The sequence below is a fragment of the Arthrobacter sp. Soil736 genome, assembly GCF_001428005.1.
Taxonomy (GTDB): domain Bacteria; phylum Actinomycetota; class Actinomycetes; order Actinomycetales; family Micrococcaceae; genus Arthrobacter.
The window spans coordinates 1-57,671 of the sequence record NZ_LMSB01000019.1; the positions used below are offsets into that span (position 1 = coordinate 1).

Here is a 57,671-nt window from a genome sequence, read left to right on the forward strand (position 1 = left end):
CTGGAATTCCCAGCACCAGTGCAGGCACACAGCGAGTGCGAGCGTCGAGACACCGTCGTTGCGGGCCTGCGCAGCAAATGCGGCGCCGTCGTCGAGATCGAACACATCGCGCACTTCTACACGCGGACGTGCTCGTGCAGGTTCAGGCAGCGGGCCTGAACCAGTTGGACGAGAAGATCCGCCTGGGTGAGTTCAAGCAGATCCTCCCCTACAAGCTCCAGCTGATCCTCGGTAACGACGTCGCCGGCACCGTCCTGAAGGTAGGGGAAAAGGTGCGCGGGTTCAAGCCCGGTGAYGAGGTCTACGCCCGCCCCAACCAAGACCGCATCGGCACGTTCGCTGAACGCATCGCCATTGCCGAGGAAGACCTTGCGCTTAAGCCCGCATCGGCCAGCATGGAGGAGGCCGGCTCGCTGCCGCTGGTGGCGCTTACCGCATGGCAGGCCCTCATCGAGCGGGGCAACCTGCGCCCCGGGCAGAAGGTTCTCATTCACGCCGGCGCCGGCGGGGTCGGCTCGATCGCCATCCAGCTCGCCAAGCACCTCGGCGCGACCGTTGCAACCACAACCAGCAGCTCCAACGCCGACTTCGTGCGGGACCTCGGGGCGGACATCGTGATCGACTACCGCACGCAGGACTTTGAGCAGCTCCTGAGCGRATACGACCTGGYGCTGGACAGCCTCGGCGGGCAGAACCTCGAGAAGTCACTGCGCATCCTCAAGCCCGGTGGGAAAGCGATTGGGATCTCCGGCCCGCCCGATCCGGCCTTCGCGCGCAAAGCCGGCCTGAGTCCCGTGCTGCGCGGCCGAACCTGTCCGACAGGGCGCCGAACGTGACCACCATGACGGCGGCGAAACCTGCGGCGATAAGGAGCNTCACTGCGCATCCTCAAGCCCGGTGGGAAAGCGATTGGGATCTCCGGCCCGCCCGATCCGGCCTTCGCGCGCAAAGCCGGCCTGAGTCCCGTGCTGCGMCTGGCGATCACCGCCCTCAGCAGCAAGATCCGGCGGCAGGCGARGAAGCTCGGCGTCAGCTACGAGTTCCTCTTCATGCGTTCCAGCGGCGACCAGTTGCGCCAGATCAGCGCCCTCGTCGACGACGGCGTGCTGCGCCCAATCGTAGGGAAGGTCTTCACCTTCGACCAGACCCCAGAGGCGCTGCAGTCCCTGGCCGCAGGCGGCATCCGCGGCAAAGCAGTACTAGCCCTTACCCACTGACCCGCCACCAGGCATTCATCCCGCAGACCATCCAGGAGAACAACCGTCATGGACTACACCGACGCCCCGAAGGGACTCGTCGTCACCTCATACACGAAAGCACCTTCCAGCGCCATCACCACCGGAGGTGTCACCTATGCCTACCGCGAGCTGGGGCCCAAGGGCGGCATCCCCGTCGTGTTCTTCGTGCACCTGGCCGCCACCATGGATAACTGGGACCCCCGCATCATCGACCCCATCGCGAAGAACCGCCACGTCATCACCTTCGACCAGCCCGGTGTCGGCGCTTCCACCGGACAGGTCCCCGACAGTATCGAGGCAATGGCCGACGACGCCTACACCTTCATCAAGGCCCTCGGGTTCGACAAGATCGATGTATTCGCCTTCTCACTGGGCGGCATGATCGCCCAGGACCTTGCCCTCAAGCATCCCACCCTTGTCCGCAAGCTCGTCTTGACCGGAACCGGCCCGCGGGGAGGCAAAGACATCGACAAGGTCGTCGGCACCACCTACCGGGACATCCTCCGCGCAACCCTGACACGGTCAGACCCCAAGGAATTCCTGTTCTTCAACCGCAACAACACCGGCAAACCCGCCGCGAAAGCGTTCATCAAGCGCCTTCAGGAGCGCACCGACGACCGTGACAAGCCGATCAGCACCCGTGCATTCCAGACGCAGCTGAAGGCAATCCAGAAGTTCGGCCGCTCCGCCCCATCGGACCTGTCCTCGCTCAAGCACCCCACACTCATCGCCAACGGCGACAACGACCGCATGGTGCCATCGGCCCTCTCCGAGGACCTGCACCGGCGCATCAAGGGGTCCGAACTGATCATCTACCCCGACTCCGGTCACGGTGGTATCTTCCAGTACCACGCCAAGTTCGCTCCCAGCGCCGTCGATTTCCTCGCCCGATGACCATCCCCGCCCGCGACCAGAAGGCACGCATGGCCATCTCACCGTCAACCACGCAACCGCCCTTCAAAAAACACTTCACGTCCTCGATCCTGCTTTGGGTGCGCCCAGGCCAGTCCCGCCAAACCGGCATGGACTACTGGAACGGCCCGCACTCCGGCATTATCGCGGCCACTCCAGGCCTGGCGGAATACCGGCAGATCCACCTCGCCGAACACAACCCCGGCTTGTGGCCCGCCACCGCCGGGGTGGAGACCGCCATCCCGGCTGACCGGCAGATCGACGGCATCGCGGAAGTCACCTTCCAATCCGCGCTCTCCCCGCTAAGGGGGCGCAAGCAGACCGCACTCGCACATAAGGACGAGGTCAACGTGTTCCGCCGCACGCTTCTCTACGCCGCTCCGCCGAACTCTTCCCGCTGGTACGACGTCGCCACCCCGGCAAAGACAGTCGGCTCGCGCGCCATCATTTACCTCCGCCGCCGCCGTGGTGTCCGCCCGTCCGACTTCCGGAAGTTCCTGAAGAAAGAACTCATTCCTGCCCTGGCCGGCACTGGGATACTCAAGGAACTACGCACCCAGTCGTTCATGCCATGGATCAAGAAGATGTGGGACACTCCCAACGTCGCCCACGACAACCCCAGTGATCAGCGCTTCCATGCATCCATCATCCTGGGATTCGCCAACAATGCCGCCCGTGCCACCTTCTTTGACAGCACCGCGGTCCAGGATCTGTCCCACCAGCTGAAGCCATTGGCCTCCGCGATCCACGCCTACGAGGTCGAAGCTGCCCTGACCTATGTCAAGCACAGCCAGATACTCCCCCACTACGAAGTGTAGCGGCACCGCGTGAGAGACCCGGTTCCCCCGGGTTCGTTATACTCATTATTGAGCCCAGTCAGTTTAATTCCGGAGGAACCCTCATGCCCGTCGGGTCCCAGCCGCTCGGACGGCGCGAGCGGAACAAACAGCAGAAGCTGGACAGAATCACTGCGGCGGCCAGCGAGCTGTTCGCGGAGTACGGGGTCGAGGAGGTCACAACCCAGCAGATTGCGGATAAGGCGGACATCGGCGCAGGGACCCTGTTCCTCTACGCAAAGACCAAAGGAGAGCTCCTCCTCCTGGTACAGAACGCCCACTACGCCGAAGCGCTCGAGCGGGGCCGGGCGGATGCTGAGGCCATCCCGGATGCCCTTGATGCGGTGATGGCCATCGTGCGGCCGATCGTAGAGTGCAACCGTGTCCAGGTCGATAACGGGCGCACCTACCTGCGGGAGATGGTCTTCGGCGACCCGACGGAGCCACACCACAGCGCAGCTCTCTCCATCGTCGCGCAGACCGAGGAAGCCATCGCCGCGGTCCTGGGTCGGGAGGAGCTGGCCGGTGCCCGTGATGCCGCAACGACGGCACGCATTGTCTCGGCGATCATGTTTGTCAGCATGGCAGCAAGCGTGAACGCTGTCTTGGGTACCGAGGCGATCGTGCAGGACATCAGGACCCAGATCAGCCTGCTGATGCCCCGCTGACGCCTCCGGCAAGAACTTCCGGGACGGGCCTGGAGCTCAACCCGACAGGAGGGTTGTGTTATCCGCAAGAGTGGAAGTGCGTTTCGCATGTCGGCTAGGACAGCTTCGGCTAGGCGGTAGGATTCCAGTGCCGCCGGGGCCCGCAATGCTAGCGGCATAAGGCAACGATTAGAGGCCAGAACCGTGGTTACGTGGAGGTCCTCGACTCGTTTATGAGCAAACTCAGTCCATCCTGGTCCCGGATAAAGGAGATACCTGATAGTCCAGGTATCTCCTTTATCCGTTATGCCACTAGATCCAGTTCCTCTGCACCGAGCTCCCGATCGGCCGTTCCTGCGGCTTGATGACCGCGCAGTTATCCAACCTGTCTGTAGCCAGCCTTGGCGAGGTCGACCGTCAGAAACCGCCCAAATCGCCCAGCCGGAGGAAAGGCGATCTGCTCCTATTGACCCGCAGAAACTCGGCCGGTGCAGAAGCATCCTGTCCTGCATGCTCAGACATGGTCGCTCTTCCTTCCGACAGAATCAGTTCCCTCTCCCCCAACGGGGCAAAGTGCTGCTCGGCGTCGCGGGTGTGCACTTGCGACAGGGTGGACGGCTGCCACTGCGGATTGCGGTCCTTGTCAATGACCTGCGCGCGGATGCCTTCGCGGAAGTCCGGTCCTACCAGGCAGCGAAGGGCCACCCGGTACTCCTGCGCGAGGGCTTCGTCAAGGCTCAGTTCGCGTGCCCTGCGCAGTGACGCGAGGGTCACTTTCACCGAGGTGGGCGACTTCGATTCGATGGTGTCAGCGGCCTTGGCAGCTTCACCACCGGCCGCGCGTAGCCTCCGGAGGATCTCCTCAGCGTCGTCGGCCGCATAGCAGGCGTCGACCGACGGCGGCTGCCGGGGTTTCGTTTTCCAGCGCTGCGGCGAGGTCGGCGAGTTTGGCGGACGGAACAAAGTGGTCCGCCAGGCCCAGGAACAGGGCGTCGGCAGCGTCGAGGTGGGCTCCGGTCAGTGCGGCGTGGGTGCCGGTCTCCCCCGGTGCGCGTGCGAGCAGGAGTGTGCCCCCGACGTCTGGGACGAAGCCGATGGTGGTTTCCGGCAGGCCGGTCCTGGTTCGTTCGGTGACGATGCGGACGGAGCCGTGGGCGGAGATGCCCACGCCGCCGCCCAGTACAAGGCCGTCCATCAGTGCGATGTAGGGCTTGGGGTAGCGGGCGATGAACGAATTCAGGCGATACTCCGCTTCCCAGAAGGGGACTGTTTCCCCGCCGCCTGCGAGGATGTCGCGGTAAATGGCCACAATATCGCCGCCGGCACACAAGCCCCGCTCACCGGCACCCTTCACTAGAACGGCGGTAGTCGCCCGGGCCCACGACTTCGATGAGGCCGGCGTCGGCCAGTTCGGCCGCGGCCTCAATATCGTCGCGTGAGTTCCAGGACGTGTTGACATGCAGTTCGTTGAAGTCGCCGGACTTCATGTAATGCTGCTTCACCTTCTTCAGCAGTTCCCGCGCGGACGGGGAGAGTTCGTCTTTTGCGGCCATTGCGATCTAGCTGTCTCCCCTGGTCAAAACCTGGTTGGGTTCGTCTGCAAGTGCTGGCGACACCTCCCCGGGCCCAGTAGCCGTCGCGCCATCGACGGACACAACCACACACCGGTCAACGAACTTGGCGAGGACGCTCAGTGTCGCGAGCTGTTCGAGTCCGTCTTGCTCGGTGAAGTCCTCTGCGAGATGCGTAGCAGGGTTCCGGATCACCATGTTGACCCCAGGGGCGAAGCTCAGCAGACCAGCCTGCATAGTCTTGACATCTTGGTCCTCTGTCCCGCCGGGCCAGCGCAGCCGGGGCTTGCCCTCCTGCGGGTCGGCAAGGGCGAAGGCCTGCTGCCACAGGGACGTATCGCTCGCGTTGTTCCGGCCGGTGAGCTGCTTCATCTGGCCGCTGACTGCTTCCGCGGAAGCAGCAACCGCATGCCGGAGGTGCCCGTCGTTCCAGAGTCGCTGAGCCGCGGCCCACACCAGTGGGTGCAGGAGCGAGGGCTCGATAGTCGGCGACGAAAGCGCCTCCGCCTTTGCCTTGAGACCCTCCAACCGGCCGGCGGCCTGAAGACAGCAACCTTGGACGACTGCGGCGTCAAGCAGTGGCTTCGGCTCAATCATGCGCTGCCAGTTCACGAACGGGTCGAGCACCCCGGCACCCTGAACCGCGAGTCGGACCGCAGTGACACCGCTAAGGTCCATCAGGGTGCCTGCGAGACGGTTCAGTTCATTGGTGAGAACTCGAATGCGCTCCTTATCTGCACCTTCCTTTGGAAGGACGGCAGGAGCGATTCCCACAGCCAGACCCCCGAACCCGGAGTTCTCCACATGGAGCGTCATGAATTCCTCGAATGCCCTCATGAACTCATCAAGGTGCCTTGCTAGGAACTCCAAATACTCACTGTTCGTCCGGACATCCATATTTCCCCCCTGGTTCAGTCTCGGCGTTCGCAGCCAAAGTGGTCCATCACAGCTGATCGATGGCCCATCATGATTTTGCTCGACGGCCTCCATGCAGGCGAGCAGACCCGCCGATGCTCACCGCGTGGCAACGTACTCCGGCCACACACGACGGAGACGGACCGACAAAGCACAAGTGCCCCGCCAGACCGAAGCCTGACGGGGCACTTGTGCGAGACTCTACTGTGACCGCCGATGGCAGCGAGTCATCGACCAGATCCTCTGGTATCCGAGCCGATCAGCTCAGGAACCGCTAATTTGCCGGAGCACGTACTGCAGGATGCCGCCGTTGCGGTAGTAGTCGGCTTCGCCCGGGGTGTCGATGCGGAGCACGGCATCGAACGACTTGGCGGTGCCGTCCCCGGCGGTGGCCGTGACCTTGAGGGTCTTCGGCGTGGTGCCTTCATTCAGGGCGGTGACGCCCTCAACAGCGAAGGTTTCCGTGCCCGTCAGGCCCAGTGTTGCAGCGGACTCGCCAGCCGGGAACTGCAGCGGAAGGACACCCATGCCGATCAGGTTCGAGCGGTGGATGCGCTCGTAGCTTTCGGCGATGACAGCCTTGACGCCCAGCAGCGCGGTGCCCTTGGCTGCCCAGTCGCGGGACGAGCCGGAACCGTATTCCTTGCCTGCCAGGACCACCAGCGGAGTGCCGGCTGCCTGGTAGTTCTGGGCGGCGTCGTAGACATAAGCCTGCGGGCCGTCCGCCTGGGTGAAGTCGCGGGTGAAGCCGCCCTCCACGCCGTCAAGCAGCTGGTTCTTGATGCGGATGTTGGCGAACGTGCCGCGGATCATGACCTCGTGGTTGCCACGGCGTGAGCCGTAGGAGTTGAAGTCCTTGCGCTCCACGCCGTTGGCCAGCAGGTACTGGCCGGCCGGGGTGTCCGACTTGAACGAGCCGGCCGGGGAGATGTGGTCGGTGGTGACCGAATCGCCGAGCTTGAGCAGCACGCGGGCGCCGGAGATGTCAGTGACGGGCTCCGGCTGTGCCTTCATGCCCTCGAAGTACGGGGGCTTCCGGACGTACGTGGACTTCTCGTCCCAGGCGAAAGTGTCGCCGGCCGGGGTGTCGAGGGCCTTCCAGCGGTCGTCTCCGTCGAAGACGCCCTCGTAGCCGCGGGCGAACATTTCCTTGTCGATGGAGGAATCGATGACCTGCTGGACCTCGACCGGGTTCGGCCAGATGTCCTTCAGGTAGACCTCGTTACCGGCCTCGTCCTGTCCGAGGGAGTCGGTGTCGAAGTCGAAGTCCATGGTTCCGGCCAGGGCGTAGGCGATGACCAGCGGCGGGGAAGCCAGGTAGTTCATCTTCACGTCCGGGTTGATGCGGCCTTCGAAGTTGCGGTTACCGGACAGCACCGCGGTGACGGACAGGTCGTTGGCCTGGATGGCCTCGGAGATTTCGGCGTCGAGCGGGCCGGAGTTGCCGATGCAGGTGGCGCAGCCGTAGCCCACGATGTAGAAGCCGAGCTTCTCCAGGTACGGGGTGAGGCCGGACTTCTCGTAGTAGTCGGTGACCACCTTGGAGCCGGGAGCCACGGAGGTCTTGACCCACGGCTTTGACGTCAGGCCCTTGTCCACGGCGTTGCGCGCCAGCAGTGCTGCGGCGAGCATCACGGAAGGGTTGGACGTGTTGGTGCAGGACGTGATCGAGGCGATGGACACCGCTCCGTGGTCCAGCTCGAACTCGCGGCCGTCCTCGGTCTTGATGTGCACCGGGATGGACGGACGGCCGTCTGCGCCGTTGGCGGCAGACTCAACGCGGGCCGTTTCCGTGGTGTGGGAATCAGCGTGCGTGAAGGAGGGCGGGTCGGAGGCCGGGAAGGACTCTTCCAGGGACTCGTCCACGCTGCCGTCTTCGATGGTCACGTAGTTGTGGATGTCCTTGCGGAACTGCTCCTTGGCGTCCGTGAGCTCGATGCGGTCCTGGGGACGCTTCGGGCCGGAGATGGAGGGAACCACCGTGGACAGGTCCAGCTCGAGGTACTCGGAGAACTTGATCTCGCGGGAAGGATCGTGCCAGAGGCCCTGTTCCTTCGCGTAGGACTCAACCAGGGCGACGTTCTCGTCCGAGCGGCCGGTGAGGCGCAGGTAGTCGAGCGTGACGTCGTCGATCGGGAACATGGCCGCCGTGGAGCCGAACTCCGGGCTCATGTTGCCGATGGTGGCGCGGTTGGCCAGCGGCACTGCCGCCACACCTTCGCCGTAGAACTCCACGAACTTGCCCACCACACCGTGCTTGCGCAGCTGTTCCGTGATGGTCAGCACGACGTCCGTGGCGGTGGCGCCGGCCGGGATGGAGCCGGTCAGCTTGAAACCGACGACGCGCGGGATGAGCATCGACACGGGCTGGCCCAGCATGGCCGCCTCGGCTTCGATGCCGCCGACGCCCCAGCCGAGCACACCGAGGCCGTTGACCATGGTGGTGTGCGAGTCGGTGCCGACGCAGGTGTCGGGGTAGGCCCGGACAACGCCGTCAATTTCGCGGGTCATGACAGTGCGGGCCAGGTACTCGATGTTGACCTGGTGCACGATGCCGGTTCCCGGCGGGACAACTTTGAAGTCGTCAAACGCGGTCTGGCCCCAGCGCAGGAACTGGTAGCGCTCACCATTGCGCTGGTATTCGATCTCCATGTTGCGCTCCAGTGCGCCGGAGTTACCGAATGCGTCGATCTGCACCGAGTGGTCAATTACCATCTCGGCAGGTGCCAGCGGGTTCACCCTCTTCGGATCGCCGCCGAGCTCCTTGACCGCTTCACGCATGGTGGCCAGGTCCACTACGCAGGGCACGCCAGTGAAGTCCTGCATGATCACGCGCGCCGGCGTGAACTGGATTTCAGTGTCGGGCTCGGCGTTGGGATCCCAGCCGGCCAGTGCTCGGACGTGATCGGCCGTGATGTTCGCGCCGTCCTCGGTCCTCAACAGGTTTTCAAGCAACACCTTGAGGCTGAACGGAAGGTTTTCTGCACCTTCAACGGAGTTCAACCGGAAAATTTCGTATTCGGTACCGGCTACATTAAGTTTGCCTTTTGAACCGAAGCTGTCCACAATGCTCATCGCAGGACTCCTCTCGCAACAGTTTCATCTTTGTCGCGCGGTAGACCGCTTGCTAGTTAGGTCATCCTAATTAGTACAAGGTCATACAAAAGAGCATGGGGTCAGCCGAGAATACGGCGCGCGACGTGGGACTACTAGGCCCATCCTAGTCACATCAGCCGCGGGGAGTCAGCAGTGCCACCGTCTCCAGATGGTGCGTGTGCGGGTACAGGTCGAACGCCCGAAGCGCCGAGAGGGACCAGCCGCCCTGCTGGAAGTACCCGACGTCACGGGCAAACGATGCAGGGTCGCAGGACACGTAGGCAATGGCTCGGGGGTTTGCGGCGATCAGCTGGTTGACTACTGCCTTGCCTGCACCGGCACGCGGCGGATCGAGCAGGAGGGCGTCAAAGCTGCGGGGCCGCTGGCGCAGCACGCGCTCCACGCGGCCCTGCACGATTTCGACCTGCGGTGCACCGTGCAGGTTTTTCCGCGCGTCCCGGCTCGTCCCGGGCGCGCCTTCCACCGACAGCACCGAACCCGTCTCGCCGACGGCGTCGGCGAGCGGTGCCGTGAACAGCCCGGCCCCGGCGTAGAGATCGGCGACCGCCGCGCCCGGCTCCAGGAACCCGCCGTCGTGCAGGAATCCGGTCACTGCGCCCACAAGGGTTCCCGGAGCGTCGCGGTGGATCTGCCAGAAGCCGGCACCCGTGACCCTGTAGTCGTGGCCGGCGGCGGTCTCCTGCACCCAGGTGCGGCCGCGCAGCTGGAGGGTCTCGTCCTTGAGGGGATCGTAGCTGGCCACGGAAACATCCGCGGGAAGCTGGGCGAGGATGGTGCTCAGCCGTTTGGCGCGGGTCCCGGGCGCGGGCGCGAGGAGCACCAGCGGCCGCGACCCGTTGGCCGGCGCCGCCACCTCCACGCGTTCGATGCCCTGCAGGTCAATCTCCCACAGTCGCAGCGCGTTGACGCCGTCAACCGCGAGTGGCATCTCCCGCACCGGAATAACCTGGTCCGAACGGTGGGCGTGCATGCCCAGCTTGCCGCCGGCGGTCACCGCAAAACTGGCCCGCGTGCGCCACGCGAGGCCGTTACCGCCGTCGTTGATTGCCGCGTCTGCGGCGCTGGCGGCGCCCACTGCTTCGACGTCGGTGGAAAGTTCGACGCCGGCCAGCCGCTTGAGCTGTTCGGCCAGCACTTCGCCCTTCAGGCCGCGCTGGCGGGACAGGGACACGTGGCCCAGTTCGGCTCCGCCGACAGGCGGGTGCCCGTGTTCCCAGGAACTGAGGGAGTCGGCCACACGCCAGAAGTGCGGGACACGGTCCGGCGACGGTTCCAGGACGTCCACCACATCGGCGCGCCAGAATTTGGCTGACTCCCCCGCGTCGGTGAGCCGGATCCGGGCGCGCTCCCCCGGTATGCCGTGACGGACGAACACCACGCGGCCTTCGTGGCGTGCCACGCAGTGCCCGCCGTGGGCCACGGGGCCGATGTCCACGACCACTTCGGCGCCGGTGAAAGGGGTCTGGGTGTCCGGCACGGTCATTGGATGTCCTGCAGTTTCTTTGCTTCTTCCGATGATTTGAGCTGCCACGGAACGCTGGCGACCATGACCCCGGGTTCAAAGTGGAGCCTGGTCTTGATCCGCAGCGCCGTCTGGTTGTGGACCAGCTGCTCCCACCACTTGCCCACCACGTATTCCGGGATGTACACCACGATGAGGTCGCGGGGAGAGTCCCGGCGCATGCTCTTGATGTAGTCCATGATCGGGGTGATGGTCTCGCGGTAGGGGCTGGCGAGCACTGTCAGGGGGACGGGGATCTCAAGCTTGTCCCAGTCAGCCAGCGTGTGCGCTGTCTCCTCGGCGTTGATGTCCACGGTGATCGCGTCCAGCCGGGAGGGGCGTGAGGCGCGGGCATAGGCGAGGGCCCGGAGGACGGGCTTCCGGACGTGGGAAACGAGCAGCACGGCGTGGACGCGCGTGGGGAGGGCGCGGGGCGAGGAGTCCTCGTCCACGGCCAGTTCCTTGGCCACATTGTCGTAGTGGGCGCGGATGCTCCACATGATGAGGAACAGCACGAACATCGCCAGCAGGGCGATCCAGGCGCCCTGCTCGAACTTGGTGATGAGCACGATCACCAGCACGAGCCCGGTCATGCCGAAGCCGATCGTGTTGATGGTGCGGGACTTGAACATCCGGCGGCGCACCGCCTTGTCCTTGGCCAGCTTCAGCTCCCGGCCCCAGTGCCGGATCATGCCGAGCTGGCTCATTGTGAACGAAATGAAGACGCCCACAATGTAGAGCTGGATGAGCTTGGTGACGTCGGCGTTGAAGGCGATGATCAGCACCAGCGCCCCGGCCGCCAGCGCAAGGACGCCGTTGCTGAACGCCAGCCGGTCGCCGCGGGTGCGCAGCTGGCGCGGCAGGTAGCCGTCCTGGGCCAGGATCGAGCCGAGGACCGGGAAGCCGTTGAAGGCCGTGTTTGACGCAAAAACGAGGATCACGCCGGTGGCGGCGACCACGATGTAGAACGGGATGGATCCCGGTCCGAAGATGGTCTGGGCGATCTGGCTGATTGCGGGACTCTGGATGTAACCCTCGGGCAGCGGCCGGCCGTTCAGGAGGAACTCCTTGGCCGGGTCCAGCACGATGTGCACCTTCGTGGCGTTGGCCAGGTAGATGATGCCCGCCAGCATGGCCGAGGCAATGACTCCGAGCATGAGCAGCGTGGTGGCCGCGTTCTTGCTCTTCGGTTTCTGGAAGTTGGGGACGCCGTTGCTGATGGCTTCCACACCGGTCAGAGCGGCGGCACCGGAGGAAAATGCGCGCAGCAGCAGGAAGGCTCCGGCCAGGCCGACGAGGCCCTCGTCGAAGCCCTCGGCCGGAACAATGGTGAACGCGGCCGACGGCGCCTCGCCCAGCTGGCCGGTTGCCGCCTGGAAGACGCCGATGGCGGTCATACCCAGGATCGATGCCATGAAGATGTAGGTGGGCACGGCAAACACGCTGCCCGCCTCCTTGATGCCGCGCAGGTTGACGAGGGCCAGGATGACCACGCCGATGGTGGCGATCGTGGCCTGCTCGCCGTGGAGCGACGGAACGGCGGTGGTGAGGTACGCGGCCGCTGACGACATCGACACGGCCACGGTGAGCACGTAGTCCACGAGCAGCGCGGACGCCACGGTCAGCCCGGCGTACTTCCCCAGGTTCACGTTCGCGATCTCGTAGTCGCCGCCGCCGGAGGGGTAGGCGTGGACGTTCTGCCGGTAGGAGGCAACGACCGTCAGCAGGACCACCATGACGGCCAGGCCCACGAGCGGGGAGAACGCCACTGCACTGACTCCTGCCAGGGCCAGCGTGAGCAGGATCTCATCGGGAGCATAGGCCACCGACGACAAAGCGTCCGAGGCGAAGATGGGCAGCGCGATCCGCTTCGGCAGGAGCGTGTGGGCCAGCCGGTCGTTCCGGAAGGGCCGCCCCACCAGCACCCGCTTCACGGCATTCAGAATTGTCAGCACCACACAAAGTTAGTCTGATTCGGACGCGATGTCATGGCAGGATTCCGGCGGTAGAGTCTTACGGAGCAGTCGGCGAGAAGTTGAGGAGACAGTGTGGCGCACTTCGTGATCATGGGTTGTGGACGCGTAGGGGCAACCCTGGCGCACACGCTTGAGGATGCGGGCCATTCCGTGGCCATCATCGACCAGGATGACCGCGCCTTCCGCCGGCTCCGTTCCGGCTTCACCGGCCGGAAGGTGACCGGCGTCGGCTTTGACCGTGACACGCTGAAACAGGCCGGAGTCGCCGACGCCTACGCCTTCGCCGCGGTTTCCAGCGGCGACAACTCCAACATCCTGGCCACGCGCGTGGCCCGCGAGACATTCCATGTACCCCACGTCGTTGCGAGGATCTACGATCCCGGCCGTGCGGAGATCTACCAGCGCCTGGGCATCCCCACAGTGGCGGCCGTGCGCTGGAGCGCCGACCAGGTCCTCAGGCGCATCCTGCCGGAACAGCACCTCGCCGGTGACTTCCGGGAGCCGTCCGGCCGCCTGGTGCTGGCCGAACTCGAACTGGATCCCGCGTGGATCGGCCATACCGTGTCCTCGATCGAAAAGGCCGCCGACATCCGGGTCGCCTACCTGACCCGGTTCGGCGAAGGCGTCCTTCCTACGCCCGGCACCTCGTACCAGGAAGGCGATACCGTCCACGCCATGCTTCGTGTGGACCGCAGCGCCGAAGTGGCCCACGTTCTGGCCAAAGCACCCGCCAAGGAGTCTTAAGTGAAGGTCGTCATCGTCGGAGCCGGCAGCGTGGGCTCCTCCATCGCCCGTGAGCTGCTTGCCCACAAGCACGAGATTCTGCTCATCGACCTCAAACCGGAAGTGATTGGCCGGAGCGGGCTGCGCGGTGCGCACTGGCTGGTAGGTGACGCCTGCGAGCTCAGCACACTGCAGGACGCGAAGCTCGACGACGCGGATGTAGTCGTATCGGCCACGGGCGACGACAAGGTGAACCTCGTGGTCTCACTGCTTGCCAAGACGGAGTTCGGCGTCGGGCGCACTGTCGGCCGGGTCAACAACCCGAAGAACGACTGGATGTTCAATGACTCCTGGGGCGTCGACGTCGCCGTCAATACGCCACAGCTCATGACGGCCCTGGTGGAGGAAGCCGTAGAAATCGGAGACCTCGTGCGCCTGCTTACACTGCAGACCGGAGTATCGTCACTCGTTGAGTTCACGGTGCCCCACGACTCGCACGCGATCGGGCTGACCGTGGGCGACATCGACTGGCCCGAGGACTCGACGCTCGTGGCCATCCTGAGGGACCAGGCCCCGATTACGCCCAGCCGGGACGACGTCATCGACGGCGGCGACGAACTGTTCTTCGTCACTACCATCGCCGCAGAGGACCAGCTGCGTGAACTCCTGTCACCCGGATCCGGCGAAGCGTCCGGTTCCGCTGAAGAGTCAGAGGTGACAGCCGAGGCGCAGCTGCCGGCCGCCGCTCAGCAGACCCGGCTGGATCAGTCGCCGGAAGGCGACGGCTTCGACGGCTGAACCACGGCCACGGCTGCGGGACGGGTGACCAGCCACGCCAGCCACACGCCCAGGATGTACAGCGGCGCACCCATGATGAGCCTCGTGGTTGCCAGCGCCGCCAGGCCGTCCGGGCCCATCAGGTAGAGCGGCACCTGCACCAGCAGGCGAAGGGCAAGCACGCCGACGATGATCCACGTGCCGAGCCGGTAGGCACGGACGCGTGCAGGGTTCCGGCGCCATTCCAGGCCCTCGTTGCGGATAAAGCCGAAGAGCAGCCCCGCGAGAGGCCACCTGACGGCAATGGAGATCACCATCGCGACGATGTAGGCCGCGTTGGTGAGGAATCCGGGCAGGTAGAAGTCCTCCGCTTTGCCGGTGCTGTTGGCAAACCACGCGGAGATGCCGACCCCGACGATCCCGGCCAGGGCCTGGGTCAGGGGGCGGCGCTGCACGAGCCGGACCACGGTAAACACGGCGGCAGCGCCGAGGGCCGCAATGAGCGACGGCGTCAAGGCACCGGTCGCGGTGAAAGTAATCAGGAAGACCAGGCCGGGCAGGATGCTCTCGGCGATGCCCTGGTACCCGCCGGCGCTCTTGAGGACGTCTATGCGTCCGTCATCGGTGCGGTGCAGACCGGCCTTGGACGCGTAGCCTTCGGCCAGCCCGGCAAGGCCGGGAGCTTCCGGCGCCGGGTCGGGCTCCTGCCGTCCCGTTCGCCGGTCCGGGTTCTCAGGCATAGTCATTGGTTCTCCTGGTGGGACAGTATTTCGTAGCGGGGGTTGAAGATGGTGGGCAATCCGTCCCGCACCGTCAGCATCCCTTCGATCCGGAGCTCGGTTCCGGCGTCGATGCCCGGAATGCGGCGGCGCCCCAGCCAGATGACGCGAAGGCGGTTCCGTCGCCCGGACGCAGGTCGGTCGTGGTCCGTAACGATCGCGGTGAACGCCGCCACTTGCGTTGCGGGCGCATAGGTCACCGATTCAATGAAGCCCTGGCACAGGACGCGCCCCCGCTCCGGCAGTCCGCTGATGGGTACTGCCTCGCCCGGGGGTTGGCTGGCATCAACCAATCTGGGTGATCTCCGGACCGCGTTCGGGCTGCTGGAAGTCCGGCGCGCCGGGCGGCACCGATCCGGCGGCATCCTTGGGGAGCCGCAGCTGCAGAAGGTCGCGGGGAGGCATGGGGTTGTCGCCGCGGATCACGACGATTTTCCGGAACAGCTCCTCCAGGCCCGCCGCCGCCTCACGGTTCAGCGCCGCTTCGCCTCCGAACACCCCGCGGAGGAACCAGCGGGGACCGTCGACGCCGATGAACCGGGCAACGCGGTAACCCTGGCTGCCGTCGGCGGAACCGGCCGGCAGCTTGGCCACCAGCTCCGGGCCGAAGTCGCCCGTGACTTCCTCGACCTGGCCGCCCTGGCTGCCCACGGACTGGCCGATCTGTTCGCGGATTTCCTCCCAGAGGCCTTCCGAGCGCGGCGCAGCGAACGCCTGCAGCTGCAGGCTCGACCCGTCCAGGTCCATGGTCACTGCCACGACCCGCTGCGTTGCTTCCTCGACCTCAAGCCTCAGCTGGAGACCGTCACGCGGCGCAATGAGGAGGGCGCCGAGATCCACGTAGCCGTCCCGGCTGCTGATCTCGGAGACATCGAAGGGGCCGGTGGCGCTGCGGCCGTCGGCGGCGTCGTCCGCTGAATCGGCCGCGATGTCCGCCTGGACGTCCTCAGGCTCCGCCGCCTCGTGCTTCTTGGCTTTCCTGCCACGCCCAAAAACCATGGGTTGTCTCCTTAGTTGTGATCCTGTCGCGCCGGCCCCGCAGGCGCCGCGTCATGTCTTGCTGACCGCCGGCGGCGTCGCGGGAGGCTTCGCCCTCACGGAACGCCCGGGATGTCCGGTGTGAAGCTAGGCGTCCGGAACGGTGAAGCCGCCCGTGGAGCCGAAGCCTCCGGCACCGCGGACGGAGTCGTTCAACTCCCCCACGGCGACGAACTGCGCATGCTCCACGCGCTGGATGACCATCTGTGCAATTCTATCGCCGCGGCGCAGTTCTATTGCCTGGTCCCGGTCGGTGTTCAGCAGCGTCACGGCGATTTCGCCGCGGTACCCCGCATCCACGGTTCCTGGCGCGTTAACCACCGTCAGCCCGTGTTTCGTGGCGAGGCCGGAGCGCGGGTGGATGAGGGCCACAAAGCCGTGCGGAAGGGCGATGGAGACGCCGGTCGGCACCAGCCGCCGTTCGCCAGGCTCCAGCACAACGTCCTCACGGGCCCGCAAATCGGCTCCGGCGTCACCGGGGTGGGCATAGGACGGCGCTTCCAGGCCGGCGTCGAGCATTTTCAATTGAACCTGCACTGTCGGCGCTCCGAACCCTGCCGGAGAGGGCTCTGCCGGGGCGGCGGGTGCCGCTGCATGCGGCGGAGGCGTAATAGGCGTTATTTCGTCAGTCACAGTCCCTCACTCTATCGCCCGCGCGGTGCATACTCCTACCGGCCCTGGGGGCGTCCGGGCCGGACCGGGCGGGATGAAATGACACGGCAAAGATGGAAAGCTGGGTGCATGTCCGATTCAAGCGCAGCCGTGCCTGCCAACCACCAGTCCTCCCCCGATGAAACCGTTCTTTTCAGCGAAAAGCTGTGGCCCGGCGTCTGGATCTGGGTGGTCGCGGCGGGCGTGGCCGGCGCCGGCATCCTGGTCTTTGCCCCCATCAGCCTGGCGGCAGGACTCACGGCTGCCGGCGTGCTTTTTGCCATCGAGGCGGTCCTGCTGATTCTGTCCACCCCGGCCGTGACCGTGACAGCCGGACGGCTGCAGGTGGGCCGCGCCAGCATTGAGCGCAGCCTCACGGGACAGGCAGCAGCCTACCGCGGCAGCGAGGCGACGGCGGAGCGCGGAACACGCCTGAACGGCCTCGCATACCTTTGCATCCGCGGCTGGATCGATCCCGTGGTGCGCATCGAAATCACGGACCCCTCGGACCCCACGCCGTACTGGCTGACTTCCACGCGCCGCCCGGACGAACTCGTGGCCGCACTGGCTGGAAAATAGGCCCTAGCCTTCGCAGTCCTTGCAGTACAGGCGGCCGTCCTTTTCGCGGGCGATCTGCGAGCGGTGCCGGACCAGGAAGCATGAGGAACACGTGAACTCGTCGGCCTGGGCCGGCATGACGCGGACCAGCAGCTCTTCACCCGACAGGTCCGCCCCGGGCAGCTCGTACCCTTCGGCGAGGTCGGCTTCATCCTCTTCGACGACTGCCGTCGGTTTATCGGCGCGGCGGGTTTTCAGCTCCTCAATCGAATCCTCGTTGAGGTCCTCTTCGGATTTCCTCGGCGCATCGTAGTCTGTCGCCATGGTCTGCTGCTCACGCTCCGTCGACTCGCTTTATTAATTCAACGTGCACAACACCGAACGCCATCGATTTGTGCCCGATCACGGGCACATTTTTCCCTAAGCCGCAAGGAAAAGCCAGAGCGGAACCAAACACTGGCGGCGCATTCGGGCTGCGGCCGCGAAAGTCCCGGAATTTCGCGGCGCGCCCTCCGTCCTCACAGGAAATGACCGCCTTGGGTGGCAGAGTTTCGATTGATAGTAATGCCAGGGTGGAGGATTGTATGCAGGATCTACGGCTTGTAGGCGTCCACGACGACGGGGAGCATCTCCTGTTAAGCGGCACCGGCGGCGAAATGTTCCAGTTGCCGATCAACGAAGCATTACGGATGGCTGCCAGCCGGCCCTCGGTGCGGACACCGGCGGGCAGCGTTGTGGCCATGTCCCCCCGCGACATCCAGACGAGGATCCGCAGCGGCTCCACAGCTGCGGAGGTGGCGGCTGCTTCGGGCATGCCGCTCGAAAAAGTCGAACGTTACGAGGGCCCGGTCCTGGCCGAGCGCGAATACGTTGCCCAGCAGGCCCGCAAGGTGGAAGTCGCTTCGCCGGCCCCGGGGCACGACATCTACCGGTCGGCGTTCGGTGACAACCCCGCCACGCTGGCCGATATGGTGGCCCACAGGCTCACCGCCCACGGCATTGATTCGTCGTCGCTTGAGTGGGATTCCTGGCGGCGGCCCGACGGCACCTGGACAGTAGTGGCCAGGTTTGAGGTTGGGCCGGGAGGCCACACCAGCATCGGCGAAGAACCACCGGCCATGTGGACGTTCAATCCCTCGCGCAAGTCCCTGCAGAACGCCAACCGCTGGGCGCAGCAGCTCAGCGAACTGGAGCCCCTGGACGGGCCGGTGCCCGCACGCCGGCTCTCGGCCGTGTCGGACCGGCCCTTTGACTTTGAAACCGATGCCGAGGCCGCGGCCCGCACCGGAGTAGAGCAGAAGAAGGACCCCGACGGCCTCCTGGACATGCTGCGCTCCCGGCGGGGCCAGCGGATCGGTGTCGACGAGGACAGCGATGACGCCCTTGCCCTGCTGCTGACCAACGGCGTCCCGGCAGCCCATCCGAGGCCCTCGGAAGTTCCTCCCGCTACTGCCACCGACCACGACGCGGAGCCGGAGGAACAGGAGCCGGAACCGGCCGAAGCGGATATGTCCGACTCCCCGGCAGCCCAGTTTGGCCAGCCGGTCCGAAGGCGCGATGGCCGGCCCTCGATGCTGTCCCGTCTCAGCCTCGCACCCCAGCACCAGGATGCCGACGACGATTCCCTAAAGCTTCACGACGGCGTCAGCACGGACACTCGGGAAATCACCATTGTCCCGTCCCGGCTGCGCCCGGTCAGCACGGCGGGCAAGGACACCCCCGCAGCGTCGCCGGCGGGTCCGGCAGCCGACGACGACGCGGCGGACCGTCCGGCCGAGGCCCCGCAACGGCCGGCGGCCGGCAACGTTGGCCTGGATGAATTGCTGGGCCGCGGGGCTCCCCGCCGCCGGGTGGAAGGCAACCGCACACAGCCGGGCCAGGGAACCGCGCCCCGTCCGGATCAGGACCGGGATGAACCTGAACGCCAGCCATCGCGGCCCAAGCGCTCCAGCGTTCCCAGCTGGGACGAAATCGTCTTCGGCACCAGGGGCGACTGAGCCAAACTTCGGCGCCTCCTGCTCACGCGCGTCCTCCTCAGGCGCCTCCGGCCGCGGTCCGGTCGCCGGCCCCGTGCCAGAGGCACGCGTCAACCTCGAACGGAAGCAGCTGGTCCTGCCGGGCCATGATGTTGGCTCCATGGGCGGTGACGCGGCGCATGAAGTGGCGCCGGCACAGCGTTTCGTAGCCGACGACTGGCATGTGACCTGACTCCGCGGACGCCGCATCGCCGGCCATGTCGACGTCGCCCACCACCACCTGCGCGCCTTCCATGACCATGACGCCGTCCACGGTCCTGGCGTTGTGCGTGGCGCGGCGGCCGCACCAGCACAGGGCTTCCACCTGGAGGACCTGGACGCGGTCCGCCAGTTCAACCAGCCGCTGCGACCCGGGAAAGAGGCGCGTACGGAAGTCTGCAGTGATCCCGAACGCAAAGACGTCGACATCGATCTCGTCCACCACCCGCGCAAGCTGCTCCACCTGGGCCGGCGAATAGAACTGGGCTTCGTCGCAGATGAGATAGTCAACGCGAATCCCCCGGGTGCGGCGGAGCACCACTTCGTCCCAGAAATCGGTCGTGTCCACCACCTCGACGGCGTCCGTCTCCAGCCCGAGGCGGCTGGAGATGCGGAACCCGCCCGCGCGGTCGTTGCGGCTGAACCGCACCCCGCCGCGTCCGCGGGCGCGGTGGTTGTAGTCCATCTGGAGCGCCAGTGTTGATTTTCCGCAGTCCATGGTGCCCGAGAAAAAGACGAGTTCAGCCACGGGCTCCCCTCCGGCCAGCCGGCTTTCCGGTCGCCTGGAAGCAGAGCAGCGGAACTTCCCGTTCCGCCTTGGTCAGGGAGCCGTGCTGACCCACCACCTCGAGGGCGGTCGGCCGGACGCGGCGTGTGTCGTAAAACGCCAGGGCATCGCGGGCGGCGATCATCACATCCCCCACGCGCCCCACAACTTCAGGCCGGACCGGGCCGAAGAGTCCGGCAGCCAGGGCTTCTTCCCGGGTAAAGGCCCAGATCCTGTCGCCGAACCGGCCGCGCCAAGCGTCCAGCAGGCGCTGCCGTGCGTTCCCGTCGGCGTCGTCTTCCAGGTACAGGTGAACCATCCGCGGTTCCCCGGCGGTGTGCCGGACCCCGGCTACCAGCGCAGCCTCGGCGGAATAGTCGATGCGCTGCGCCTCTGCGACGTCGAGCATGCCGTGGTCGGCAGTAACCAGCACCGTGGTCCCGGGCGGGAGGGTGGCGTCCAGGCGTTTGACGGTGGCGTCCAGCTCTTCAAGCTGGTGCTCCCACTGCGGCGACTGGGAGCCGTGGCGGTGGCCGGCTTTGTCGAGGTCGTTCAGGTAGAAGTACATGAGGCTGGAGTCCGCCCCTGCCATCGCCTCGGCGGCGGCAGCGGTCCGGGCGTGCGAGGTGGTCGCGGAGATGAACCTGCCGCCACGAAGCGCCGCGAGCGTCATGGGCGAACTGCCGAACTGGGGAAGGCTCACGGTGGCGACGTCAACCTGCTGCGCCGCGCGTTCGAAGACCGTGGGGAAGGGCTGCCATTCCAACGGGTCCACGCCGGCATCCCAGTTGCCCAGCATGTTGACCACCTTGTCCTGGGCCGGATCCAGGACGTCGTATCCCACCAGTCCGTGCTGGCCGGGTGCAAGCCCCGTGCCCAGGCTGGCAAGGGAAGCCGCCGTGGTGGAGGGGAACGCGGAGTCCAGCCATACCGGGACCGCACCCTGCCCCCGCTGCATGATCCCACGGAGGAACGGCGTATGGGCGGACTTCTGCTTGAGCAGGCTGCGGCCCAGCCCGTCGGCGAGAACCACGCAGATGCGCTTGGCCGGCGGCAGTGCCAGCGCATTCTCGAATCCGTCCAGCCCGAGGCTCGCGGCTGCGCTGCTTAGTACTTCCGCGACCGAGCGGCGCCCGTAGGCCGGGGCGGCAGGCAATTCAGGCGCAGGCAGTTCAGGCCGGGGCTGCTGCGACAGCACGGACGCGGACGGTTGCGGGGGAAGTGTCGACGGGGCGGCGGAAGAGGGCGATTCGTGTTCCGGCACCATCTCAGCGCTGGTGCCCGCGGCTGAGGCGGTTCGAGAAGACGCCCATGCGCGGACGCGGTTGGGACGCGCGCAGCCCGTGCGGAACAGAAGCGGCGGAGGCGGTGTTCACGGCACGGAGGGCACGGGCAAACAGCTTGGCATCCTGGACTGCCTGCAGTCCGTCCGCCTCGGCGCTGATGCGCAGGACGATGTCCTCCTGGGCGATGGTTCCGCTGTACCCGTGGTCAGCCTCGCACTGCGGATCCCCGCAGCTTGCCGGCCCCACGTCGAGCCGCTGCCCGCCGGACCAGGCGATGGAAAGGGTCACCTCGCGGACCGGATCGGACGGCTTGTAGTTCTGCGGCTGCGAGTACATGTAGCTCAGCACCACCGAGCGGATCTGGGTCACGGGCACGGACTCCGTGGAAATCTGCGCCACGATCTGTTCACCCGCCTCATCCAACTGCTGGTCGTCAACGTGCGTGATCACCAGCATGTCGTCTGTGAGGACCAGCACGGTGATGTGCCGCCGGACCTCGGCGCGGTCAAAATGCGTTTCCAGGTGGACGAGGTGGGCGACGCAGTCCCGGCCGTCCAGGGCGTCGTCGACGACGTCGGCCACCAGACGGGGGTAGAAGCCGGCCTGCTGAAGCGCGCCTTCAAGGCTCTGGCCCTGGGCGCTGTGGTTGTGTGAGCTGTGGTGGAAAGCCTGCGGGCTGTGGTCGGGCGCTTGAGGCTTCGAGGTGGGAGGCTGGGAGCTCATTTCCCCATTTTCACAGATCGGCTTGGCACATGCTAACCCGGCGTCAACTGCGCATGGCCCGCCGTGCGCTGTCGGTGCGCTGCGCGGCGTTGCCTATCCGGACGTCGGCGGCCAGGATGAATGCCCCCTGGGGAGTGGCCAGGACGGGGTTGAACTCCACGAGCGCAATTTCCGGGTGGGCGTCCTTGAGCCGTGCGAGGCGGGCGGCGAGGTCTTCGAGGGCCGCAACGTCGACGGCAGGCAGGCCCTGGTAGCCGAAGAGCTTGCGGGACGCCCGGGGGCTGCGGATGAACTCCCGGAGGTCGGCGGCGGACAGCGGCGGCACCCGGTGTGCCCAGTCGTCCAGCAGGTTCACCGCGTCACCCGCCAGCCCGAAGGAGACCACCGGTCCCAGCAGCGGGTCCTCGATGGCCCGGAATGTGCAGGCCTGGCCCACCGGCGCCATCGCCTGGACCTCCAATGAGGACGATCCGTAAGGCTCAAGGGCGCGGCGCATCTGGAGGATGTTCAACCGCAGCGACTCCGGGTCCTGGATGTCCAGCCGCACGCCGCCCAGGTCCAGTCTGTGCCGCAGCGTCGGATCAGTGGTCTTGAGCGCCACCGGCCAGCCCAGTTTCGCGGCTGCTTCCACGGCTTCGTCGGCGGTGTCAAAGCCGGCGGCGGGCAGCACCTGGATTCCGTAATGGCCCAGCAGGCGGGCGGCGTCCGTGGAATCCAGTTCCTTCAGCTGTTCACCCCGGACGTCCGCCAGCAGCCTCTCCAGATCGGCATGGGCGGCGTCCGCATCACACCCGTCGGGCTCGGCAAAGAGGCCCTGGTCCCGGCCCGCCCACTCGGCGTAGCGCACCACGGCGGCCAGGGCGGCGACGGCGGCCCCCGGGTTTGAGTAGCACGGGACCGGCGACGAGCCGGCGTCCTCCCCCACCATGCCCTCCACGTACACCGACGGGTCCAGGATGCCGGTGAAAGCCGCAGCCACGGGCTTTCCCGCCTCGGCCGAACAGTCCGCCAGGACCCGCGCGATGTTCTCCACGGTCAGTCCGCTGGCCGGAAGGAACGCCACCACCGCCGCGTGCACTGCCTCCATGGCGAGGACCTCCCGCAGCCTGTCCCGCAGGGCCGGCAGCGCAAGCGACAAGCCGGCGTCGAGGTCCAGCTCCGTCACGAGGTGTTCCACGCCAAGGCCATGGGCGGACGCACTGTCCGCCACCACCTTCCCCAGCGCCCCCGAGTTGCTGAAGACTGCCACTCCGGCGCCCTTGGGCAGCGGCTGGCCGGACACGATCTGCGCGACATCCATGAGCTGTTCTATGGTCTCCACGCGGATCACCCCCGCCTGGCGCATCATCGCGTCCAGGGCGCCGGCGGGGGCCTGCGTGGTCCGCACGGCATGCCCGGGCGGAAGCTGCAGCCCCATGGAATTGGATTTGGCCACGATGACGGGTTTCGTCAGGGCGAGCCGTCGGGCCAGCCGTGAGAATTTGCGCGGGTTGCCGATCGACTCCAGATACAGGCCCACGGCGGTGGTGTCGGCGTCGTCCTCCCAGAACTGCATCATGTCGTTGCCGGAAACGTCCGCCCGGTTGCCGGCGGAGAGGAAGGTGGAGATGCCGGCGCGGCGGCGGCTGGACGCCGCGTAGAGCGCCACCCCGATGGCCGCGGACTGGCTGAACAGCCCCAGTCCGCCGCGCCGGGCCAGGCTGGGCGCCATGGAGGCGTTGAGGGAGACGGCAGGATTGGTGTTGACGATGCCCAGCGACGCGGGTCCGATCACCCGCATGCCGTTGGCCCTGGCCTGCCGAACAAGTGCCCGCTGGCGCGCCAGGCCGCGGTCACCGTCCTCGGTGAAGCCCGCGGAGGCCACCAGGACTCCCTTGACGCCGGCGGCGGCGCACTCATCCACCACCTTGGGGACTTCGTCGTACGGGACGGCGACGATGGCCAGCTGGACGGGCCCGGGCACTTCGGAAAGCCGGCCGAAGGACAGCATCCCGGCAAGCTCAAACGCCTCCGGGTTGATGGCATAGACGGGGCCGGCAAAACCGCCTTCAATGATGTGCTCCAGGAACTGGTACCCCACCTTGCCCCATTTGCGGCTCGCGCCGATCACAGCCACCGACGACGGCGCCAGCAGGTCCTGCACGCTCCTCGCCTCAGCGCGGTGCTCCCGGGACTCCATCACGGCGCGCGATTTGTCCGTGGGGTCGATGTTGAACTCCAGGCTCACCACGCCGTCGTCAAAATGGCGCTTGACGTCGTAACCCGCATCGGAAAAGACCATCAGCATCTTGCGGTTCTCGGGCAGGACCTCGGCGCTGAACCTGCGGATCCCGTTTTCCCGGGCGGCCGCCGCCAGATGCTCCAGGAGGATGGATCCGATACCGCGGCCCTGGTGGGCGTCGGCAATGTTGAAGGCCACTTCCGCCTCCGCCGGATCGTCCAGCCGGTCGTAGCGGCCGATCCCGATGATGTCCCCGCCGATGGTGATCACCAGCGCCACGCGGTCCCGGTAATCGACCTCCGTAAACCGCTTGAGCTCCTTGCTCGAGAGCCTGGCCTTGAACGCGAAGAACCGCATGTAGATGGAGTTCTGCGACTGGCCTGTGTGGAACGCCTGCACGGCGTCGGAATCGGAGGGGTGAATGGGGCGCAGATGTGCCGTCCCGCCGTCCCGCAGGACGACATCGGCTTCCCAATATTCCGGATATACGCCGTCCGCGGGCTGATCCACCATAGGCTTAGCCTAGCCAAGACTCCCGAAGTGCACCCCAAAAAGGATTTACCAGCCCCATGGCCCGCCGCCAAAATTCAACCCCCGCAGGGGAAACCGTCCAGGACTACGTCGAAAACATCGTTGACATAGACGTTACTTCCGAGATGGAAGGCTCGTTCCTCGAGTACGCCTATTCGGTCATCTACTCACGGGCCCTGCCCGACGCCCGGGACGGCCTCAAACCGGTCCAGCGGCGCATTCTGTACATGATGAGCGAGATGGGCCTGCGGCCGGACCGGGGCCACGTCAAGAGCGCCCGCGTGGTGGGCGAGGTCATGGGCAAGCTCCACCCGCACGGTGACACCGCCATCTACGACGCCATGGTCCGCATGGCCCAGGACTTCTCGCTGCGGCTTCCGCTGATCGATGGCCACGGCAACTTCGGATCGCTCGACGACGGCCCGGCGGCGCCGCGCTACACGGAGGCGCGCCTCGCTGCGGCGGCGCTCACGCTGACGGACCATCTCGACGAAGACGTGGTGGACTTCGTCCCGAACTACGACAACCAGCTCACCCAGCCGGACGTGCTGCCGGCCGCGTTCCCCAACCTGCTGGTCAACGGAGCCACTGGCATCGCCGTCGGCATGGCCACCAACATGGCCCCGCACAACCTCGTGGAGGTCATCTCGGCGGCACGGCATCTCATCGCCAACCCGGATGCCACGCTGGAAGACATCATGCAGTTCGTCCCGGGCCCGGACCTTCCCACCGGCGGCCGGATCGTGGGCCTGGACGGCATCCGCGATGCCTACGCCACCGGCCGCGGGTCCTTCAAGACGCGCGCCAAGGTGGAAGTGGAACAGCTGTCGGCGCGGCGGACGGGACTGGTGGTCACCGAGCTGCCCTACATGGTGGGGCCGGAGAAGGTGATCGAAAAGATCAAGGACGCCGTCAACAGCAAGAAGCTGGCCGGCATCAGCGACATCGTTGACCTCACCGACCGCAAGCACGGCCTGCGCCTGGTGATCGAGCTCAAGAACGGGTTCAACCCGAACGCGGTGCTCCAGCAGCTCTACCGCTATTCGCCGATGGAGGATTCCTTCGGCATCAACAACGTCACGCTGGTGGACGGGCAGCCGCAGACGCTTGGCCTGCTGAAGCTCCTGACCGTCTACGTGGACCACCGGATCAACGTGGTGCGTCGCCGGACGGCGTTCCGGCTCGGCAAGAAGAAGGACCGCCTGCACCTGGTGGAGGGCCTCCTCATTGCCATCGTGGACATCGATGAGGTCATCCAGATCATCCGGTCCTCCGACGAGGCGTCGGCGGCCCGGGAACGGCTGATGTCCATCTATGACCTCTCCGAGATCCAGGCCAACTACATCCTGGAACTCCGGCTCCGCCAGCTGACCAAATACTCCCGGATCGAACTCGAGAAGGAGCAGGACCAGCTCCGCCGGGAGATCGAGGAACTCGAAGCCATCCTCGCTTCCGACGAGCTGCTCCGCGAGCTGGTGTCCGGCGAACTGGCGGAAATCGCGGAGAAGTACGGCACCCCGCGGCGGACCGTGCTCCTCGAATCCGAGGCGGTCTCCCCCACCGTTGCTGCTGCGGCCCTCCCGGGGGTCAAGGGCAAGGCGGCCCCGCTGGCCCTCGAAATAGCGGACGATCCCTGCTGGGCCATTCTCACGGCATCGGGCCAGATTGCCCGGACGTCCAACCAGGACAGCCTCGCGGAAACCGGGCCGCGCTCGAAGCACGATGTGTTCCGTTCCGTGGTCAAGACCTCGGCCCGCGGCGAGATCGCCGCGGTCACCTCGCAGGGACGCATGCTGCGCATCCAGGTCATGGACATGCCGGTCCTGCCGCCGATGTCCGGCCTGCCGAACCTCGCAGGCGGCGTGCCGGCCAGGGACTTCATCACGCTGCTGAAGGGGGAATCCCTCGTGGCCTTCGCGCCGCTGGACGAGGTGCTGGCGATCGGGACCGCCCAGGGCGTGGTCAAGCGCGTCCAGCCGGACTACCCGCTGAACCGCGAGGACTGGGAAGTCATCGCGCTCAAGGACAAGGACACCGTGGTGGGCGTTTCCCCTGCGGGATCCGACGACGCCGACCTCGTCTTCCTCACCCGGCAGGCCCAGCTCCTGCGGTTCAGTGCCGCCAACGTCCGGCCGCAGGGCCGGACGGCAGGCGGCATGGCCGGCATCAAGCTCGCGGCCGGCGACGACGTGATGTTCTTCGGCGCCGTCGCCCCCAGTGACGACGCCGCCGTCGTCGTTACGATTTCCGGTACCGACGGCGCCCTGCCGGGCACCGCGCCGGGAGCCGCAAAGGTCACGGCTTTTTCCGAATACCCCGTCAAGGGCCGCGCCACCGGCGGGGTCCGTGCGCACCGGTTCCTCAAGGGCGAAGACACGCTGCTGCAGGCGTGGGCGGGCCACGGCCCGGCGAAAGCCTCGTCCCTCGCAGGGGTTGCCCGTTCCCTGCCCCAGGAACATGGCCGACGCGACGGTTCCGGCATTCCGCTGTCCCAGGCGGTGGAGGCAATCGGGCCCAGCATGACCTGGGCGGGGGACCAGCCCGCCTGACGGGCGCCGCGCCCGATCGAGCCTAGACTACTGCCATGCCTATCATCCCGGATGAAAAAGACTGGACGTGGGTCCTGTCCCGCCCGTGCAGCGAATGCGGATTTGACGCCTCCACTGTTACGCCGGCCACTGTTCCCGGCAGCGTCGAAAACATGCTGCCCCGCTGGCGCGCCGTACTCCGCCGGCCGGATGCTACAGAACGCCCCGATGACACGACGTGGTCGGCGTTGGAGTATTCCTGCCACGTCCGCGATGTCTTCAGCCTCTTCGACCAGCGCCTGAACCTCATGCTTAGCCAGGACAATGCGCAGTTTGAGAACTGGGACCAGGATGCCACCGCCCTGGAGAAGGATTATGCCAACGCGGACACCGCCGTGGTGAGTGCCGAACTCACCGCCGAAGGCGAGCAGGTGGCTGCCTCCTTCGCTCGCGTACAGGAATCGCAATGGGGCAGGACCGGGCTCCGCAGCAACGGCTCGGAGTTCACGGTCCTGACTCTGTCCCAGTATTTCCTGCACGACGTGGTCCACCACCTCCACGACGTCGACGGCTGACCGACGCGTCTGCAACAAGTCACCAAACAAGTCACCGCGCCCGGACCATTGCCTGTGGGGGCGCCGGTGAATAGTCTTTGGCTTGGGAGTGTCCGTCAAACCTGGTTGGGGGGCGGCTTGAACGGTCTTCGTCTCGGGGGGACACTGCCGTAAAGGGCTGGCTCCACGGTCTCTCCCGCGGCAGGTGGAGCCAGCTCCGGCAGGCATTCCCGTCAGAGGACCTTGTCCCAGGCCATGCTCCGGTTCACGGGGTGGTACCCCATCTTGAGGTACAGCGCCAGCGCACCCGTCGGGTTTTCGGAGTCCACGTCCAGTGATGCCTTGTCCATGCCCGCGGCCGCGAACCGCCGCATGGCATCGGCCAGCAGGGCCTGTGCAATGCCACGCCCGCGGAATTCACGGCGCACGCCCAGGAGTTCCGTGTAGCCCTCGCGGAAGCCGCGCGCCACCGCACTCTCGGGATCGTGGCTGGCCAGCTGGTAGCCGGCCACATCGCCCGTGCGTGCTTCCAGGACGACCGCGCTAAGGTCGGGGCGCGCCAGGGGGTCGTTGACAGTGAACCTCCATGATTCCTCGTCGCGGGGCTCGCTGCCCCAGTGGTCGGCGAAGGCCTGGTTGTGCGCCAGCCGCACGGCTTGGCTCATCTTCGGCTCCATGGTCACGAGCTCCAGGCCCGCATCCAGGACCACCTGAGGCAACGGCTCTGTCAGCGGCCGGTGCATTTCATTGAAATACCGGACCACGTGGTAGCCCCGCTTCGCCAGGAGTCCGGCCTGGTGCCGGTGCTTTTGCTCGATGAAAATCCTCAGCCGCGGTGCGGGACGGGATTCGGAATCCTCGGCGAACCGCTGCCGGGTCCGGGCCTCAAGCCACCCCAGGAGGGCGGAGCCGACGCCGCGGCGCTGCCACTGCGGATCGACGCAGCCGAAGCCGTGCGCTTTCTCGCCGTCCTTGTTCTTCGAAATACGGGCGTAGGCCCGCGGGACGCCGTCGGGACCGAAGCCCAGCACGGTGTTGGGCCGGGGCGGGTTCTTCCGGGACTCCATGAGCTGCTCCAGTTCGGCGCGGTGCTCAAACCACACAGGCTTCTCGACGGCCGCCGTGCGGGCGATCAGCGCCGCCCACGAGTCGAGGTCCCCTGCCTCGGCGTGCCGCCACTGCAGCGCCGGAAAGTCAACGGCGCACGGGGCAGCAACATCGTCTTGCGTCATGGCATCAGGCTAACCGGCGGAAAGTGAGCGCGCCATCACCCCAGCCACGTCCGGTTGGCCGTCCCCGCCGAGGGCAAGAATTGCGTCGTGCGGGCTGATGTCCACGGGGTTGTGCGTTACCAGCACCACCGTCCGGGAGCTCAGTCCGGCCCGGAGGTCCGCCATCAGCTCCCGGCCAGATTCGGCGTCCAAATGCGCCGTGGGCTCATCGAGCAGGATCACGTCGGCCTTGGTCATCAGGGTCCGGGCAACGGCCAGCCGCTGGCGTTCACCGCCACTGAGGAACGCGCCGCCCGGTCCGATCCGCGTGTCCAGGCCGTTCTCCAGCCGGGCCACGAGCGGTGCCAGGCCGACAGCTGCGAGCGCTTCCTGCATGTCCCGTTCGGCGTCCTCCCCGTCCGCTGTTGACTGCCCCTGGCGTCCGAGCAGCAGGTTGCCGCGCACCGTGGAATCGAAGAGATGGGCCTCCTGGGGGCACCACGCGGCGGTGCCGGTGACCGCGATCGCTCCACCGTTGGCCGGGAGGAAGCCGAGGGCTACGGCCAGCAGCGTGGATTTGCCGGCACCGGACGGACCCGTGACCGCGAGCCAGCGGCCGGGTTCCGCAACGGCCGACAGCCCGCTGAAGACGGTCCCGCCGCCGGGCCACGCCGCAGACAATCCATTCAGTTCCATGCCGGGACGGTCCCCTCGACGGGGTCCCGGCTTGACGGGCACGTCCGCGTCCGGACCTCCGGGGCTGAGGACGCCGGACTCGCCGATGCGCCGCAGCACGGCACGCAGCGCCGGAAACTGGCGCACCGCCGTCGTCATGGCCGCATACGGTTCCACGAGCGCCAGCTGCAGCAGGACGATGACGGCGACAGTCGGCGCCGCGACGGACCCTGCCAGCACCTGCGGTGCCGCCATGACGGCGGTGGCCAGTGCGCCGGCCCCGCAGGCGGCCACCGTAATCGCAGTGCCCAGCCCTTCGGCCCACGCCGAACGCTGGGCGGCACGGGTTGCTGCGCGGTCCAGCGAACGGATGTCCACGAGCACCGGCAGTGCCGCGCCGTTGGCATGCAGTTCGGCCCTGGCGTCCAGCGCCGCGGCGATGCGGCGGAGGACGCCGGAACGCAAGCGCTGCTCCGTGGCCGCCGACATCCGGTCCGCAACCAGCGCGGCCGCCGGCGCCGCCGCCAGGCTTGCCACGGCCGTGGCGACAACGGCCGGAAGGGCGGCCGGCAGGATCCACGCCGAGGTGCCGGCGGCGGCGGCCGCGACGGCCAGCGCCGTGACCGGCGGAAGGACAACCCGCGGAAGGAGGTCCCGGACGGTGTCGACGTCCTCGATGATGGCGCCCAGCACGTTGCCGCCCTGCAGGAGGCGCCGGAGGGACAGTGCCCGCTGGCTCAGCGACTCCCAGAGGGTGCCCCTCAGGATGGTCAGTGAGGCAAAGACTGTCTCGTGCACCAGGAGCCGTTCGCAGTAGCGCAGGACTGCCCGGCCGATTCCGAAGAACCGGACACCCACGATGGCCGTCAGCAGGTAAAGGATGGGCGGCTGTTCGCTCGCTCGCAGGATGAGCCAGCCCGACAGGCCGGAGAGGGCTATGGCAAAGAGGGCGGCCAGGGTGGCGATGATGCCGGCGGCGGCGAACCTGCCGCCCACCGGTGCCAGCAGCCGGCCCAGGAGCGTGGCCGTAGAAGGAAGACCGGAAGGGGGCTGTGCTGTCGCGGCGTTGGCAGCGTGCGCGGCGTTGGCAGGCTGAGGGGATCCGTGACCGGAGACGGCAGGCTGCCGCCCAGTTGCCACGGTGACACCGCTGGCACCTGCGGCTCCGGCGGCCCCGCTGGCGCTGCCGGATCCCGCCAGCGAAACCAGTTCGTCGGCGAGTTCGCGTGTCTGGCGGTCATGGGCCACCAAAATCACCGTGGCCCGCCCGCGCAAGCCGCGGATGGCGTCATGGACCACGTTGGCTGACGCCCGGTCCAGGTGCGCAGTGGGTTCGTCGAGCAGGAGCACGGTTGCGCCTGCTTCGATGCGGGCCAATCCCCGGGCAAGCGCGACGCGGCGCAGCTCGCCGGGACTCAGTTCGGCGGGATGCTTCCCGGCCAGGTGCCCTGCGCCGGCGGCCGAAAGGCAGCGCAGCGCTTCACCGGCCGATTCCGCGGCTGCGGCCGCCGGGCCGTTAGCCGTCAGGCCGTTGCCTGTCGGGCCATTGGCCGTCAGGTACAGAAGGATCTCTTCCCGCACCGTCTCCGCCACCATGACCGGGTGCTGAGGTACCCAGGCTACGTCCCCGGCAGTGAAGCCGCCGACGACGCCGCTCACTTCAGTGCCGCCACCGGAGCCGACCGTGCCGGCCAGGACGCCAAGAACCGTGCTCTTGCCCGCTCCGCTGGGGCCGTCCAGCGCGGTGACCAGTCCGGCCGGTGCCGAGAAACTGAGGGGGCCGACGGCGGGGCCCTGCCTCCCCGCGTAGCTGACGGTGAGTTCCCGTACGGTCAGGTCAGCCGGGCCAATCAGCACCGGCTGAGCTGACTGTCCGGGCTCCAGGCGCCGCTGCTCGCGTGCTTCCAGCACCGCCGTTGCCTCCGCAAGGGCGGCCCTGCCGTCGTCGCTTGCGTGGTGCGCCGTTCCCAGCTCGCGGAGGGGGAGGTAGCAGTCCGGTGCCAGAATCAGCGCGAGCAGGCCGGCTTCGAGGGCCATGTCGCCATGGACCAGCCGGACGCCGATGAAGACGGCCACGACGGCCACCGAAATCGTGGCGATCAGCTCCAGGGCCAGGGCGGACAGAAACGCGGTCCGGAGGGTTCCCATGGTCCGGGACCTGTACTCCTCGGAGATTTCCTCCAGCGCCCTGCGCTGGGCAGAGGCACGGCCCAGGCCAACCAGCACCGGCAGCCCCTTGGCGAGTTCGAGCATGTGCGCAGAGAGCCGGGATAGTGCGGCCTGCGCGTCCCGGACCCTGTCCTCCGTGTAGCGGCCGATCAGCACCATGAACACCGGCACGAGCGGAACCGTCAGAACGATCACCACGGCACTGACCCAGTCGGCGAAAAGGATCCGGGCGCCCAGCAGCAACGGAATGGCGGCGCAATTCACCAGCGCAGGGAGGTACTGGGTGTAGTAGCTGTCCAGGGCGTCCAGCCCCCGGGTCGCGAGCACGGCCAGTCCGCCGTCGGCGGGGCCCGCCTCGCGGACACCGTTGCGCAGGGCAGTTTCGAGGAGCCGTGAGCGCAGCTCCTCCTTGACGCCAAGGGCGGCACGGCGTGAGGCGGCTCCCTGGGCCCAGACGGTCAAGGACCGCAGGAGGACGCCGGCCGCGCCCCACCCCAGCTGGTCAGCCCAGGCCACGTCGTGCACCATGAGCCCTGCCAGCACGGACGCCACGGCCTGGGCCATGAGCACCAGGGACAGGGCTTTCAATGCTGCGAGCAGGCCAAGGCCGTAGAGTGCGCGGCGCGTTGACGGGCCGGCCGGGAACTGCGGTTTCACGGCCGGTCAGTCATTCCTGGTGAACGCCTTGGCGGCAATCGCCGGCAGGAAGCTGTGCGCCTCCGGGATGTGCGCGGCGCTGACCCGGCGGCGGAACACCCAGTAGGTCCAGGCCTGATAAGCGATGACCAGCGGAAGTCCGACGCACGCGACGACGCTCATGAGGCCCAGCGTGTAGTCGGACGATGAGGCATTGGAGACGGTCAGGCTGAACGCAGGGTCAATGGTTGACGGAAGGACCACGGGGAACACGGCTCCGAAGATGGAGGCCGAACCGCACAGCAGGAACACGCCCACTGCCAGGAAGGCCCGGCCCTCGTTGCCGCTTCGGGCCTGGAACCAGGCGACAGCAGCCGCAACGACCGCGACGGCGAGCACGGCCACCGTCCAGGCCTCGCCGCTGAGGAGCTGCACGCTGACGGCCCAGCCGGCCAGCGGCAGCAACAGGACGGGCAGCAGCCGCACAAGCCAGCGGCGGGCACGGTGCCGGACATCGCCGTCGGTCTTCAACGCCAGGAAGGCCAGCGCATGCAGCAGGGCGAACCCTGCCACCGCGAAGCCACCAAGCAGCGCGTAGCCGCTGAACCAGGAGAACGGGCCGCCGTCGCGGTCCCCGTTGGCGTCCAGGGGCAGGCCCGTTGTGGTCAGCGCCAGGGCGGCCCCCACGCCGAAGGCGGCAACGAAGGAGCCGGCTGCTATGGCCCAGTCCCACGTGTTGCGCCACCGGTCGTTGTCCACCTTGCCGCGGTACTCAAACGCAACAGCCCGGAAGATCAGTGCGACCAGGACGACCAGCAGCGGCAGGTACAGGGCCGAGAAAAGGGAGGCGTACCAGAACGGGAATGCCGCAAAGGTGGCACCGCCCGCGGTCAGGAGCCAGACTTCGTTGCCGTCCCACACCGGCCCGATTGTGTTAAGCAGCACGCGGCGCTCAGTGTTGTTGCGGGCGAAGATCTTCATCAGCATTCCCACACCCAGGTCGAAACCCTCGAGGAAGAGGTATCCGGTCCACAGGACGGCGATGGCGATGAACCAGATGGTCGGCAGCAGTTCCATGCTCAGTATCCTCAGCTGTTAGTAGGCGAATGCCAGGACGTCGTCGGCTGTTCCGGACTTCCCCGGCCCGCCCGGGCCCGGGGTGCCGTCCTCGTTCTCGTCCACCGGTGCGTGGACCAGTTCGGGCATGGCCGAAACGACGCCGCCGCGGACGTACTTGACGAGGAGTTTCACCTCCACCACGAGCAGCACCGCATAGATGGCGGTGAGGACGATCAGCGACGTGAGGATCTCGCCGGCGGAGACCCCGGGGGAAACTGCCGCGGCGGTGAACATGAAGACCTGGTCGATGCCGTTGAGGTCGGGGTTGGGCGCCACGACGAACGGCTGCCGGCCCATTTCCGTGAAGATCCAGCCGGCGGCGTTCGCTCCGAACGGGGCCAGGATGCCGAACACGGCGAGCCGCATGAGCCAGCGGGACTCCGGCACGGTGCCGCTGCGGGTGACCCACAGGGCCAGGAGCGCGGCCAGGGCCGCCACGCCGCCGAAGCCGATCATCATGCGGAACCCCCAGTAGGTGACCTCCATGACGGGCACGTACTCGATCTCCTGACCGGCCCGGTCGCCGTAAATGGCCTCATTCGGCACGTGCGTGCCGTAGTCCGCCTTGTACTGGTCCAGCAGGCTGTTGACGCCCTTGACCTCGGTGGTGAAGTCGCCCTTGGCGAGGTAGGAGAGGATGCCGGGGACCTCGATCAGCGCCACGATGTCGTCGCAGTTCCGGGAACCGAGGTTGCCGACGCTGAGGACTGAGAAGCCCGTTCCGTCGTGGCAGGCGGCTTCGGCGGCGGCCATCTTCATGGGCTGCTGCTCGAACATCAGCTTTCCCTGCAGGTCGCCGGTCAGCGCGGTGCCGGCGAAGGAAATCATGGCGACGACGGCGCCGATCCGCAGCGAGCGGATCCAGACGCTGTGGTCGGTAAGGTCCCGCCCCGGAATGTCGGCTGCGCCGGGAATGACCTTGCCGTCGCCTCCGACGGTGTCGATGCCGTCCCTGCGCCGCCGCCAGAGGTGGTACCAGGCGATGCCGAGCAGGAAGCCGCCGGCCACGGCGAGTGCCCCGAAGAGTGTGTGCGGCACGGCCACGAGTGCGGTGTTGTTGGTGAAGACGGCCCACGCGTCGGTCATGACCGGACGGCCATCGATCATCTTGACGCCCACGGGGTGCTGCATCCAGCTGTTGGCCACGATGATGAAGTACGCGGAAAAGAAGGATCCGATCACGGCGATCCAGAGGCAGGCCAGGTGGATGCCCCGCTTGAGCTGCTTCCAGCCGAAGATCCAGAGTCCCAGGAAGGTCGATTCGACGAAGAACGCCAGCAGTGCTTCAAGCGCGAGCGGAGCGCCGAAGACGTCACCCACGAAGCGGCTGTATTCGCTCCACGCCATGCCGAACTGGAATTCCTGCACGATTCCGGTGGCCACACCCATGATGAAGTTGATGAGGAAGAGCTTGCCCCAGAATTTCGTCATCCGCAGGTAGGCCGGGTTGCCGGTCCTGTGCCAGAGGGTCTGGATGACTGCCACGACGAGGCCCAGGCCGATTGTCAGCGGCACCATCATGAAGTGGTAGACGGTGGTGATCCCGAATTGCCAGCGTGCGATTTCCAAGGCTTCCAAGGCGGTCCCTACTTTTGGCTAGGTCTCAAGCTCTCAAGCGCTGTTTTCTACATTACGTAGAACATCAACTTCTACAGAGTGTAGAACACGGCGTCCGACGCTGTAAACATCGTTACACCGCCCGGGTCGGGCTGCAATGAGCCGCGGCGCGCCGCGCGTTCTACCTCATGTAGAAAGAACGGCGCAAACACGCTAGATTTGAACTTGAAGAATTGGAATCACAGCAAGGGGCCAGCCGGCCCCACAGCAATGCGTTGTCAAAAGGATGTACATATGGCAAGTCTTGGGGAACTGGAACGGGCGGTCATGGACCTGCTCTGGGCGGGCCACGAAGCAGCCACCGCCAACACGCTGCGGGACATGCTCGCACAAAGCACGGCGGCCCACGGCGGCGCAGCAGGGCACGAGGGCAAGGACCTGGCGGTCACCACTGTCCTGACCGTGCTGTCGCGCCTGGAAAAGAAGGGCCTGGTGGAGCGCGAACGCGGCACGCGGCCCCACCGTTACCAGGCGGTATCCAGCCGCGAGGACCACACCGCCGAGCTCATGCACGAAGTGCTGGGATCCGCCCCGGACCGCGAGGCCGTCCTGGCGCGGTTCATCGGATCCGTGACCGAAAGTGAAGCCGAGACGCTGCGCAAACTGCTTGGCCACAGCTAGCGGCAGATGTTCTGGACCTCATACTTCCTGGCGGTCCTGGCGATAGTACTGGCCTGGCCGGTGCCTATCCTCCTTTCCCGCGCCCACTGGCCGGCCCGGGATCCCTTCACGGCCATGCTGCTGTGGCAGGTCATCGGCCTCGCCGGCGGCCTGTCGATGATCGGCGCCATGCTGGTCTACGGCCTCGAACCGGTCGGGGACAACCTGATCGCCGGGCTGCGGGCCCTGGCCGGAATGGTGCTGTACAACGCACCTACCACGTCGCTGGGCTTCTGGCACCTGTTTGCGCTCTCCGCGGCCGCCCTGCTGACGGCGCACCTCGTCTTCACGCTGCTGCTGACGTACTACAAGATCGAGCGGCAACGCCGGCGCCACCGTGAACTGCTGGCGTTGCTGGCCTCGCCCTCCGCGGACGGGACGGGCACCGTGGTGATCAACCATGATTCGCCGGTGGCGTACTGCCTGCCCGGCGGGGCACGATCCGTCACCGTGCTCTCCGACGGACTCATGGCGGCCTTGGAACCCGCGGAGCTCCGGGCGGTCCTCATTCACGAGAACGCCCACCTTAACCAGCGCCACCATCTGCTGCTGTGGGCCTTCGCCGCCTGGCGCCAGGCCCTGCCCTGGCTGCCCACCACGCGCCTCGCCCAGGAAGCCGTGAACTCCCTGATCGAGATGCTCGCCGATGACGTCGCCCTCAGGACCGAAAGCAAGGCGACGCTGATCAAGGCCATAGCGATCGTCGCCAGCGGCTCTTCCGTTCCGCAGGCGGCACCGGCCATGGGCCCCGGCGCACTTCCCGGCGCGGGCCTGCAGCTGCCGGACGGCGCCGCCGGTGCCGGCTCGGCGAGCACGACGGCGTCACGCGTCAGCCGCCTTCTCTCGCCCCGGCCACCGCTTCCGGCCGCCCTCCGGGCCACAGTGGTGGCGGTCTGTGTCCTGCTGCTGGCCATGCCCACCGCGCTGCTGATCGTGCCCGGCCTGCTCGGCTGAGTCTGCCGGGCTGATCACGCCCGGCCACCCCGGCTGCGTGTGCCCGAGGGCTTCAGGCGTCGATGCGGTCCCGGTCCAGGCTCGCGGCGCCGGCGATGATGAAGTCCTTCCGCGGCGCGACGTCGGATCCCATCAGCAGGTCGAACGTGGCTTCGGCATGCTGGGCGTTTTCGATGTTGACCTTGCGGAGCATGCGGTGCCGTGGATCCATGGTGGTTTCGGCGAGCTGCTCGGCGTCCATCTCTCCCAGGCCCTTGTAGCGCTGGATGGGTTCCTTGTATTTCTTGCCGTCCTTGGCGAGCCTGGCAAGGAGGGCATGGAGCTCCGCCTCGGAGTAGGTGTAGATCATCTCGTTGGCCTTCTGGCCCGGGTTGATGACTTCCACGCGGTGCAGCGGCGGCACCGCCGCGAACACCCGGCCCTGTTCCACCATGGGGCGCATGTAGCGGAAGAAGAGCGTGAGCAGCAGTGTGCGGATGTGGGCTCCGTCCACGTCGGCGTCTGTCATGAGGATGACCTTGCCGTAGCGGGCCGCTTCAATCGCGAAGCTGCGCCCCGAACCGGCTCCGACCACCTGGATCAGGGCCGCGCATTCCGCGTTGGAGAGCATGTCCCCCACCGATGCCTTCTGGACGTTCAGGATCTTGCCGCGGATGGGCAGCAGGGCCTGGAAGTCGGAGGACCGTGCGAGCTTCGCGGTGCCGAGGGCCGAATCGCCCTCGACGATGAACAGCTCCGAGCGGGCGACGTCGTCGGTGCGGCAGTCCGCCAGCTTCGTGGGCATCGACGACGTCTCGAGCGCGGTCTTCCGGCGCTGCGTTTCCTTGTGGACGCGGGCCGAGATGCGCGACTTCATCTCGCTGACGATCTTCTCCAGCAGCAGCGCCGACTGTGCCTTGTCGTTGCGGTTCGCCGAGTTGAGCTTGGCCGCGATCTCCTTTTCCACCACCCTGGCCACAATCGCCTTGACCGCCGAGGTGCCCAGGATTTCCTTCGTCTGGCCCTCGAACTGCGGCTCAGCAAGCCTGACGGTCAGGACGGCGGTCAGGCCGGCGAAAATGTCGTCCTTCTCGATCTTGTCGTTGCCGGCCTTCAGCTTCCTGGCGTTGGTCTCGACGGCCTTGCGGAAGGTCTTGACCAGGGCCTGTTCGAAGCCGGCCTGGTGCGTGCCGCCCTTGGGGGTGGAGATGATGTTGACGAAGCTGCGGACCGCGGTGTCGTAGCCGATCCCCCAGCGCAGCGCGACGTCCACTTCGCAGTCGCGTTCGACCTCCGCCAGCTTGCTGTGGCCTTTGTCGTCCAGCACGGGGACGGTTTCCTTGAACTTACCGGCGCCGTGCAGGCGCCAGACGTCCGTCACGCCCGAGTCGATCGCGAGGAATTCCACGAACTCCGAGATGCCGCCGTCATGGTGGAACACCTCTTCGTGCGGACCCAGCTCGCCCGGGGTTCCGGCGAGCTTGCGTTCGTCCCGCACCGTTAGCTTCAGGCCCGGCACCAGGAAGGACGTCTGGCGGGCGCGCGCGGCAAGTTCGTCATAGGAGAACTTGGCGTCGGGCGTGAAGATCTGGCGGTCCGCCCAGTAGCGGATGCGCGTTCCGGTCACGCCCCGCTTGGCCTTGCCCACGACGTCGAGCACGGAATCGTCCACGAACGCGGCGAACCCGGCGGCCGGATCGGGCCGCGGGCCGCTGTCCTTGAACCGGCCGGGCTCGCCCCGGCGGAAGCACATCTTGTAGGTTTTGCCCCCGCGGTCCACTTCCACATCGAGCCGGGCGGAGAGCGCGTTGACCACCGATGCGCCCACTCCGTGGAGGCCGCCGGATGCGGTGTAGGAGCCGCCGCCGAACTTGCCGCCGGCGTGGAGCTTGGTAAAGACGACCTCGACGCCTGTGAGGCCGGTCTTGGGTTCCACATCCACGGGGATGCCGCGGCCGTCGTCGTGGATCTCAACGGAATTGTCCGCGTGCAGGATAATCTTGATGTCGTGGCCGAAGCCCGCCAGCGCCTCATCGACGGAGTTGTCGATAATTTCCCAGAGGCAGTGCATCAGTCCCCTGGAGTCCGTGGAACCGATGTACATGCCCGGACGCTTGCGGACCGCCTCCAGGCCCTCCAGCACCGAAAGGTGGCGGGCGGTGTAATCAGAACTCGGTGTCACAGGTCGTGGACTCCTTCAGCGACGGGCCTGGTAAGGCGTTAAAAAGCTCCCTCTAGCCTAGTCCTGCGGGGCCGTTTCGCCCTGCTGCCACTCCCGCCGCAGCGTCAGGCTGCCACTGTTTGTTACGGAGACGTGATACGCGGACAGCGAAAGTGACACATCCTTGCCATGGATTGGCTGCGAATGCTGGTTATATAGATGTACAGATCTACTAAGGAGGCCGACATGACAACAGCAGTTGCCGACCGCACACTCACCGCAGCTGACCGGTGCGACCGTTGCGGTGCGCAGGCATACGTTCGGGTTGTACTCGAGTCCTCCGGAGGCGAGCTGCTCTTCTGCGCTCACCATTCACGTGCCGTCGAAGCGACCCTCAAGCCGCTGAGCTCGGACTGGCACGATGAGACGGGCCGGCTTCACGAGAAGGCACCGGTACCGGTCGACTAGACCAAGCAGCTGAAAAGCGCGAAACAAAAAAGCCAGGGCTCCCGGCAAGGGGCCCTGGCTTTTTTCTGCCTGAAAACAAAGCCAGGGCCGCCATCCGGATTATCCGGTGGCGGCCCTGGCTTTGGCGTCCGATCCAAAGGCTCCTGGTTCAGGAAGCATCCGGTTCAGGAAGCCTCCGGTTCAGGAAGCTCCTAGTCCAGGTAGTCCCGCAGGACCTGGGACCGCGACGGGTGCCGCAGCTTGGACATGGTCTTGGATTCGATCTGGCGGATACGCTCACGCGTGACACCGTAGACCTTGCCGATTTCGTCTAAAGTCTTCGGCTGACCGTCCGTGAGGCCAAAGCGCATGGCCACCACTCCGGCTTCGCGCTCGGACAGCGTATCCAGCACCGAGTGCAGCTGTTCCTGCAGCAGCGTGAAGCTCACGGCGTCGGCCGGAACCACGGCTTCGGAGTCCTCGATGAGGTCGCCGAACTCGGAATCCCCGTCCTCGCCGAGCGGCGTGTGGAGGGAAATCGGTTCGCGGCCGTACTTCTGGACTTCGACAACCTTTTCCGGCGTCATGTCCAGCTCGAGGGCCAGCTCTTCGGGCGTGGGTTCCCGGCCGAGGTCCTGCAGCATCTGGCGCTGCACGCGGGCGAGCTTGTTGATGACTTCAACCATGTGGACCGGAATACGGATGGTGCGGGCTTGGTCCGCCATGGCGCGGGTGATGGCCTGGCGGATCCACCACGTGGCGTAGGTCGAGAACTTGAAGCCCTTCGTGTAGTCGAACTTCTCGACGGCACGGATGAGGCCCAGGTTTCCTTCCTGGATGAGGTCAAGGAAGAGCATGCCACGGCCGGTGTAGCGCTTGGCCAGCGACACCACGAGACGGAGGTTCGCCTCAAGGAGGTGGTTCTTGGCGCGCTTGCCGTCATGGATGATGAATTCAAGCTCACGCTTGTACTTCGGATCCATGGAACCGTCGTCGGCGTTGATCTTCTCCTCGGCGAAGAGGCCGGCCTCGATCCGGAGGGCGAGGTCAACCTCCTGCTCGGCGTTGAGGAGGGCGACCTTGCCGATCTGCTTCAGGTAATCCTTAACAGGGTCGGCGGTGGCACCGGCGGACATGACCTGCTGGACAGGTGCATCGTCGTCGTCGGCATCGGAGTAGACAAATCCAGAGCCGGTAGGCGCCGCGGCACCCTTGCCTGCCTCGTCGGCTTCGTCAACGAGATCGGCGGTGTCGGGTGATACGTCGTCGAGATCCTCTTCGACGTCCACATCGTCGTCGGAAGTTGAGCGGCTTCCGGCAGCTTCGGCTGCCGCCTTGGCGCCGGGCTTGGGGCCGCGCTTCTTCGGCTCGGGCTTCGAAGCGGCAGACGTTGAGCCGCCATCGGCGATCGCTGCAGCCTTGTTGGCGGCGCGGGTGGCTGCACGCTTGGCGCTGGTTGCCGCCTTCTTCTCCTCGGCAGACGCATCGGCCAGGGCGGCGGGTTCCTTCTTCGCGGAAGACGGGGTCACAGAAAACCTTTCTAGCGGCGGTCTGTGGAATCACCATACGGGCAACACCACTATGACCCTGTCAAGTCCGTGACTGATATCAGGTGCAACCGCGGCTGGCAGAGCCATTAAGTAGAACTGCCGGGGCGGCCGCAATGTTCCCGTTTCCGGGTTCAATTGCAAGCACTGATTCACGGACCCAACCGGGTCTCGGCAACCATTGTCTCATGGTTTTCCCCAACATGGCCGCTGGGGCTGTAATACGCGGGTGCCGGCGCTGTCCTGTCAGTAGGTGTCGAACTCGACGTCCACGGACGACGCGCCTCGCAACGGCGCGACCTGCTCGGCCTCACAATCTAGCGACCTCTTGTCCCGATCTGGCAGCGAGCCGAACGTCTTGATGGTGATGGTCAGCTTCCGGCCGCTCTTGCGTGGACGCCATGTGCCGACGATTTTGCCGCCTGCGAGGACCGTGCCCGGTGCGCCGACCGTCTTCCACGCTTCCGGGTGGTACTTCTTGTCGACGATCGTTTCGCGGTAGCGCATCTGGGTATAAGGGTCACGTGGCGGGAGCAGGCGCACCCCCTTCGGCCGGGGTGCCGACCGCAGTGCGTCGAGATCCTCGGTGAGGATCCATGACGTGCCGCCAAACTCGACCTGCGTCAGCTCGTCCTCGACCAGGTTCCACCAGGGGTCGGTGTCACCGGGATAGATCCCTGCCCACGCGGCGAAGTCTCCGCGTGTCGACGGTCCGTAGCAGCGCAGGTAACGGCGAAGCAGTTCGGCGCGCGCGAGGCCCGGGTCGATGTCCGGGATCGGATGGCCCAGCCACTCGTCGACCAGGACGAACGGTGCTTTGTTCCCGGCGCGCGGCGCGAAGCAGACCACCCGCTGCAACGTGAGGATGCGGACGCAGAAATGTACGACACCCTCCCCGAGCGGTTGACCCGGGGCGTAGGGACCTTCTTCCTCCCAGGTGTCGCGTTGTCGCTTCGGCAGCCTGCGGGCAATACGCGTGGCGATCTCCGCGCCCAGCTCGTTGATGGCCAGCCTGCGCCCGGACAGCACGTCACCGATCTCGGCGCCGGTCAGCTCGACCGTCTCTATCAGGCTCATGTTAAGTTCGTCCAACGCCTGCTCCACGCCGGGAACGAGATGGCGCATCGCCTCCTCGGTCGGCGGTAGCACGCCGGTGGTGAATACGGGTGCGTCCGAGGCCGGGAAGTAGAACGGCGAGCCGCGCATGCACCAGGTCTGCAGCAGGCTCTTCTCCTCGGCGACTGCGTCGGCCACCTGTTCCTGCGTGAGGTTCCGCACCCTGGCGTGCAGGGCAAGCAACGCCGACCCGGGCGGGCTGTTCTGAATCCCGCACCGGCCGGCGGCGTCGAGCAGCCCACCTTCGCCCAACCGCTCGGTGAGATGATGGGCGCCAAGACGAAACGCGATGACCTCGCCCTTCGAAACCCTGTGAGCCACCGGCACATACTATCGCCGCCCGCCAGCCGACCCGCGTGAGGACATCAGTGGTCGCGGAATGTTATGCGGCGTCCGTCCCAAACTTCTGCCAGGCCGCCTCACGGCGTGCGGCCCACCCGCAGATGGTTCCGCGGCGGACCACTTCGGAAAGCAGTTCCGCGAGCCTGTATCCCGGGCTGGCCTCCAATGCCTGGCTCAGCGAAGCGTGGGCGAAGGACCCCCTCCCCCGGCACCATTCGATCCATCCCTTTGCCGTTAGGGCAGCAGCCCGTGCTTCACCCGGGCCGCGGGAGGACAGTTGAAGCATCACCTCTTCGAGGCGCTTCATCGTGTTCCAGTCGGGCAGCGACGGGCTCAGGCCCAGCAGGACCTCGCCGTATCCGGGCACGGGCACAGCGTCGCGACCGCGGGACGTCCCCTGATCCGCACGGCCGGCTCCCGCATCGGTCTCCGGCTGGCCTGCCGGACGGGACAGGGCCGGACCGGACAAGTCCGGACTAGGCAGGGCCGGACCGGACGGCGGCAGGCCGGCCCGCGCCGAGAAGATCCCGAATTCCTCCGCGCCTTCCTCTGCCGCTGTACGTCCCGCGGCAGCCATGACCAGGACGGCGTCACGCCACGGCGGGACGCGAAGGCACGCACGCAGGAATCCTGCCATTTCCGGCCGGAGGTCGGCGCCGGGGTCGGCGGCCAGCACCCTTTCCCACGCGTCCAGGACCCTGTCGAACTGGGGCCGGCTGGTCCGCCTGCTCTCAAGCTCGCCGGCCCAGCGCTGCTCGGCGGCCTCCACGGCCGGGTCCGGCGCCGCCTGCCGGCTATCGTCCTCGACCAGGGCGGTTCCGGGCGGCGCCCCGACGCTGCTGCCAAGGAACACCATCTCCGCATTGAGGCGGCTGTCGCGGATCTCGGCCACGGGACGGCCGGGCAGCGCGCAGCAGCCGGCATCAGTGCAGTAGGCGTTGCGCCAGTACTCATCGCCGACGTACCAGGCGTCCCGCACCGGCATTCCGGCGAGTCCGAGCGCGGATTCAAGATCAGCCAGCAGCGGCCGGCCCGCGCCCTGCCCGGATTCCCCCGGCCCGGAGGCGTCCGTCCAGCCGTCATTGGTGAAGAACATCAGCAGGGAGCCGTCGGCGGCGTCGTCTGCGAGCAGGTAACCGGCCACGGTCCGGGCGAAGTCTTCCCGCTCGCGGCGGGATCCGGATACGGGCAGATCGACCCGGAGCGTGGCTCCGAGGCGCTTGCCCTGCATGGTCATGGCCACGAGGCTGCGGGACGGCCAATATCCCAGGCTGTGCGGAACGTACCCCAGGATGTCTTCGGGGCCGGTGATGGTGAGGTGCTGGGGTGCTGTCATGCATCCAGCCTCGGGCAGTCAGTTACCGTCCGGTAGGCCCAGATTTTGCCATGTGGATTAAGCCGGGTGTGGAGGGATAGTGCCTGCCGAGGTCGCTGCTAGTCGCGGGACGGCTCGCTGCGCCGGGCGTTCCTTGCCCTGCGCTGTTCGGCCAGGACTTTGAGCAGCGGCTGTACCACCACGCCCTGGGCCGCCATCTGGCGGCGCACTTTGCGGCGGACCACCAGCGTGCCGACGGAACCGATTCCGAGCAGCAGGAAATGCACGCACAGGGCGACGCGGAACGGCTCCAGGCCGTACAGCACCCCGTTGGAGAACCCGGTGGCGTACAGGATGTCCAGCACCGCACCGATCAGGTAGATCGCCACAAGCGCAGCGATGAACCCGCCGACGTTGACGATGCCCGTGGCAGTACCGATCCGGTGGGCCGGGTTGAACGTACGCGCGAAGTCGAAGCCGATCATGGATCCCGGCCCTCCGATGGCCAGCACCACCACCAGGCCGGCCAGGAGCCACAGGGGCGAGCGGCCCGGGTAGAGCAGCACGGCCGCCCAGGCTGCGGCGGTGGCGCCGGCGATGAGCAGCACCATGGTGGAACGCCGGAGCGGGTGCCGTGAGACGAAGCGTCCGATCAGCGGGCCGGCACCGATGGCGCCCGCCACATAAAGGGCCATGAGCGAGGCAACGGTGCCGGCGTCGAGGCCCTGGGCCGAAATCAGGAACGGATAACCCCAGGTCATGGCGAAGACGGTGCCGCTGAACTGGATGGTGAAGTGGCTCCACAGGCCGAGCCGTGTGCCCGGCTGCTTCCAGGCCCGGGAAAGGGACACGCCGGTGGCGCGCAATCCCTTCGTCGCCGGCTGGGCAGGGGTTCCGTGCGGGAGGTCCTGCAGGAGTAGGATCACCAGGACGACGGCGACTCCGGACAGTCCTGCCAGTGCCAGGAAGGCGGGGGTCCAGCCTGCGGTGTGCAGCATTAAGGCGAACGGCACCACGCTGATCAGCTGCCCGAGCTGCCCGGACATGCCGGTGAGCTGGGTCAGCAGCGGCACCCGGGCCGGAGCGAACCAGAGCGGGATCAGCCGGATGACGGAGATAAAGGTCATGGCATCGCCGGCGCCTACCAGGACGCGTCCCAGCACACCGGCCGGAACACTGTCTGCGAAGGCGAGCTGCAGCTGGCCGAGTCCCATGAGCAGGGCTCCGCCGGCAATCATCGCCCGGGACCCGAACCTGTCCACCAGCACGCCCACCGGAATCTGGAGTCCGGCGTAGACGAGCAGCTGCAGGACCGTGAAGAACGAAATCGCCGAAGCGCTGGCGTGGAACCGTTCCGTCGCCTCGAGTCCGACCACGCCAAATGACGTACGCTGGGTCACAGCCACCAGGTACGAAAAAATGCCGATGGACCAAACGAGCCAGGCGCGGGGTGCAGTCACCCTTACATTATGCCCGGACGCCGCAAAAATCGTATTTTATTGACGGCTTATTGAGCCGGATTTTCGCGGGCCAGGTAGGCCTCCACGGCAGCACCCAGCGCATCACCGTCGGGCAGTTCGTCGTTCTCGTCTGCCAGCAGGGACCGCCGCACCGTGCCCTCGGCCTTCTCGTCGTAACGGGCCTCCAGCTTGGACACCACCTGCTGGACGTCTTCCGAGGCCTCGATCTGTTCGGCGATCTGCCGGCCCACCTCGCGGCCGGATTCCCGGAGCCTGTCCGTGGGAAGCATGAGCGAGGTGGCGGCGCCGAGGTACTCAAGTCCCGCCACGGCCGCGGTGGGGTATTCAGCCTCGGCGAGGTAGTGCGGAACGTGAATGACGTAGCCGGCGACGTTCCGTCCGGCCTCCGTCAGGCGGAGCTCCAGCACATGCCCCACTGCCGCCGGCACTTCGACGGTCGGCTTCCAGACCGAGATGCCCTCGATCAGTTCGGGGCGGTTGCCGTGCACGGTCACGCCCACCGGGCGGGTGTGCGGCACCGGCATGGGAATGGAGTGGATCCACGTCACCAGATTGACGTCCAGTTCCTCCACGATCCGCACGACGGCCCGAGCGAAGCGCTCCCATTGCAGGTCCGGCTCAAATCCGGCGAGGAACAGGAACGGACTTCCCAGCCCGTCGACCAGCCGGTACAGCGCCAGGCTCGGCGCCTGGTAGTCCTGCAGATGGTCCTCCACGAAGGACACGTGGGGCCTCCGTGAACGGTAATCGATCAGCTGGTCGGCGTCGAACACGGCAACGCGCTCGGAATCGAGGGTGTCGAGGAGCTCGGCCGTGATCTGCCTGACCACATGGCCGGCGTCGGCGAAACCGGTAAATCCCATCACCAGATTCAGCCCGCGCAATTCGGGGCTGTGGAACAGCTCAATGTTTTTGGCATAGAGCGCATCGGGGTCCAGCAGCGAGCCGGAAATCCGTTCAAACACGGCGAGTTCCTTTCGTGGTCGGAGGGTTAATGTCCATAACGCTGAGCAACCATACGGAATTCCTCATCCTGCTGTGGCGCGGCTCTCAATCAATCCGGCTCCTGCGCCGCCGAGAGACTACGATCGGAACTGGCCTTTACTGAGGGCCACTGCTGCCGGCGGCCTCCCACACGGACGGCGGCCGGGTACCCATGGCAGGGCGCCTTACATGCACTTCCTGCCCGAAATAATCACAGAGAATTGAGGACTGATCCTCGTGGTCAAGAATACTGAAATCAACCTTAGTGCCATTGCGCGGGACCTGAAGAAGGCGGCCAGCGACGCAGTTGTCATCGGCGTCGGCCAGGGGGCGGACGGTCCCGTCCTGCTGGATAATCCGCTGACGGCGAAGTCGGCCGAGGCACTGGCCGATTCGTTGAAGGTTCTTGGCATCACCGGGGCCGCGGACCAGGCCGTCCGCCTGCCCGGGCTCCCCGAGACGGGCTCCGGGGTCCTGGTGCTGGCGGGAGTCGGCAAGGTCAGCGACGGCCAGCGGCTGTCGGGCGAGGCACTGCGCCGCGCCGCCGGCTCCGCCGTGCGCCAGCTCGCCGGACTCTCCTCGGTCACGCTGGCATTCCCGACGGCGGATGTCGCCGACGTGGCGGCGGTCGCCGAAGGCGCCGCGCTGGGAGCCTATTCCTTCACGGAGCACCGGTCCTCCAAGGACGGCCTCAAGGACCCGGTCAGCAACGTTGCCATCTTCACCGAGCTGGCCGGCGACAAGGAGCTCGAGCCCGCCCTCAAGCGCGCCGGCCTCCTTGGCAGGGCAGTCAACGCCACACGCTCGCTGGTGAACCAGCCGCCGAGCCACCTCTACCCGGAATCCTTCGCCGACGCCGCCAAGGAACTGTCCAAGGGGCTGCCTGTCAAGGTCACAGTGTGGGACGAGAAGCGCCTTGAGAAGGAAGGCTTCGGCGGCATCATGGGCGTGGGCAAGGGCTCCGCCCGCCAGCCCCGCCTCGTCAAGGTGGAGTACGCGCCGGCGAAGGCCACCCGGAAGATCGCGCTGGTGGGCAAGGGCATCACTTTCGACACCGGCGGCATCTCCATCAAGCCGGCCCTCGGCATGGGTGACATGAAGAGCGATATGGCGGGTGCCGCCGTCGTACTTAATACAGTGCTGGCCCTCGCGGAACTGGGCCTGCCGGTCAAGGCAACCGCCTGGCTGTGCATCGCGGAGAACATGCCGTCCGGCGCGGCGTCCCGTCCGGCCGACGTCCTGACGATGTTCGGCGGGAAGACCGTTGAGGTCCTTAACACCGACGCCGAGGGCCGGCTGGTCATGGCCGACGGCATTGTCGCGGCGAGCCAGGAATTCCCGGACGCCATCATCGACGTTGCCACGCTGACAGGCGCCCAGCTGATTGCGCTCGGAAACCGCACCGCGGGTGTCATGGGTGCGGACAGCGTAACCGGCCCGCTCAAGGCGGCGGCCGACCGTGCCGGGGAGCTCGTCTGGCCCATGCCCCTGCCGGAGGAGCTGCGGCCCAGCCTCGACTCGCAGGTGGCGGACCTGGCCAACATCGGCGAGCGTCACGGCGGCATGATGACCGCGGCAGTGTTCCTGCGCGAGTTCGTGGGGAAGGGCAAGGACGGCCAGCCGATCCCTTGGGCGCACATCGACATCGCGGGCCCCTCGTTCAACAACGGCGCGCCCTACGGCTACACACCCAAACAGGGCACCGGCTGCACGGTGCGCACTCTGGTGGCCTACGTCGAGGATCTCCTGGCCGTAGCCTGACCGCTGGCGCGGCTGTGTGACGGGCGGCGTGATCCGCCTGCCACACAGCCGCGTGACACTCGACACAAGCGCTCCACAAATGTCCCGGCAAGGTGGAGCATGGATAAGTGGTTCGCTAAGGTGAACCACGTTAGTCACAAATGAAAGGGAACCAGCCTGCTGGCATAATCACGGCAGAGCAAGTTCCAAGACCAGATGATGCGTACTCTCGTGTCATCGTTCACGCGAGGGAGCGTCTAAGTGGCCGATCAGGCAACTGCGCAAGAATTCGACATCCTGGTACTCGGTGGCGGCAGCGGCGGATACGCCACGGCCCTCCGGGCCGTTCAGCTTGGCCTCACCGTCGGCCTCGTGGAGAAGGGCAAGCTCGGCGGCACCTGCCTGCACAACGGCTGTATCCCCACCAAGGCGCTGCTGCACTCCGCGGAACTGGCCGACCACGCCCGCGACTCCTCCAAGTACGGCGTGAACGTCACCTTGGACGGCATCGACATCACGGCCGTCAACGCCTACAAGGACGGAATCGTCGCCGGCAAGTTCAAGGGGCTGCAGGGCCTCATCAAGTCCAAGGGCATCACCGTCATCGAGGGTGAGGGCAAGCTCCAGGGCTCCGACACCGTCGTTGTGAACGGCACCGCCTACAAGGGCAAGAACATCGTCCTCGCCACGGGCTCCTACTCCCGTTCGCTTCCCGGCCTGGAAATCGGCGGCCGAGTCATCACTTCGGACGAAGCGCTGACCATGGACTACATCCCCAAGAGCGTCATCGTCCTGGGCGGCGGCGTGATCGGCGTCGAGTTCGCTTCGGTGTGGAAGTCGTTCGGCGTGGACGTCACGATCGTCGAAGGCCTGCCCTCGCTGGTCCCGAACGAAGACGCCACCATCGTGAAGAGCCTCGAACGGGCCTTCAAGAAGCGCGGCATCAAGTTCTCCACCGGAACCTTCTTCCAGGGCGTCGAGCAGGACGGCAACGGCGTCAAGGTCACGCTGGTTGACGGCAAGACGTTCGAGGCCGAGCTCCTCCTGGTGGCCGTCGGCCGCGGACCGGTCACGGCCAACCTCGGCTACGAAGAGGCAGGCGTAACTATCGACCGCGGGTTCGTCATCACCAACGAGCGCCTGCACACCGGCGTCGGCAACGTCTACGCCGTGGGCGACATCGTTCCCGGTGTCCAGCTGGCCCACCGCGGCTACCAGCAGGGCATCTTCGTTGCCGAAGAAATTGCCGGCCTGAAGCCCGTCATCGTCGAAGACGTCAACATCCCCAAGGTCACCTACTGCGAACCCGAAATCGCCACGGTCGGCTACACGGAAAAGGGCGCCAAGGAAAAGTTCGGCGAAGACCAGGTCGAGACCCAGGAATACAACCTCGCCGGCAACGGCAAGAGCTCCATCCTCGGCACCGGCGGCCTCGTCAAGCTGGTCCGCCAGAAGGACGGCCCCGTCGTCGGCGTCCACATGATCGGCTCCCGCATGGGTGAGCAGATCGGCGAAGCCCAGCTGATCGTGAACTGGGAAGCCTACCCGGAGGATGTGGCCCAGCTGCTGCACGCCCACCCGACCCAGAACGAGGCGCTCGGCGAAGCCCACCTCGCCCTCGCGGGCAAAGCCCTCCACGGCTAAAGCAGCTCCGCAAAACAACAGGGCTTAGTGCATCCGGCATGATCCGCGGGGTGCACTAAGCTCGAACAAGCCAGCAATCATCCGCACAAAAGATCAATAAGGAGAACGGGGACGACATGTCTGAATCCGTTAACTTGCCCGCCCTCGGTGAGAGCGTCACCGAAGGAACCGTCACCCGCTGGCTCAAGCAGGTAGGTGACCGGGTAGAAGTGGACGAGCCGTTGCTCGAAGTCTCCACCGACAAAGTAGACACTGAAATCCCCTCTCCGATCGCCGGCATCATCGAGGAAATCCTCGTTGCCGAAGACGAGACCGCAGAAGTTGGTGCTCCCCTGGTCCGCATCGGTGACGGTTCAGGCGGCGGTTCAGCCCCCGCCGAAGCCGCACCGGCCGAGGAAGCCCCGGCCGCTGAGGCACCTGCTGAGGAAGCGCCCGCCGCCGAAGCGGCACCGGCTCCGGCCAGCGAGGGCCACGAAGTGACCCTCCCCGCCCTGGGCGAGAGCGTCACCGAGGGCACCGTGACGCGCTGGCTCAAGGCCGTTGGCGACACCGTCGAAGTGGATGAGCCGCTGCTCGAGGTTTCCACGGACAAGGTGGACACCGAAATCCCGTCGCCGGTCGCCGGCACGCTCCAGGAAATCCGCGTCAACGAAGACGAAACGGCCGAGGTGGGCTCCGTCCTCGCGGTCATCGGCTCCGGCGCCGCGGCCCCTGCCGCCGCACCGGCACCCGCCGCCGCCCCCGAGAAGCCGGCCGAGGCTCCTGCCCCGGCTGCTGCACCCGAGAAGCCGGCCGAGGCACCTGCCCCGGCTCCGGCCAAGGCAGAAGCTCCGGCACCGGCTCCCCAGGCTGCGGCGGCTGCCCCGGCTGAGGCACCTGCCGCCGGCGGCGAGTCCGGCTACGTCACTCCCCTGGTCCGCAAGCTGGCCAACCAGCGTGGCGTGGACATCTCCTCCGTGTCCGGCACCGGCGTCGGCGGCCGCATCCGCAAGCAGGACGTCCTGGCCGCGGCCGAGGCCAAGCCTGCCCCGGCTGCCGCACCGGCTGCCGCTTCCGCCGCTCCGTCGGCTGCAGCATCCGCGGCGGCATCATCGCTGCGCGGCACCACGCAGAAGGCCCCGCGCATCCGCCAGGTCATTGCCCGCCGCATGCGCGAGTCGCTGGATGTCTCCACCCAGCTGACCCAGGTGCACGAAGTGGACATGACCAGGGTGGCCAAGCTCCGCCTCAAGGCCAAGAACTCGTTCCAGGCCCAGAACGGCGTCAAGCTCACCTTCCTGCCGTTCATCGCCAAGGCAGTGGCCGAGGCACTGAAGCAGCACCCCAAGCTCAACGCTGCGTACGACGAAGACAAGCAGGAAATCACCTACCACAACGCCGAGCACCTGGCGATCGCCGTCGACACTGACAAGGGCCTGCTGGTTCCGGTCATTTCCGACGCCGGCACCCTGAACCTCGCCGGCCTGGCCGCCAAGATCGCCGACGTTGCGGACCGCACCCGCAACGCCAAGATCGGTCCGGACGAGCTCTCCGGCGGCACGTTCAGCATCACGAACATCGGCTCCGTCGGTGCCCTGTTCGACACCCCGATCATCAACCAGCCGCAGGTCGGCATCCTGGGCACCGGGGCCATCGTCAAGCGCCCCGTGGTGGTCACGGACGAGAACGGTGACGACTCCATCGCCATCCGGTCCATGATGTACCTGTCGCTCACGTACGACCACCGCCTGGTGGACGGCGCGGACGCCGGACGCTTCCTGCAGACGCTCAAGGCCCGCCTTGAAGAGGGCGCGTTCGAAGCGGATCTGGGACTCTAGGCTCCAGGAATTTCGACGGCGGCGGCCGTCCGGGACACGGTGGGAAACCACGGGCGGACCGGGCGGCCGCCGCCGTTTTTCGTCCCTGATAATCGCATTCCGACCCGCGCCCGGGCTTACTACGAAGCGTAGAAGCATCTGGCTAGACTGATGCCATGATAATCGTCTATAACATCATGGTCTTCCTGCACATCGTCGGCGCCGCCATGATCGTCGGCATCTGGATCGGCAACATGAAGAAGCCCACCGTCCACCCCCGGCAGTTTGACGGCGCGGCTCTCCAGCTCATCACCGGCATCGTCATGATGGGCCTGATTCCCGCGCTGAACATGGACGCCAACTACTTCAAGCTCGGCATCAAGTTCGCCATCGCCCTGGCCGTCGGCGTGCTGGCCTTCATGGGCCGGCGGAAGTACAAGAAGGGCGAGAACATCTCTGCCGGCCTGGCGCACAGCGTCGGCGGCCTGGCGCTCCTGAACGTGGCCATCGCCACGCTCTGGAACTGACTGCCCCCTTTTCTTCACGACCTCTTCACGACGACGACGGCGACGCACCTTCCGCGGGGGTGCGTCGCCGTCGTCGTTCGCGTCTGTGATTGGTCATAATCCTCTGACAGCGGACAGCCCGTGCGCCGTGGCCGGCTAGTCCATAGGATTGTCCAGGAAGGATCGGGCGTCAGCCGGGTCCTGATTGAACCCAAGCTAAGGAGTGGACATGGCAGCAACACGCACCGCACACACTGTATGGAACGGCGACTTGATCACAGGCGCCGGCAACACGACGCTCGACAGCTCCGGACTGGGAACCTACGAGGTCACCTGGAAGGCCCGCACGGAGGCCTCAGAAGGCAAGACCAGCCCGGAAGAGCTGATTGCGGCAGCGCACTCGGCCTGCTTCTCCATGGCCTTCAGCAACATGCTGGCTCAGGCCGGGCACACGCCGGAAGAGGTGCACACCAAGGCAGATGTCACCTTCAAGCCCGGCACTGGCATCACCGGCAGCCACCTGACGGTCAACGCCAGGATCCCTGGCATTTCGGAAGACGAATTCCAGAAGATCGCAGCGGAAGCCAAGGTCGGCTGCCCTGTTTCCGGTGCCCTGGCCAGCATCGACATCACCTTGGACGCCACACTCGCGGCTTCCTGATTTCAGGCCCCGGCTGCCCAGCGGCTGGAGCCACACAGCAAAAGGCCCTGTTCCCGGTCTGGAGAATCCAGCCGGGAGCAGGGCCTTTTGTGCGGGATGAGCCGGGTCAGCCGTCCGCGGACCGGCGGGCCGGCAGCGGCTCCGGGCGCAGCCGGCGGTAGCCTTCGCGGGCCGGCGGCCGGTCTGTGGGAAGCTCCTGGACCATTTCCTTCAGGGCGCCGATTCCGTATTCCAGCTGCGGGTCGCGTCCTGCCGCATAGGCGTGCGGCGGGAACGTCACTTCGATGTCCGGTGCAACACCGTAGTTCTCGACGCTCCAGCCCACGCCGCCGGCGAACCAGGTCGCGTAGCGCGGCTGGGTCACCCCGGTGCCGTCCGCCAGCGTAAAGCGGCTGTCGATGCCGACCACTCCGCCCCAGGTGCGCGTCCCGATCACCGGGCCGATCCCGCGGAGCTTCGACACCTGGGTGATGATGTCGCCATCGGAACCGGCGAATTCGTCGGCCAGGATAATGACCGGCCCGCGCGGTGCGTGGTGCGGGTAGGTCCGCGGCTTCTCGCCGCGCGGCATGCTCCAGCCCGTCACCTTGCGGCCGATCAGCTCTGCCACGAGCTGGGAGGTGTGCCCGCCGCGGTTGCGCCGCACGTCAACGATCAGCCCGTCCAGCGCCGTTTCGGTGTCCAGGTCGCGGTGGAGCTGCGCCCAGCCGTTGGCCATCATGTCGGGGACGTGCAGATAGCCGAAGCTTCCGCCTGACGCTTCGCGGACGGTGCGCCGGTTCGCGGCCACCCAGTCCTGGTACCGGAGCCGCTCTTCGTCCTTGATCGGAACGACGGCAATGCGGCGCTGGGCTCCTGCTGCCGGGCCGTGACCGGCTCCGTTGCGGATGGTGAGTTCCACCGCGCGGCCGGCGGCGCCGACCAGCTGCATGGCTGGCGTGAGCGTTTCCGTCAGCCGCACGCCGTCGATCGCGAGCAGGACGTCGCCCGCTTTGGCGTCGGCTCCCGGGCGGGTCAGGGGCGACGTGGCCAGCGGGTCCGAGGATTCACCGGCAAGGATACGGACAATTTCCCAGCCCTCCCCCGTGAACGCCAGGTCGGCGCCAAGGCGTCCCTGGCCGTTGCTGCCGTTCTCAGTCACGGCAGCCGGCCGGACGTAGGCATGGGAGGTGCCGAGTTCGCCGTGAAGCTCCCACAGCAGGTCCACGAGGTCGTCGTGCGAACCGAGCCTGCCGACCAGCGGCCGGTAGCGCTTGTGGATTGAAGCCCAGTCCTGGCCGGCCATGTCCTCGGTCCAGAAGAAATCGCGCTGCAGCCGCCATGCCTCGTCGAAGGCCTGGCCCCAGACGCTGAGGGGGTCCATCAGCACGCGGATCCGTGTCAGGTCCACCTTGACCAGCTGGCCGGACTCCTCGTCAGCTTTCGCGTCAGAGGGCACCACACGGACCTGCTTGTCGTGGACCAGCACCACTTTACTGCCGTCACCGGAGACGCTGTAGCTGTCGAGCGCCTCAACGATGGTGGCGGTCTTGCGCTTGGCCAGATCGAACCTGACCAGGCCAGGTGCCGCGTTCTTGTCCTCGAGGCTTGCCCTGCCGTCGCCCGTGACACCGGCGAGGGGGCTGTCCAGCCACAGCAAGGCGCCTTCGGCAGCCGTCAATGACGAGTAGTTGCCCTGCGGCACAGGCACGCTGATGACGCGATGGGACAGGCCGTCGGCATCCACCCTCACCGCAGCGGGCTTCCCGGGCTGCTCTTCTGCGCTGGCGGGTGCGGCAGCCGCCTCAACGGACAGGTCCACGCTGGGGCCGAACGGCGATGCTGTCTCCGCCGCCAGCGCCACCAGGTAGGGCTTGATGGGACTGGGGAAGGACAGGTCAAAGGAATGTCCGTCGTACACGGGATCAAAACTGCGGTTGGACAGGAAGGCGAGGAACTTTCCGTCCCGCGTGAACGACGGCGACTCGTCACGGAAGCGGCCGTCGGTCACCTCGACGATCCCGGACTGTCCGCCGGTGACAGGGACCCCGCCGGTGACAGGGACGAGGCGCAGGCGGCTGCGTGAACCGAACGACGTCACGGGTTCCGACCACGCCAGCCAGGCGGAGTCCGGCGACCAGCACAGGTCCTCGATGCTGCCTTCGCCGATGCTCGTCACGGCGGTGATGGTTCCGTCGCGGGTGTCTGCCAGGAAAACGTCGCCGAAGGCCGTGCCGACCGCCACCCAGCGGCCGTCGGGGCTCGTCTCCATGGCGCTGGCCCGGGACGGCTTCGGGAAGGAGATCTTCAGCGACACCGGGCCCGCCGGTGACGGTTCCCCTGCCGTGCCCGCCGACGGGCCGGCCTGGTCTTCCGCCTCGGCGGGAGCGACGTCCGCCGTCGAATCATCAGCCACCGCCAGCCCGGTGCCGTGGCCCACAAGCCCGGCCGCAGACACGGGCAGTGGCAGGGACACTCCGGAGGACGCGCGTTCCTGCTGCGCCGTGTCAGGTTCCGCCGGAGAAACCGGCGCCTCTGCCTGCACTTCCAGCTGCGGGGCAATCTCCTTGATGAAGAGGGCCTCGTCGCCTTCAAGATCGGCGACGTAGGCGATGCGGCCGTCCGTCAGGGGACGCGGAAGCCGGGCGCGGACGCCGGGAGTGGCTTCGACCACGCGGGACGGCCCGTCCTTGTGCCGCAGCCAGTGCACGGTGCCGTGGGCCTCGACGGCGCTGGCGGCTCCGGTGCTGTCCGGGCGGACGTCGCCGAGGTGCTTGGCAGCCTTGAGCATGGCGGGACGCCGGCCCTGCGAGGCGGACCCGAGCATTATTTCCAGCCGGACGGCCTCGGATGCCAGCTCAGGCAGGATCCACAGCTCGCCGGCGGATTCGAAAATGACCCGCTTGCCGTCCGTGGACGCGTGGCGCACGTAGAAGTCTTCGTGGTCAGTGTGGCGCCGGAGGTCTGCGCCGCCCGGCAGCACCGAATAGAGGTTGCCGTAGCCTTCGTGGTCCGAAAGGAATGCGATCCGCCCGTCGACCCACATGGGGTCGGCCAGGTTGCCGTCAAGGTCCGGCATCAGCCGTTCAAACTCGCCGTTGCCGTCGGCGTCGATCCACAGCTTCCCGGCAGTGCCGCCGCGGTAGCGCTTCCACCAGGCCGGTTCGCGGGACAGGACGCTGCCCACGACCACCGGCTTTTCATCTCCGACTTCGGGTCCGAAGGCCACCGATTCAACCGGCCCGAACGGGAGTTCCTCGGCCCAGCCGCCGTCGGTGGACAGCCGGTAGGCATGCGTGTGGCGGCCTTCCGCCTGCCGGAACGCGCTGGTGACCACGATGTCTCCCGCCGGCGTGAAGCCCTTTACCCTCGTGGTGCTGTGGCCAAAGAAGGTCAGCTGGCGGTATCCGCCGCCGTCGACGTCGGCGATGACAACTTCCGGCGCCGTTCCCTGCACGACCGTCCAGACCAGCCGCTTGCCGTCCGGGGTGAACCGGGGGTTGCGGGCCGGCAGCTGAAGCGAGGAGACGCGCCAGGCGCGGCCGCCGTCGAGCGGCGCGATCCAGACGTCGTCCTCGGCCACAAACGTGACCAGATCGCCGTGAACATGCGGGAATCGGAAGTAGCTCGAAGAGGTCATCGTACGATCATAGTCAAAGTCAACAGAGGCTTCCGGGAGGTGCCGTCCCGTGCCGGGACATGGTGAGATGGATCATGCGAATCGTCATGGCCGGCTCCTCGGGGCTCATCGGATCCGATCTCTCCTCCCGCCTCATCTCGGACGGACATGAGGTCACCCGGCTGGTCCGGAGGCCGCCCAAGTCCGCGGCCGAGGTCCGGTGGGATCCGGCCGCCGGCGGCCTTGACCCGGCCTGCCTTGAGGGTGCCGACGCCGTCATCAACCTTTGCGGGGCCGGCATCGGCGACAGGCCGTGGACGCGCCGCCGGATCGACGAACTTTTCCGCTCACGGCTCGATCCCACCCGCACGCTCGCGGCCGCCATGCGCCACCTCGACGCTCCGCCGAAGGTCTTTATCAGCCAGTCGGGCGCCGGGTATTACGGCGACGCCGGCCAGGACTTTGTCACGGAGGAGTCACCCGCCGGTGCCGGCATCATGGCACGGATCTGCGTTGAGTGGGAGGCCGCGGCCCGAGAGGCGCCGCCGGGCGTCCGGGTGGTGACGCCGCGCTCGGCCGTGGTGCTGAGCAGGTCCGGCGGGGCGCTGGGACGGCTCCTGCCGCTGCTGCGGGCGGGCGTTGGCGGACCCCTCGGCAACGGCCGTCAGTATTGGCCGTGGATCACGCTTCCGGACATTTCCTCCGCCTTCGCTTTCCTCCTGACGTCCGGCCTCTCCGGCCCGGTCAACGTCTCAGCGCCGCAAGCCGCGGATGTTAATACGCTAGTGGCGGAGCTCGCCGCGGCGCTGCACCGGCCTGCACTGCTCCGCGCGCCGGCACCCGCGCTGCGGCTGGTCATGGGCAAGCTGGCTGACGAACTCCTGCTCTCCAGCCAGCGGATGGAGCCCGCGCTGCTGCAGGGCGACGGGTTCACCTGGCAGCATCCTTCGCTCCGGGTTGCCGCCCGCTGGGTGGCCGGCGGCTCCTGACCGCAGGTCCGCCGTCATCCCGCCATCATCGCGCCGGCAGGATGTCGGCAATCCGCCAGGCACCGTTCACGGGCATGAGGACCAGGCGGAGCTCAAGCCCGGGCTGCGGGCCGCTGGCGGCAACCACCGTACCGTTGGCCAGCCGTTCCTCGTATCCGGACGTTGCTGACGTCACCGCGACCACCGCTCGCGCCCGCGTGCTTTCCGGCAGGGTCCGGACCGAGGTGAGGCTCATGGTGAACCCGGCCAGGACGCTTCCGGAATCCTGCAGCCGTGCGCTGATCTTGCTGTCGGCCTGCGCCGCCGGCGAGTTGGGTGCATTGATCTCGGCAAGCAGCTCCGACTTTCCCTCCCTGAAGGCCATCGAGCGCAGCCAGGCCAGTCCCCTGACAGCTTCAGCGGGATTTCCCGCCCGAAGCTGGTTCCGCACGGCGTCCGGAACTGTTCCCGATCCCGGAGCG

44 protein-coding genes and 3 pseudogenes (1 of these 47 running past the window's edge) are annotated in these 57,671 nt (G+C 66.8%); 20 read left to right on the forward strand and 27 right to left on the reverse strand.

All coding sequences use genetic code 11. The annotated features are described in order from the left end of the window. Positions 1 to 125: 125 nt before the first annotated feature. The 5 genes and pseudogenes from ASG92_RS27345 to ASG92_RS12305 all read left to right on the forward strand — a co-directional run. Positions 126 to 803: pseudogene (locus tag ASG92_RS27345) on the forward strand (NADP-dependent oxidoreductase); the annotation flags it as partial. Positions 804 to 875: 72 nt separating this feature from the next. Then, positions 876 to 1,217, forward strand: a pseudogene (locus ASG92_RS27350) (zinc-binding dehydrogenase); the annotation flags it as partial. 48 nt (positions 1,218 to 1,265) lie between these two features. Next, a complete protein-coding gene (locus ASG92_RS12295) occupies positions 1,266 to 2,132 on the forward strand; it encodes an alpha/beta hydrolase (RefSeq protein ID WP_056628566.1) in 867 nt (288 codons plus the stop codon). Then, positions 2,129 to 2,968, forward strand: coding sequence for a strictosidine synthase (locus ASG92_RS12300; RefSeq protein ID WP_240987120.1), 840 nt, complete (start codon positions 2,129 to 2,131; stop codon positions 2,966 to 2,968). Before ASG92_RS12295 ends, ASG92_RS12300 begins: the two co-directional genes overlap by 4 nt. 83 nt (positions 2,969 to 3,051) lie before the next feature. Further along, positions 3,052 to 3,654 (forward strand): TetR/AcrR family transcriptional regulator, encoded by a 603-nt coding sequence (locus ASG92_RS12305; RefSeq protein WP_056628572.1) that lies wholly within the window; start codon positions 3,052 to 3,054, stop codon positions 3,652 to 3,654. Positions 3,655 to 4,050: 396 nt separating this feature from the next. Here ASG92_RS12305 and ASG92_RS12310 read toward each other — a convergent pair. From ASG92_RS12310 to ASG92_RS12330, 6 genes and pseudogenes are all read right to left on the reverse strand, one after another. Next, positions 4,051 to 4,993, reverse strand: a pseudogene (locus ASG92_RS12310) (3-hydroxyisobutyryl-CoA hydrolase); the annotation flags it as partial. Then, positions 4,971 to 5,186, reverse strand: a complete 216-nt coding sequence (locus ASG92_RS29800; protein ID WP_240987121.1) for a hypothetical protein — start codon at positions 5,184 to 5,186, stop codon at positions 4,971 to 4,973. The pseudogene ASG92_RS12310 and the gene ASG92_RS29800, both read right to left, overlap by 23 nt. A 6-nt stretch (positions 5,187 to 5,192) precedes the next feature. Further along, a complete protein-coding gene (locus ASG92_RS12315; RefSeq protein ID WP_056628577.1) occupies positions 5,193 to 6,101 on the reverse strand; it encodes a TIGR02391 family protein in 909 nt (302 codons plus the stop codon). Positions 6,102 to 6,383: 282 nt separating this feature from the next. Next, the gene (gene acnA / locus ASG92_RS12320) at positions 6,384 to 9,194 is read right to left on the reverse strand and encodes an aconitate hydratase AcnA (RefSeq protein ID WP_056628580.1); all 2,811 of its coding nucleotides are present in this window, start codon (positions 9,192 to 9,194) and stop codon (positions 6,384 to 6,386) included. A gap of 154 nt (positions 9,195 to 9,348) precedes the next feature. Then, complete coding sequence (locus tag ASG92_RS12325) at positions 9,349 to 10,719, reverse strand: TRAM domain-containing protein (protein WP_056628584.1); 1,371 nt, start codon at positions 10,717 to 10,719, stop codon at positions 9,349 to 9,351. Next, entirely contained in the window at positions 10,716 to 12,692 is a 1,977-nt protein-coding gene (locus ASG92_RS12330; RefSeq protein ID WP_200951957.1) for an APC family permease, read from the reverse strand. The genes ASG92_RS12325 and ASG92_RS12330 overlap by 4 nt, the downstream gene beginning before the upstream one ends. A 93-nt stretch (positions 12,693 to 12,785) precedes the next feature. Between ASG92_RS12330 and ASG92_RS12335 the strand changes: the two genes are divergently transcribed. Together ASG92_RS12335 and ASG92_RS12340 are read left to right on the forward strand one after the other, a co-directional pair. Further along, complete coding sequence (locus ASG92_RS12335) at positions 12,786 to 13,457, forward strand: TrkA family potassium uptake protein (protein ID WP_056628591.1); 672 nt, start codon at positions 12,786 to 12,788, stop codon at positions 13,455 to 13,457. Beyond that, a complete protein-coding gene (locus ASG92_RS12340) occupies positions 13,458 to 14,234 on the forward strand; it encodes a TrkA family potassium uptake protein (RefSeq protein WP_056628594.1) in 777 nt (258 codons plus the stop codon). Here ASG92_RS12340 and ASG92_RS12345 read toward each other — a convergent pair. The 4 genes from ASG92_RS12345 to dut form a co-directional block, all read right to left on the reverse strand. Beyond that, entirely contained in the window at positions 14,201 to 14,959 is a 759-nt protein-coding gene (locus ASG92_RS12345) for a DUF3159 domain-containing protein (protein ID WP_056628597.1), read from the reverse strand. The two genes, ASG92_RS12340 and ASG92_RS12345, sit on opposite strands and share 34 nt — an antisense overlap. Then, positions 14,956 to 15,285, reverse strand: coding sequence for an OB-fold nucleic acid binding domain-containing protein (locus ASG92_RS12350; RefSeq protein ID WP_056628600.1), 330 nt, complete (start codon positions 15,283 to 15,285; stop codon positions 14,956 to 14,958). The genes ASG92_RS12345 and ASG92_RS12350 overlap by 4 nt, the downstream gene beginning before the upstream one ends. Continuing rightward, positions 15,278 to 15,991, reverse strand: coding sequence for a DUF3710 domain-containing protein (locus tag ASG92_RS12355; RefSeq protein ID WP_056628602.1), 714 nt, complete (start codon positions 15,989 to 15,991; stop codon positions 15,278 to 15,280). Before ASG92_RS12355 ends, ASG92_RS12350 begins: the two co-directional genes overlap by 8 nt. A gap of 126 nt (positions 15,992 to 16,117) precedes the next feature. Next, entirely contained in the window at positions 16,118 to 16,642 is a 525-nt protein-coding gene (gene dut, locus ASG92_RS12360; RefSeq protein ID WP_157372208.1) for a dUTP diphosphatase, read from the reverse strand. A 129-nt stretch (positions 16,643 to 16,771) separates the two neighbouring features. On the opposite strand from dut, the gene ASG92_RS12365 reads away from it, so the two are divergent. Further along, positions 16,772 to 17,260: a DUF3093 domain-containing protein gene (locus tag ASG92_RS12365; protein WP_056628608.1), complete on the forward strand. Its 489-nt coding sequence runs from the start codon at positions 16,772 to 16,774 to the stop codon at positions 17,258 to 17,260. 3 nt (positions 17,261 to 17,263) lie between these two features. Here the strand turns inward: ASG92_RS12365 and ASG92_RS12370 are convergent, their stop codons facing one another. Beyond that, a complete protein-coding gene (locus ASG92_RS12370) occupies positions 17,264 to 17,563 on the reverse strand; it encodes a DUF4193 domain-containing protein (protein ID WP_056628611.1) in 300 nt (99 codons plus the stop codon). A gap of 260 nt (positions 17,564 to 17,823) precedes the next feature. On the opposite strand from ASG92_RS12370, the gene sepH reads away from it, so the two are divergent. After that, positions 17,824 to 19,236 (forward strand): septation protein SepH, encoded by a 1,413-nt coding sequence (gene sepH, locus ASG92_RS12375; protein ID WP_056628614.1) that lies wholly within the window; start codon positions 17,824 to 17,826, stop codon positions 19,234 to 19,236. Between the two features lie 37 nt (positions 19,237 to 19,273). Here sepH and ASG92_RS12380 read toward each other — a convergent pair whose 3' ends face one another. From ASG92_RS12380 to ASG92_RS12395, 4 genes are all read right to left on the reverse strand, one after another. Then, positions 19,274 to 20,002 carry a thymidine kinase gene (locus ASG92_RS12380; RefSeq protein WP_056628617.1) on the reverse strand — a complete coding sequence of 243 codons (729 nt, stop codon included), beginning with the start codon at positions 20,000 to 20,002 and terminating at the stop codon, positions 19,274 to 19,276. After that, the gene (locus ASG92_RS12385) at positions 19,995 to 21,218 is read right to left on the reverse strand and encodes a nucleotide pyrophosphatase/phosphodiesterase family protein (RefSeq protein ID WP_056628795.1); all 1,224 of its coding nucleotides are present in this window, start codon (positions 21,216 to 21,218) and stop codon (positions 19,995 to 19,997) included. The genes ASG92_RS12380 and ASG92_RS12385 overlap by 8 nt, the downstream gene beginning before the upstream one ends. A 70-nt stretch (positions 21,219 to 21,288) precedes the next feature. Beyond that, positions 21,289 to 22,029, reverse strand: coding sequence for a DUF5998 family protein (locus tag ASG92_RS12390; RefSeq protein WP_056628620.1), 741 nt, complete (start codon positions 22,027 to 22,029; stop codon positions 21,289 to 21,291). Between the two features lie 43 nt (positions 22,030 to 22,072). After that, positions 22,073 to 24,763 (reverse strand): bifunctional GNAT family N-acetyltransferase/acetate--CoA ligase family protein, encoded by a 2,691-nt coding sequence (locus ASG92_RS12395; protein WP_056628623.1) that lies wholly within the window; start codon positions 24,761 to 24,763, stop codon positions 22,073 to 22,075. A gap of 56 nt (positions 24,764 to 24,819) precedes the next feature. Between ASG92_RS12395 and ASG92_RS12400 the strand changes: the two genes are divergently transcribed. Both ASG92_RS12400 and ASG92_RS12405 read left to right on the forward strand, forming a co-directional pair. After that, the gene (locus ASG92_RS12400; protein WP_056628627.1) at positions 24,820 to 27,330 is read left to right on the forward strand and encodes a DNA topoisomerase IV subunit A; all 2,511 of its coding nucleotides are present in this window, start codon (positions 24,820 to 24,822) and stop codon (positions 27,328 to 27,330) included. 35 nt (positions 27,331 to 27,365) lie between these two features. Then, positions 27,366 to 27,884, forward strand: coding sequence for a DinB family protein (locus ASG92_RS12405; protein WP_056628628.1), 519 nt, complete (start codon positions 27,366 to 27,368; stop codon positions 27,882 to 27,884). A 212-nt stretch (positions 27,885 to 28,096) separates the two neighbouring features. On the opposite strand, the gene ASG92_RS12410 is transcribed toward ASG92_RS12405, so the two are convergent. Genes ASG92_RS12410 through ASG92_RS12425 form a run of 4 tightly spaced genes read right to left on the reverse strand, consistent with a single transcriptional unit; the run spans position 28,097 to position 35,251 of the window. Then, a complete protein-coding gene (locus tag ASG92_RS12410; RefSeq protein ID WP_056628631.1) occupies positions 28,097 to 29,095 on the reverse strand; it encodes a GNAT family N-acetyltransferase in 999 nt (332 codons plus the stop codon). A gap of 9 nt (positions 29,096 to 29,104) precedes the next feature. After that, positions 29,105 to 32,575, reverse strand: a complete 3,471-nt coding sequence (cydD, locus tag ASG92_RS12415) for a thiol reductant ABC exporter subunit CydD (RefSeq protein ID WP_056628635.1) — start codon at positions 32,573 to 32,575, stop codon at positions 29,105 to 29,107. Between the two features lie 6 nt (positions 32,576 to 32,581). Then, a complete protein-coding gene (gene cydB / locus ASG92_RS12420) occupies positions 32,582 to 33,631 on the reverse strand; it encodes a cytochrome d ubiquinol oxidase subunit II (RefSeq protein ID WP_056628639.1) in 1,050 nt (349 codons plus the stop codon). A gap of 18 nt (positions 33,632 to 33,649) precedes the next feature. After that, positions 33,650 to 35,251 carry a cytochrome ubiquinol oxidase subunit I gene (locus tag ASG92_RS12425; RefSeq protein ID WP_056628642.1) on the reverse strand — a complete coding sequence of 534 codons (1,602 nt, stop codon included), beginning with the start codon at positions 35,249 to 35,251 and terminating at the stop codon, positions 33,650 to 33,652. A gap of 273 nt (positions 35,252 to 35,524) precedes the next feature. Here ASG92_RS12425 and ASG92_RS12430 point away from each other — a divergent pair, with 273 nt between their 5' ends. Both ASG92_RS12430 and ASG92_RS12435 read left to right on the forward strand, forming a co-directional pair. Then, a complete protein-coding gene (locus ASG92_RS12430) occupies positions 35,525 to 35,911 on the forward strand; it encodes a BlaI/MecI/CopY family transcriptional regulator (RefSeq protein WP_056628644.1) in 387 nt (128 codons plus the stop codon). A 6-nt stretch (positions 35,912 to 35,917) separates the two neighbouring features. Beyond that, entirely contained in the window at positions 35,918 to 36,904 is a 987-nt protein-coding gene (locus ASG92_RS12435; protein WP_056628645.1) for a M56 family metallopeptidase, read from the forward strand. Positions 36,905 to 36,956: 52 nt separating this feature from the next. On the opposite strand, the gene ASG92_RS12440 is transcribed toward ASG92_RS12435, so the two are convergent. Further along, positions 36,957 to 39,065 (reverse strand): DNA topoisomerase IV subunit B, encoded by a 2,109-nt coding sequence (locus ASG92_RS12440; RefSeq protein WP_056628648.1) that lies wholly within the window; start codon positions 39,063 to 39,065, stop codon positions 36,957 to 36,959. A gap of 225 nt (positions 39,066 to 39,290) precedes the next feature. On the opposite strand from ASG92_RS12440, the gene ASG92_RS12445 reads away from it, so the two are divergent. After that, complete coding sequence (locus ASG92_RS12445; RefSeq protein WP_056628651.1) at positions 39,291 to 39,512, forward strand: hypothetical protein; 222 nt, start codon at positions 39,291 to 39,293, stop codon at positions 39,510 to 39,512. Between the two features lie 191 nt (positions 39,513 to 39,703). On the opposite strand, the gene ASG92_RS12450 is transcribed toward ASG92_RS12445, so the two are convergent. The 5 genes from ASG92_RS12450 to ASG92_RS12470 form a co-directional block, all read right to left on the reverse strand. After that, positions 39,704 to 41,020 (reverse strand): RNA polymerase sigma factor, encoded by a 1,317-nt coding sequence (locus tag ASG92_RS12450; protein ID WP_056628654.1) that lies wholly within the window; start codon positions 41,018 to 41,020, stop codon positions 39,704 to 39,706. A 264-nt stretch (positions 41,021 to 41,284) separates the two neighbouring features. Beyond that, positions 41,285 to 42,475: a winged helix DNA-binding domain-containing protein gene (locus tag ASG92_RS12455; RefSeq protein ID WP_056628797.1), complete on the reverse strand. Its 1,191-nt coding sequence runs from the start codon at positions 42,473 to 42,475 to the stop codon at positions 41,285 to 41,287. A 61-nt stretch (positions 42,476 to 42,536) separates the two neighbouring features. Beyond that, complete coding sequence (locus tag ASG92_RS12460) at positions 42,537 to 43,832, reverse strand: DUF4192 domain-containing protein (protein WP_056628657.1); 1,296 nt, start codon at positions 43,830 to 43,832, stop codon at positions 42,537 to 42,539. 98 nt (positions 43,833 to 43,930) lie between these two features. Then, a complete protein-coding gene (locus tag ASG92_RS12465) occupies positions 43,931 to 45,271 on the reverse strand; it encodes an MFS transporter (RefSeq protein ID WP_056628660.1) in 1,341 nt (446 codons plus the stop codon). A 47-nt stretch (positions 45,272 to 45,318) separates the two neighbouring features. Then, positions 45,319 to 46,257, reverse strand: a complete 939-nt coding sequence (locus ASG92_RS12470; RefSeq protein WP_056628662.1) for a PAC2 family protein — start codon at positions 46,255 to 46,257, stop codon at positions 45,319 to 45,321. A gap of 256 nt (positions 46,258 to 46,513) precedes the next feature. Between ASG92_RS12470 and ASG92_RS12475 the strand changes: the two genes are divergently transcribed. From ASG92_RS12475 to ASG92_RS12495, 5 genes are all read left to right on the forward strand, one after another. Continuing rightward, positions 46,514 to 48,037, forward strand: coding sequence for a leucyl aminopeptidase (locus tag ASG92_RS12475; protein ID WP_056628665.1), 1,524 nt, complete (start codon positions 46,514 to 46,516; stop codon positions 48,035 to 48,037). Positions 48,038 to 48,277: 240 nt separating this feature from the next. Beyond that, entirely contained in the window at positions 48,278 to 49,660 is a 1,383-nt protein-coding gene (gene lpdA / locus ASG92_RS12480; RefSeq protein WP_056628668.1) for a dihydrolipoyl dehydrogenase, read from the forward strand. 116 nt (positions 49,661 to 49,776) lie between these two features. After that, positions 49,777 to 51,477 carry a 2-oxoglutarate dehydrogenase, E2 component, dihydrolipoamide succinyltransferase gene (sucB, locus tag ASG92_RS12485; protein WP_056628671.1) on the forward strand — a complete coding sequence of 567 codons (1,701 nt, stop codon included), beginning with the start codon at positions 49,777 to 49,779 and terminating at the stop codon, positions 51,475 to 51,477. A 155-nt stretch (positions 51,478 to 51,632) separates the two neighbouring features. Beyond that, positions 51,633 to 51,983 (forward strand): hypothetical protein, encoded by a 351-nt coding sequence (locus ASG92_RS12490; protein WP_056628674.1) that lies wholly within the window; start codon positions 51,633 to 51,635, stop codon positions 51,981 to 51,983. Between the two features lie 208 nt (positions 51,984 to 52,191). Further along, on the forward strand, positions 52,192 to 52,623 hold the full coding sequence (locus ASG92_RS12495) for an OsmC family protein (RefSeq protein WP_056628678.1): 432 nt from the start codon (positions 52,192 to 52,194) through the stop codon (positions 52,621 to 52,623). 106 nt (positions 52,624 to 52,729) lie between these two features. On the opposite strand, the gene ASG92_RS12500 is transcribed toward ASG92_RS12495, so the two are convergent. Then, on the reverse strand, positions 52,730 to 56,242 hold the full coding sequence (locus ASG92_RS12500; protein WP_056628681.1) for a S41 family peptidase: 3,513 nt from the start codon (positions 56,240 to 56,242) through the stop codon (positions 52,730 to 52,732). A 74-nt stretch (positions 56,243 to 56,316) separates the two neighbouring features. Between ASG92_RS12500 and ASG92_RS12505 the strand changes: the two genes are divergently transcribed. Continuing rightward, a complete protein-coding gene (locus tag ASG92_RS12505) occupies positions 56,317 to 57,210 on the forward strand; it encodes a TIGR01777 family oxidoreductase (protein ID WP_056628682.1) in 894 nt (297 codons plus the stop codon). Between the two features lie 25 nt (positions 57,211 to 57,235). Here the strand turns inward: ASG92_RS12505 and ASG92_RS12510 are convergent, their stop codons facing one another. Next, a protein-coding gene (locus ASG92_RS12510) for a protein kinase (protein ID WP_056628685.1) crosses the window boundary here: on the reverse strand, positions 57,236 to 57,671 show its 3' end. 1,256 nt of this gene lie beyond the right edge of the window; only the last 436 of its 1,692 coding nucleotides appear in the window; its start codon lies beyond the right edge, outside the window; it ends in the stop codon at positions 57,236 to 57,238.

Coding starts and splice junctions, on each gene's coding strand:
- ASG92_RS12295 (WP_056628566.1), top strand. CDS start 1,266: ATGGACTACACCGACGCCCCGAAGGGACTCGTCGTCACCTCATACACG.
- ASG92_RS12300 (WP_240987120.1), top strand. CDS start 2,129: ATGACCATCCCCGCCCGCGACCAGAAGGCACGCATGGCCATCTCACCG.
- ASG92_RS12305 (WP_056628572.1), top strand. CDS start 3,052: ATGCCCGTCGGGTCCCAGCCGCTCGGACGGCGCGAGCGGAACAAACAG.
- ASG92_RS29800 (WP_240987121.1), bottom strand. CDS start 5,186: ATGGCCGCAAAAGACGAACTCTCCCCGTCCGCGCGGGAACTGCTGAAG.
- ASG92_RS12315 (WP_056628577.1), bottom strand. CDS start 6,101: ATGGATGTCCGGACGAACAGTGAGTATTTGGAGTTCCTAGCAAGGCAC.
- acnA (WP_056628580.1), bottom strand. CDS start 9,194: ATGAGCATTGTGGACAGCTTCGGTTCAAAAGGCAAACTTAATGTAGCC.
- ASG92_RS12325 (WP_056628584.1), bottom strand. CDS start 10,719: ATGACCGTGCCGGACACCCAGACCCCTTTCACCGGCGCCGAAGTGGTC.
- ASG92_RS12345 (WP_056628597.1), bottom strand. CDS start 14,959: ATGACTATGCCTGAGAACCCGGACCGGCGAACGGGACGGCAGGAGCCC.
- ASG92_RS12355 (WP_056628602.1), bottom strand. CDS start 15,991: ATGGTTTTTGGGCGTGGCAGGAAAGCCAAGAAGCACGAGGCGGCGGAG.
- ASG92_RS12365 (WP_056628608.1), top strand. CDS start 16,772: ATGTCCGATTCAAGCGCAGCCGTGCCTGCCAACCACCAGTCCTCCCCC.
- ASG92_RS12370 (WP_056628611.1), bottom strand. CDS start 17,563: ATGGCGACAGACTACGATGCGCCGAGGAAATCCGAAGAGGACCTCAAC.
- sepH (WP_056628614.1), top strand. CDS start 17,824: ATGCAGGATCTACGGCTTGTAGGCGTCCACGACGACGGGGAGCATCTC.
- ASG92_RS12390 (WP_056628620.1), bottom strand. CDS start 22,029: ATGAGCTCCCAGCCTCCCACCTCGAAGCCTCAAGCGCCCGACCACAGC.
- ASG92_RS12395 (WP_056628623.1), bottom strand. CDS start 24,763: ATGGTGGATCAGCCCGCGGACGGCGTATATCCGGAATATTGGGAAGCC.
- ASG92_RS12400 (WP_056628627.1), top strand. CDS start 24,820: ATGGCCCGCCGCCAAAATTCAACCCCCGCAGGGGAAACCGTCCAGGAC.
- ASG92_RS12405 (WP_056628628.1), top strand. CDS start 27,366: ATGCCTATCATCCCGGATGAAAAAGACTGGACGTGGGTCCTGTCCCGC.
- ASG92_RS12410 (WP_056628631.1), bottom strand. CDS start 29,095: ATGACGCAAGACGATGTTGCTGCCCCGTGCGCCGTTGACTTTCCGGCG.
- cydB (WP_056628639.1), bottom strand. CDS start 33,631: ATGGAACTGCTGCCGACCATCTGGTTCATCGCCATCGCCGTCCTGTGG.
- ASG92_RS12430 (WP_056628644.1), top strand. CDS start 35,525: ATGGCAAGTCTTGGGGAACTGGAACGGGCGGTCATGGACCTGCTCTGG.
- ASG92_RS12435 (WP_056628645.1), top strand. CDS start 35,918: ATGTTCTGGACCTCATACTTCCTGGCGGTCCTGGCGATAGTACTGGCC.
- ASG92_RS12445 (WP_056628651.1), top strand. CDS start 39,291: ATGACAACAGCAGTTGCCGACCGCACACTCACCGCAGCTGACCGGTGC.
- ASG92_RS12460 (WP_056628657.1), bottom strand. CDS start 43,832: ATGACAGCACCCCAGCACCTCACCATCACCGGCCCCGAAGACATCCTG.
- sucB (WP_056628671.1), top strand. CDS start 49,777: ATGTCTGAATCCGTTAACTTGCCCGCCCTCGGTGAGAGCGTCACCGAA.
- ASG92_RS12490 (WP_056628674.1), top strand. CDS start 51,633: ATGATAATCGTCTATAACATCATGGTCTTCCTGCACATCGTCGGCGCC.
- ASG92_RS12495 (WP_056628678.1), top strand. CDS start 52,192: ATGGCAGCAACACGCACCGCACACACTGTATGGAACGGCGACTTGATC.
- ASG92_RS12500 (WP_056628681.1), bottom strand. CDS start 56,242: ATGACCTCTTCGAGCTACTTCCGATTCCCGCATGTTCACGGCGATCTG.
- ASG92_RS12505 (WP_056628682.1), top strand. CDS start 56,317: ATGCGAATCGTCATGGCCGGCTCCTCGGGGCTCATCGGATCCGATCTC.